Origin of the sequence: Klebsiella sp. GG_Kp146, assembly GCF_040061975.1 — a bacterium.
Taxonomy (GTDB): Bacteria; Pseudomonadota; Gammaproteobacteria; order Enterobacterales; family Enterobacteriaceae; genus Klebsiella; species Klebsiella quasipneumoniae.
The window spans coordinates 1-57,671 of record NZ_JBEAHA010000019.1; the positions used below are offsets into that span (position 1 = coordinate 1).

Annotated in this window: 53 protein-coding genes and 1 pseudogene (1 of these 54 running past the window's edge); 20 read left to right on the top strand and 34 right to left on the bottom strand. The window is 58.4% G+C overall.

Going from position 1 to position 57,671, the window contains the following annotated elements; all coding sequences use genetic code 11:
- Positions 1-216 precede the first annotated feature (216 nt).
- The 19 genes from cpoB to sdhC form a co-directional block, all read right to left on the bottom strand.
- Complete coding sequence (cpoB, locus tag ABLU95_RS19200; protein WP_086075268.1) at positions 217-1,011, bottom strand: cell division protein CpoB; 795 nt, start codon at positions 1,009-1,011, stop codon at positions 217-219.
- Between the two features lie 9 nt (positions 1,012-1,020).
- A complete protein-coding gene (pal, locus tag ABLU95_RS19205) occupies positions 1,021-1,545 on the bottom strand; it encodes a peptidoglycan-associated lipoprotein Pal (RefSeq protein ID WP_002895068.1) in 525 nt (174 codons plus the stop codon).
- Positions 1,546-1,579: 34 nt separating this feature from the next.
- Complete coding sequence (gene tolB, locus ABLU95_RS19210; protein ID WP_023288877.1) at positions 1,580-2,872, bottom strand: Tol-Pal system beta propeller repeat protein TolB; 1,293 nt, start codon at positions 2,870-2,872, stop codon at positions 1,580-1,582.
- Between the two features lie 131 nt (positions 2,873-3,003).
- Positions 3,004-4,332 carry a cell envelope integrity protein TolA gene (gene tolA / locus ABLU95_RS19215; protein ID WP_086075267.1) on the bottom strand — a complete coding sequence of 443 codons (1,329 nt, stop codon included), beginning with the start codon at positions 4,330-4,332 and terminating at the stop codon, positions 3,004-3,006.
- Between the two features lie 99 nt (positions 4,333-4,431).
- The gene (gene tolR / locus ABLU95_RS19220) at positions 4,432-4,860 is read right to left on the bottom strand and encodes a colicin uptake protein TolR (RefSeq protein ID WP_002895061.1); all 429 of its coding nucleotides are present in this window, start codon (positions 4,858-4,860) and stop codon (positions 4,432-4,434) included.
- A 3-nt stretch (positions 4,861-4,863) separates the two neighbouring features.
- On the bottom strand, positions 4,864-5,556 hold the full coding sequence (gene tolQ / locus ABLU95_RS19225) for a Tol-Pal system protein TolQ (protein WP_004152221.1): 693 nt from the start codon (positions 5,554-5,556) through the stop codon (positions 4,864-4,866).
- Positions 5,553-5,957 carry a tol-pal system-associated acyl-CoA thioesterase gene (ybgC, locus tag ABLU95_RS19230; RefSeq protein WP_002895056.1) on the bottom strand — a complete coding sequence of 135 codons (405 nt, stop codon included), beginning with the start codon at positions 5,955-5,957 and terminating at the stop codon, positions 5,553-5,555. Before ybgC ends, tolQ begins: the two co-directional genes overlap by 4 nt.
- Before the next feature lie 149 nt (positions 5,958-6,106).
- The gene (gene ybgE / locus ABLU95_RS19235) at positions 6,107-6,391 is read right to left on the bottom strand and encodes a cyd operon protein YbgE (RefSeq protein WP_008805691.1); all 285 of its coding nucleotides are present in this window, start codon (positions 6,389-6,391) and stop codon (positions 6,107-6,109) included.
- A 130-nt stretch (positions 6,392-6,521) separates the two neighbouring features.
- A complete protein-coding gene (gene cydX, locus ABLU95_RS19240; protein ID WP_004100325.1) occupies positions 6,522-6,635 on the bottom strand; it encodes a cytochrome bd-I oxidase subunit CydX in 114 nt (37 codons plus the stop codon).
- Positions 6,636-6,650: 15 nt separating this feature from the next.
- Positions 6,651-7,790, bottom strand: coding sequence for a cytochrome d ubiquinol oxidase subunit II (gene cydB / locus ABLU95_RS19245; RefSeq protein WP_004885993.1), 1,140 nt, complete (start codon positions 7,788-7,790; stop codon positions 6,651-6,653).
- A 15-nt stretch (positions 7,791-7,805) separates the two neighbouring features.
- Positions 7,806-9,374 carry a cytochrome ubiquinol oxidase subunit I gene (gene cydA, locus ABLU95_RS19250; RefSeq protein WP_002895047.1) on the bottom strand — a complete coding sequence of 523 codons (1,569 nt, stop codon included), beginning with the start codon at positions 9,372-9,374 and terminating at the stop codon, positions 7,806-7,808.
- Positions 9,375-10,202: 828 nt separating this feature from the next.
- A complete protein-coding gene (gene sucD, locus ABLU95_RS19255; protein ID WP_004885990.1) occupies positions 10,203-11,072 on the bottom strand; it encodes a succinate--CoA ligase subunit alpha in 870 nt (289 codons plus the stop codon).
- On the bottom strand, positions 11,072-12,238 hold the full coding sequence (gene sucC, locus ABLU95_RS19260; RefSeq protein WP_002895039.1) for an ADP-forming succinate--CoA ligase subunit beta: 1,167 nt from the start codon (positions 12,236-12,238) through the stop codon (positions 11,072-11,074). The genes sucD and sucC overlap by 1 nt, the downstream gene beginning before the upstream one ends.
- A gap of 103 nt (positions 12,239-12,341) precedes the next feature.
- On the bottom strand, positions 12,342-13,568 hold the full coding sequence (gene odhB, locus ABLU95_RS19265; RefSeq protein WP_023288876.1) for a 2-oxoglutarate dehydrogenase complex dihydrolipoyllysine-residue succinyltransferase: 1,227 nt from the start codon (positions 13,566-13,568) through the stop codon (positions 12,342-12,344).
- Between the two features lie 14 nt (positions 13,569-13,582).
- Positions 13,583-16,390: a 2-oxoglutarate dehydrogenase E1 component gene (gene sucA, locus ABLU95_RS19270; RefSeq protein WP_023288875.1), complete on the bottom strand. Its 2,808-nt coding sequence runs from the start codon at positions 16,388-16,390 to the stop codon at positions 13,583-13,585.
- A 391-nt stretch (positions 16,391-16,781) separates the two neighbouring features.
- Positions 16,782-17,498, bottom strand: a complete 717-nt coding sequence (gene sdhB / locus ABLU95_RS19275) for a succinate dehydrogenase iron-sulfur subunit SdhB (RefSeq protein ID WP_023288874.1) — start codon at positions 17,496-17,498, stop codon at positions 16,782-16,784.
- 15 nt (positions 17,499-17,513) lie between these two features.
- Positions 17,514-19,280: a succinate dehydrogenase flavoprotein subunit gene (sdhA, locus tag ABLU95_RS19280; RefSeq protein WP_004179067.1), complete on the bottom strand. Its 1,767-nt coding sequence runs from the start codon at positions 19,278-19,280 to the stop codon at positions 17,514-17,516.
- Positions 19,280-19,627 (bottom strand): succinate dehydrogenase membrane anchor subunit, encoded by a 348-nt coding sequence (gene sdhD, locus ABLU95_RS19285; RefSeq protein WP_002894949.1) that lies wholly within the window; start codon positions 19,625-19,627, stop codon positions 19,280-19,282. The genes sdhA and sdhD overlap by 1 nt, the downstream gene beginning before the upstream one ends.
- Entirely contained in the window at positions 19,621-20,025 is a 405-nt protein-coding gene (gene sdhC, locus ABLU95_RS19290) for a succinate dehydrogenase cytochrome b556 subunit (RefSeq protein WP_004142216.1), read from the bottom strand. Before sdhC ends, sdhD begins: the two co-directional genes overlap by 7 nt.
- A gap of 640 nt (positions 20,026-20,665) precedes the next feature.
- Here sdhC and gltA point away from each other — a divergent pair.
- Positions 20,666-21,949 (top strand): citrate synthase, encoded by a 1,284-nt coding sequence (gltA, locus tag ABLU95_RS19295; protein WP_023288873.1) that lies wholly within the window; start codon positions 20,666-20,668, stop codon positions 21,947-21,949.
- 85 nt (positions 21,950-22,034) lie between these two features.
- Here gltA and nei read toward each other — a convergent pair whose 3' ends face one another.
- Genes nei through ABLU95_RS19325 form a run of 6 tightly spaced genes read right to left on the bottom strand, consistent with a single transcriptional unit; the run spans position 22,035 to position 26,598 of the window.
- Positions 22,035-22,826 (bottom strand): endonuclease VIII, encoded by a 792-nt coding sequence (gene nei / locus ABLU95_RS19300; RefSeq protein WP_023288872.1) that lies wholly within the window; start codon positions 22,824-22,826, stop codon positions 22,035-22,037.
- Positions 22,827-22,841: 15 nt separating this feature from the next.
- Positions 22,842-23,486: a pyroglutamyl-peptidase I gene (pcp, locus tag ABLU95_RS19305; RefSeq protein ID WP_348880224.1), complete on the bottom strand. Its 645-nt coding sequence runs from the start codon at positions 23,484-23,486 to the stop codon at positions 22,842-22,844.
- Positions 23,487-23,515: 29 nt separating this feature from the next.
- Positions 23,516-24,268 (bottom strand): 5-oxoprolinase subunit PxpA, encoded by a 753-nt coding sequence (gene pxpA, locus ABLU95_RS19310; RefSeq protein WP_023288870.1) that lies wholly within the window; start codon positions 24,266-24,268, stop codon positions 23,516-23,518.
- The gene (pxpC, locus tag ABLU95_RS19315; protein ID WP_023288869.1) at positions 24,258-25,190 is read right to left on the bottom strand and encodes a 5-oxoprolinase subunit PxpC; all 933 of its coding nucleotides are present in this window, start codon (positions 25,188-25,190) and stop codon (positions 24,258-24,260) included. Before pxpC ends, pxpA begins: the two co-directional genes overlap by 11 nt.
- Positions 25,184-25,840: a 5-oxoprolinase subunit PxpB gene (gene pxpB / locus ABLU95_RS19320; protein ID WP_044521671.1), complete on the bottom strand. Its 657-nt coding sequence runs from the start codon at positions 25,838-25,840 to the stop codon at positions 25,184-25,186. Before pxpB ends, pxpC begins: the two co-directional genes overlap by 7 nt.
- A gap of 14 nt (positions 25,841-25,854) precedes the next feature.
- On the bottom strand, positions 25,855-26,598 hold the full coding sequence (locus tag ABLU95_RS19325) for a type 2 GTP cyclohydrolase I (RefSeq protein ID WP_004885970.1): 744 nt from the start codon (positions 26,596-26,598) through the stop codon (positions 25,855-25,857).
- Positions 26,599-26,865: 267 nt separating this feature from the next.
- Between ABLU95_RS19325 and ABLU95_RS19330 the strand changes: the two genes are divergently transcribed.
- Positions 26,866-28,344 (top strand): MFS transporter, encoded by a 1,479-nt coding sequence (locus ABLU95_RS19330; protein WP_032455154.1) that lies wholly within the window; start codon positions 26,866-26,868, stop codon positions 28,342-28,344.
- On the opposite strand, the gene phrB is transcribed toward ABLU95_RS19330, so the two are convergent.
- A complete protein-coding gene (gene phrB, locus ABLU95_RS19335) occupies positions 28,316-29,758 on the bottom strand; it encodes a deoxyribodipyrimidine photo-lyase (RefSeq protein ID WP_065882493.1) in 1,443 nt (480 codons plus the stop codon). The two genes, ABLU95_RS19330 and phrB, sit on opposite strands and share 29 nt — an antisense overlap.
- A gap of 182 nt (positions 29,759-29,940) precedes the next feature.
- A complete protein-coding gene (locus tag ABLU95_RS19340; protein ID WP_004142243.1) occupies positions 29,941-30,150 on the bottom strand; it encodes a DUF2517 family protein in 210 nt (69 codons plus the stop codon).
- 307 nt (positions 30,151-30,457) lie between these two features.
- On the opposite strand from ABLU95_RS19340, the gene kdpF reads away from it, so the two are divergent.
- From kdpF to kdpE, 6 genes are read left to right on the top strand one after another with little or no spacing between them, the layout of a single operon-like run.
- Positions 30,458-30,547: a K(+)-transporting ATPase subunit F gene (gene kdpF, locus ABLU95_RS19345; protein ID WP_020323459.1), complete on the top strand. Its 90-nt coding sequence runs from the start codon at positions 30,458-30,460 to the stop codon at positions 30,545-30,547.
- Entirely contained in the window at positions 30,547-32,226 is a 1,680-nt protein-coding gene (gene kdpA, locus ABLU95_RS19350) for a potassium-transporting ATPase subunit KdpA (RefSeq protein ID WP_348880215.1), read from the top strand. Before kdpF ends, kdpA begins: the two co-directional genes overlap by 1 nt.
- 20 nt (positions 32,227-32,246) lie before the next feature.
- Positions 32,247-34,295 (top strand): potassium-transporting ATPase subunit KdpB, encoded by a 2,049-nt coding sequence (gene kdpB / locus ABLU95_RS19355; RefSeq protein WP_348880217.1) that lies wholly within the window; start codon positions 32,247-32,249, stop codon positions 34,293-34,295.
- Positions 34,296-34,305: 10 nt separating this feature from the next.
- On the top strand, positions 34,306-34,881 hold the full coding sequence (gene kdpC / locus ABLU95_RS19360) for a potassium-transporting ATPase subunit KdpC (RefSeq protein ID WP_023288862.1): 576 nt from the start codon (positions 34,306-34,308) through the stop codon (positions 34,879-34,881).
- Positions 34,882-37,569, top strand: a complete 2,688-nt coding sequence (gene kdpD, locus ABLU95_RS19365; RefSeq protein WP_032455149.1) for a two-component system sensor histidine kinase KdpD — start codon at positions 34,882-34,884, stop codon at positions 37,567-37,569.
- Positions 37,566-38,243, top strand: coding sequence for a two-component system response regulator KdpE (kdpE, locus tag ABLU95_RS19370; protein WP_049092570.1), 678 nt, complete (start codon positions 37,566-37,568; stop codon positions 38,241-38,243). Before kdpD ends, kdpE begins: the two co-directional genes overlap by 4 nt.
- On the opposite strand, the gene ABLU95_RS19375 is transcribed toward kdpE, so the two are convergent.
- The 3 genes from ABLU95_RS19375 to seqA are packed head-to-tail and all read right to left on the bottom strand — an operon-like array spanning position 38,225 to position 40,938.
- Positions 38,225-38,662 carry an arginine:ornithine antiporter gene (locus tag ABLU95_RS19375; protein ID WP_243805581.1) on the bottom strand — a complete coding sequence of 146 codons (438 nt, stop codon included), beginning with the start codon at positions 38,660-38,662 and terminating at the stop codon, positions 38,225-38,227. The genes kdpE and ABLU95_RS19375 overlap by 19 nt on opposite strands.
- Positions 38,663-38,716: 54 nt before the next feature.
- Positions 38,717-40,357 carry a phosphoglucomutase (alpha-D-glucose-1,6-bisphosphate-dependent) gene (gene pgm, locus ABLU95_RS19380; protein ID WP_023288859.1) on the bottom strand — a complete coding sequence of 547 codons (1,641 nt, stop codon included), beginning with the start codon at positions 40,355-40,357 and terminating at the stop codon, positions 38,717-38,719.
- Positions 40,358-40,389: 32 nt separating this feature from the next.
- On the bottom strand, positions 40,390-40,938 hold the full coding sequence (gene seqA, locus ABLU95_RS19385; protein ID WP_032428668.1) for a replication initiation negative regulator SeqA: 549 nt from the start codon (positions 40,936-40,938) through the stop codon (positions 40,390-40,392).
- Between the two features lie 183 nt (positions 40,939-41,121).
- On the opposite strand from seqA, the gene ybfF reads away from it, so the two are divergent.
- From ybfF to ABLU95_RS19425, 8 genes are all read left to right on the top strand, one after another.
- Complete coding sequence (gene ybfF, locus ABLU95_RS19390) at positions 41,122-41,895, top strand: esterase (RefSeq protein WP_023288857.1); 774 nt, start codon at positions 41,122-41,124, stop codon at positions 41,893-41,895.
- A gap of 133 nt (positions 41,896-42,028) precedes the next feature.
- The gene (gene ybfE / locus ABLU95_RS19395) at positions 42,029-42,322 is read left to right on the top strand and encodes a LexA regulated protein (RefSeq protein WP_002894767.1); all 294 of its coding nucleotides are present in this window, start codon (positions 42,029-42,031) and stop codon (positions 42,320-42,322) included.
- 151 nt (positions 42,323-42,473) lie between these two features.
- Positions 42,474-43,004, top strand: a complete 531-nt coding sequence (gene fldA, locus ABLU95_RS19400; protein WP_348880221.1) for a flavodoxin FldA — start codon at positions 42,474-42,476, stop codon at positions 43,002-43,004.
- Positions 43,005-43,295: 291 nt separating this feature from the next.
- Complete coding sequence (gene fur, locus ABLU95_RS19405) at positions 43,296-43,748, top strand: ferric iron uptake transcriptional regulator (RefSeq protein WP_004885952.1); 453 nt, start codon at positions 43,296-43,298, stop codon at positions 43,746-43,748.
- A gap of 127 nt (positions 43,749-43,875) precedes the next feature.
- The gene (tcuR, locus tag ABLU95_RS19410; RefSeq protein WP_065804704.1) at positions 43,876-44,802 is read left to right on the top strand and encodes a tricarballylate utilization LysR family transcriptional regulator TcuR; all 927 of its coding nucleotides are present in this window, start codon (positions 43,876-43,878) and stop codon (positions 44,800-44,802) included.
- A 97-nt stretch (positions 44,803-44,899) separates the two neighbouring features.
- The gene (tcuA, locus tag ABLU95_RS19415; protein ID WP_023288854.1) at positions 44,900-46,303 is read left to right on the top strand and encodes an FAD-dependent tricarballylate dehydrogenase TcuA; all 1,404 of its coding nucleotides are present in this window, start codon (positions 44,900-44,902) and stop codon (positions 46,301-46,303) included.
- Positions 46,290-47,429: a tricarballylate utilization 4Fe-4S protein TcuB gene (tcuB, locus tag ABLU95_RS19420; protein WP_243805577.1), complete on the top strand. Its 1,140-nt coding sequence runs from the start codon at positions 46,290-46,292 to the stop codon at positions 47,427-47,429. The genes tcuA and tcuB overlap by 14 nt, the downstream gene beginning before the upstream one ends.
- Positions 47,430-47,483: 54 nt before the next feature.
- The gene (locus ABLU95_RS19425) at positions 47,484-48,779 is read left to right on the top strand and encodes an MFS transporter (RefSeq protein WP_023288852.1); all 1,296 of its coding nucleotides are present in this window, start codon (positions 47,484-47,486) and stop codon (positions 48,777-48,779) included.
- A 51-nt stretch (positions 48,780-48,830) separates the two neighbouring features.
- On the opposite strand, the gene chiQ is transcribed toward ABLU95_RS19425, so the two are convergent.
- Together chiQ and chiP are read right to left on the bottom strand one after the other, a co-directional pair.
- Positions 48,831-49,163, bottom strand: coding sequence for a ChiQ/YbfN family lipoprotein (gene chiQ / locus ABLU95_RS19430; RefSeq protein WP_023288851.1), 333 nt, complete (start codon positions 49,161-49,163; stop codon positions 48,831-48,833).
- A gap of 47 nt (positions 49,164-49,210) precedes the next feature.
- Entirely contained in the window at positions 49,211-50,614 is a 1,404-nt protein-coding gene (gene chiP, locus ABLU95_RS19435; RefSeq protein ID WP_023288850.1) for a chitoporin, read from the bottom strand.
- A 75-nt stretch (positions 50,615-50,689) separates the two neighbouring features.
- Between chiP and ABLU95_RS19440 the strand changes: the two are divergent.
- A pseudogene (locus ABLU95_RS19440) lies at positions 50,690-50,998 on the top strand (methionine synthase).
- Between the two features lie 54 nt (positions 50,999-51,052).
- Here ABLU95_RS19440 and glnS read toward each other — a convergent pair.
- Entirely contained in the window at positions 51,053-52,720 is a 1,668-nt protein-coding gene (glnS, locus tag ABLU95_RS19445; RefSeq protein WP_065882511.1) for a glutamine--tRNA ligase, read from the bottom strand.
- A gap of 178 nt (positions 52,721-52,898) precedes the next feature.
- The gene (gene nagE, locus ABLU95_RS19450; protein ID WP_023288849.1) at positions 52,899-54,854 is read right to left on the bottom strand and encodes a PTS N-acetyl glucosamine transporter subunit IIABC; all 1,956 of its coding nucleotides are present in this window, start codon (positions 54,852-54,854) and stop codon (positions 52,899-52,901) included.
- A 316-nt stretch (positions 54,855-55,170) separates the two neighbouring features.
- On the opposite strand from nagE, the gene nagB reads away from it, so the two are divergent.
- From nagB to ABLU95_RS19465, 3 genes are all read left to right on the top strand, one after another.
- Positions 55,171-55,971, top strand: a complete 801-nt coding sequence (gene nagB / locus ABLU95_RS19455) for a glucosamine-6-phosphate deaminase (RefSeq protein WP_012542446.1) — start codon at positions 55,171-55,173, stop codon at positions 55,969-55,971.
- A 114-nt stretch (positions 55,972-56,085) separates the two neighbouring features.
- Complete coding sequence (gene nagA / locus ABLU95_RS19460) at positions 56,086-57,234, top strand: N-acetylglucosamine-6-phosphate deacetylase (RefSeq protein WP_032455137.1); 1,149 nt, start codon at positions 56,086-56,088, stop codon at positions 57,232-57,234.
- An 8-nt stretch (positions 57,235-57,242) separates the two neighbouring features.
- On the top strand, positions 57,243-57,671 hold the 5' end (the start) of the coding sequence (locus ABLU95_RS19465; RefSeq protein ID WP_032455136.1) for an N-acetylglucosamine repressor. Its footprint extends 792 nt past the window's final position; 429 of the gene's 1,221 nt are visible here — the first part of the coding sequence; it begins with the start codon at positions 57,243-57,245; the stop codon falls past the right edge of the window.

Sequence of the window (57,671 nt, forward strand, 5' to 3'; positions counted from 1 at the left end):
AACCTGCGACCAATTGATTAAAAGTCAACTGCTCTACCAACTGAGCTAACGACCCACTCTGGCGTCGCTTTGGGCTTGTTTGATATCCCTTGGCAACGGCGGCATATATTACTGATTTCAGAATTCAGCGCAACTAAAATTTCGATAAAGATCACTTAACTGCTGGCGATTCAGGCGACAAGACCAGAAATAACGCGATTTCTGGTCATGCCGTAATCAACCAAGAGCATTAAGTCGTTTTTGCGCTTGTTTAGCACCGTCGGTGCCGGGGAATTTGCTGATCACCTGCTGGTAAACCGCTTTCGCTTTCGCGGTATCACCTTTGTCCTGCATGATCACGCCGACCTTAAACATGGCGTCCGGCGCTTTTGGCGATTTCGGGTAGTTCTTCACCACCGAGGCGAAGTAAAACGCCGCATCGTCTTTTTTCCCCTTATTGTAGTTCAACTGTCCGAGCCAATAGTTGGCGTTCGGCTGATAAGTTGAATCCGGGTACTTTTTAACGAAGTTCTGAAACGCCGCCATGGCGTCATCCTGGCGTGAAGCATCCTTCACCAGGGCAATAGCCGCATTGTAATCGGTGTTCGCATCGCCGGTCATCGCCGGCGCGCCTGACGAGGCCGCTGGCGCTGCGCTGGCGGTAGCCGCGCTCTGATCGCCGGAAGACGACGACTGGGCGCCCGCCGCCGCTGCGCCACCTCCGCTCGTCAGCCCGTCAATCTGCAGCAGAATCTGCTTCTGACGCTCAACGATCTGATTCAGCTGATACTGGTTCTCCTGGATCTGACCACGGAGAGAATCAATGTCAGTCTGGTTATCAGAGAGTTGTTGCTGGAGTTGGGTTAAAAGCTGGCTGTGAGCATTGGAAATACGCTCGAGTTGAGTGACACGGTCTTCGACCGAGCCTGAGCCGACACTACTGATTGGCGCCTGAGCAAAAGCGGCCCAAGGGGCCGCTATGCCAACCAGTAACGACAGACTCAATAAATGATGTCTGAAGTTACTGCTCATGCAATTCTCTTAGTAAACCAGTACGGCGCGACGGTTTTTGGCATATGCCGCTTCGTCATGACCCAGTACTGCTGGTTTTTCTTTACCGTAAGAAACGATGGAGATCTGATCGGCAGAAACACCTTTGCCCTGCAGATACATCTTAACGGCGTTAGCACGACGCTCACCCAGCGCGATGTTGTATTCCGGGGTACCGCGCTCATCCGCGTGACCTTCTACAGTCACTTTGTAGGACGGGTTGCTGCGCAGGAAGTTAGCGTGCGCGTCCAGCATTGCAGCGAAGTCAGAACGGATATCGTACTTGTCCAGATCGAAGTAAACGATGTTGTTCTGCTGCAGCTGCTGCATCTGCAGACGAGCTTGCTCTTCAGAAGACATGTTGCCGCCGTTGCCGTTAGCGTCCATACCAGTGCCGGCACCCAGCATGCCTTCACCGCTCTGGTCGTTGCTGGCGTTCTTGTTAGAAGAACATGCCGCGATTGCCATAACCGGCAGAGCGATCATCAGCCCTTTCAGCACTTTGTTCAGTTGCATTTCTTTGATTCCTTTAATAATCAATTATTTATTATCACAGATACGGCGACCAGGCAGGCGATTTTACCTGTCCATCAGTTGCCGGAAGACGCGCTTTGAAACGCCCATCTGTAGAAACCAGATTCAGCACGGATCCCATCCCCTGAGAAGAGCTGTAGATTACCATAGTGCCGTTAGGTGCCAGACTTGGCGTTTCGTCTAAAAACGTTGATGACAGAACCTGTACACCACCCGCTTCCAGATCTTGTTTGGCAATGTGCTGCTGGCCGCCGGCCGAGCTGACCATTACCATCGTTTTACCATCCGCGCTCACGTCAGCGTCCTGGTTCTGCGAACCTTCCCAGGTGATACGCTGCGGCGTGCCGCCATTAATATTGACTTTATACACCTGCGGACGACCGGCCTGGTCAGAGGTAAAGGCCAGGTTCTGGCTGTCCGGGAACCAGCTTGGTTCGGTGTTGTTGCTGCGACCGTTGGTCACCTGACGAATCTGACCCGAGCCCAGATCCATCACGTACAGGTTCAGGCTACCGGTTTTCGACAGCGCGAAGGCCAGTTTAGAACCATCCGGCGAGAACGCCGGCGCGCCGTTGTGCTGCGGGAAGGAGGCAATCTGACGCACAGCGCCGTTCGCCAGGGTCTGCACCACCAGCGCAGAGCGACCGCTCTCGAAGGTGACGTAAGCCAGTTTTGAACCGTCCGGTGACCAGGCCGGGGACATCAGCGGCTGGGAGGAGCGGTGAACCACAAACTGGTTGTAGCCATCATAATCGGAAACGCGCAGCTCATACGGGAACTGACCGCCATTGGTCTGCACCACGTAGGCGATACGAGTCCGGAAGGCGCCTTTAATACCGGTCAGCTTTTCAAATACCGCGTCGCTGGCAGTGTGCGCGGCATAGCGCAGGTACTGTTTAGTGACTTTGAAAGAGCCTTGCGCCAGCGTTGTGCCCGGCGCACCGCCGGTATCCACCAGCTGATACGCTACCTGATAAGAACCATCCGGGTTTGACGTCACCTGGCCGACAACCACGGCGTCAATACCCAGCGCAGACCAGGCAGCAGGCTGCACTTCCTGGGCACTGGTCGGCTGCTGCGGCAGACGCGAGCGATCCAGCGGGTTGAATTTACCGCTGTTGCGCAGGTCAGCCGCCACGATACCGCCAACATCTTCCGGCGCAGCGCCCTGGCCGGCCCACTGGAACGGTACCACGCCGATGGGGCGCGCCGAGTCCACCCCCTGGGTGATCTCGATACGTACTTCTGCGTGCAGCACCGCCGCCCACAGCATTAAAAAACCAAATGCTACTCGTAATGCCTGCTTCATCATATCTCCCTTATCCGGGCGAAAAGCCCACGATAATTTAGCAGAATGTTAACAAACTCAAATACACAAAACTACCAAAACCCATGACCGCCCTATTTTCTTTCCCCCCGCTGACGCGGGGGGAAAAGCGCTTAAGGTTTGAAGTCCAGTGGCGCATTTTTGAACGTTTCATAAACAGCCTGCGACGGCGGTTTAGGGAATTTGCTCATCCGACTGGTGGCCGCCAGCATTTGCTGGCAGAACGCCGGATCGCCGCCTTCCGATTTCACACTCAACAACGTTCCATCCTGAGCCAGGTTTACGCGCAACGTACATACTTTACCCTTGTACGTATCCCAGTCATAGAGATGTCCTTTAATCGCGGCCTGCACCTGCGAAATATAGCTGGCAATCTCCGCCTGAGACGCACCGCCCTGCCCCGGTTTACTTCCTTTAGCAGGTGAAGAGCCCCCTGTGCTACCGCTGGTGCTACCTTTCGGCGCATTCTTACCTGAACTCAGATCGCCGAGCAGGTCGTCAACGCCGTCCGCTTCTTTCGCGGCAGCCGCTTTCTTCGCTGCCGCGGCTTTTGCTGCTGCCGCTTTGGCCGCTTTATCGGCCGCCGCCTTCTCAGCAGCAGCCGCTTTGGCTGCCGCGGCTTTTTCAGCTGCGGCGGCTTTCTCGGCGGCGGCCTTCTCCGCGGCCGCTTTTTGCGCGGCGGCTTTTTCGGCGGCTTTTTCTGCTGCCGCTTTTTCAGCCGCTGCCTGCTTAGCCGCTTCCTGCTGGGCCTTCTTCTCCGCTTCCTGTTGCGCTTTCTTCGCCGCTGCCGCTTCCGCTTTCTTCTGCGCCTCTGCCGCGGCTTTCGCCGCTTCGGCTTCCGCCTGTTTCTTCGCATCGGCAGCCGCTTTCGCGGCGGCAGCTTCGGCCTGTTTCTTCGCGTCAGCAGCCGCTTTCGCTGCCGCCAGTTCAGCCGCTTTCGCCTGGGCATCCGCCTTCGCTTTCGCCTCGGCGGCCGCTTTGGCCGCCGCTTCCTGCGCTTCTTTGGCCTGCGCATCCGCTTTAGCTTTCGCCGCCGCGGCAGCCTTGGCAGCGGCTTCCTCAGCCTGCTTCTGTTGTTCCTTCGCTTCTTTCGCCGCTTCCTGCGCCTGCAGCCGCTCCTGTTCGAGCTGTTTCAGCCGTTCCTGTTCCGCCGCCTGCTTCTCACGTAACTCTTCCGCCTGCTGCTGCGCCTGTTTTTCACGCTGTTCAGCGGCGCGACGTGCGCTGGCCTGCTGCTGTTGCTGACGGTTATAATTGTTTACCACCGCCCCCGGATCGACCATGACGGCATCAATCGACGATCCCCCGCCGCCGCCGGCAGAGGCATCCAGATGCTCGTCAAACGAACTCCATATCAGCAGCGCGATCAGTATGATGTGCAGCGCGACTGAAATGATGATCGCTCGTTTAAGCTTGTCGTTTTGTTCGGTTGCCTTTGACACTATCGGTTCCCAAAAACTGTTCGCCTGTACCCGCGATGCGCACCGACGGCGAGCGATACTCGCCGCCGAACGCCGTGCGGACGCACCTACCTGAAGCGATTAAATAGGTTTGGTCATCAAGCCGACCGATTTAACCCCTGCGCTATGCAACAGGTTCAGCGCTTTAATAATTTCATCGTAAGGGACGTCTTTCGCACCGCCGATCAGGAATACCGTTTTCTCATTGGCTTCAAGACGACGCTTCGCTTCGGCAATCACCTGCTCCGGCGGCAGCTGGGACAGCGTCTCCTGCCCCACTTTCACGCTGTACTGCCCTACCCCGGAGACTTCCACAATCACCGGCGGATCGTCATTGCTTTTCACCGCTTGCGATTCCGTGGCGTCCGGCAGATCGACTTCCACGCTCTGCGTAATGATCGGCGCCGTTGCCATAAAGATCAGCAACAGCACCAGCAGGACATCCAGCAGCGGAACGATGTTGATCTCGGACTTCAGTTCGCGACGTCCGCGTCCACGTGCTCTGGCCATGGCTTACCCCTTATTGCTTTCGCTGGTGGTAAAGGCCTGACGGTGCAGAATAGCGGTGAACTCTTCCATAAAGTTGTCGTAATTCAGTTCAAGCTTGTTCACCCGCTGGTTCAGGCGGTTGTACGCCATCACCGCCGGGATAGCGGCGAACAGACCGATCGCGGTGGCGATCAGCGCTTCGGCGATACCCGGCGCCACCATCTGCAGGGTGGCCTGCTTCACCGCGCCAAGGGCGATAAAGGCGTGCATGATCCCCCAGACGGTGCCGAACAGACCGATATACGGGCTGATGGAGCCTACGGTGCCGAGGAACGGAATATGGGTCTCCAGCGTTTCCAGCTCGCGGTTCATCGAAATACGCATCGCGCGCGATGCCCCTTCGACGATCGCCTCCGGCGCATGGCTGTTGGCCCGATGCAAGCGCGCAAACTCTTTGAAGCCGCTGTAGAAGATCTGCTCCGAACCGGTCAGATTATCGCGACGCCCCTGGCTCTCCTGATACAAACGGGACAGTTCAATCCCGGACCAGAATTTGTCCTCGAACGCTTCAGCTTCGCGCGCGGCCGAGTTAAGGATACGCGTTCTCTGAATAATGATAGCCCAGGAAGCGATAGAAAAACCAATCAAAATCAACATGATAAGTTTAACCAGAAGGCTCGCCTTCAGGAACAAATCAAGGATATTCATGTCAGTCACTGCTTAAACTCCGCGACAATAGACTTGGGAAGCGCACGTGGCTTCATTAAGAGTGGATCAACGCACACAATGAGAACCTCAGCTTCGTTTAACACTGTATTCTCGGCGTTGACGATTCGCTGCGTGAAAACCAAAGAGGTGCCGCGCATCGAGGTAATTTCCGTCTGAACTTCGAGCATGTCGTCGAGTCTGGCGGGGGCAAAATACTCCAGCGTCATTTTGCGAACCACGAAGGCAACGCGTTCAGCCAACAGAACCTGTTGACTAAAGTGATGGTGGCGCAGCATCTCTGTGCGTGCTCTTTCATAAAAAGCGACGTAACTGGCGTGGTAAACCACACCACCGGCGTCGGTATCTTCGTAGTAGACCCGAACCGGCCATCGAAACAGCGTTGTATTCACTTTACATCCCGGTAATGCAAAAAAAGGTTAGAGCTTTCAAACTTCGCTACTATACGCGCGGGAAAGGTGGTTTGGAATGGGGGAAAGTAAACGGGGCGTAAATTTTTATGGGCTTATGCAAGCCCATAGCATTAACAGAGATCTCTTATTCAAAAGAAGAAAAAGAAGAGACCTAAAGCGAGCACGATATCAGCGATAAGCGGACAAAAAATCCCCTGCCAGTGAACGGCACGCGGGCGGAAGCCCACGCCGTGAATTACGCCGCTGCAAACCGCCCACATCAGCAAGAAACCGTGCCAGATTTCCAGCTCGCTGGTCTTCGCGGCAAAGCGCGACGGATCCCAGAAAATGCAGCCTGCCAGCAGCAGCGCCATCAACAAGGAAAGCGCCCTTAACGGGCGCTTGTCCATTATCGCATACATATACTTTATCATTCACGTCGCCTCTTTGTTGGCTACGTCTGCTTACCCCAGTCACTTACTGGTGTAAGCTCCTGGGGATTCACAGACTTGCCGCCTCGATGCAACCCGAATGATTTCGTATATCGCATCACGATAATACTCATCAGTGTTCTTCTTTACCTGCTTTGGTGGCTTCCACGTGCTCAAGCGCCAGCGCGGTAATCACCCCAAAGGCACAGGCAAGAAGCGTTCCCAAAATCCATGCGAAGTACCACATATATAGCTCCTTACCTTAGTACAGCGAGTGGGTGTTCTTTTCGATGTCTTCACGGGTGATGCGGCCAAACATCTTCCAGTAACACCAGCTGGTGTAGCCCAGAATGATCGGCACGAAGACAATCGCCACGTAGGTCATCAGGTTCAGCGTCCGCTGGCTGGAGGTCGCGTCCCACATCGTCAGGCTGGCGTTCAGCATGGTGCTGGACGGCATGATGAACGGGAACATCGCGATACCGGCAGTCAGAATGATGCAGGCCAGGGTCAGCGAGGAGAACAGGAATGCCCAGGCGCCTTTATCCGCTTTGGTCGAAACGACGGTCAGCAGCGGCAGCACCACGCCCAGGGCAGGGATCGCCCACAGCGCTGGCATATTGTTAAAGTTCACCATCCACGCGCCCGCTTCACGCACCACTTCTTTGGTCAGCGGGTTAGACGGGCCGGTATGGTCAATTACCGATTTCACCACATAGCCGTCGATGCCGTAGTAGACCCACACGCCCGCCAGCGCGAAGCAGACCAGCGTCACCAGCGCCGCCACCGTGGAGACGGTGCGGGTGCGCAGATGCAGTTCGCCTACGGTACGCATCTGCAGGTAGGTCGCGCCCTGGGTGAGGATCATCGCCACGCTGACAATACCGGCCAGCAGACCAAACGGGTTCAGCAGCTGGAAGAAGTTACCGGTATAGAACAGACGCAGGTATTCGTCGACATGGAACGGCACGCCCTGCAGCAGGTTGCCGAAGGCCACGCCAATCACCAGAGGCGGCACGAAGCTGCCGATGAAGATGCCCCAGTCCCACATGTTGCGCCAGCGGGTGTCCTCGATCTTGGAACGGTAGTCGAAACCGACCGGACGGAAGAACAACGAGGCCAGCACCAGAATCATCGCCACATAGAAACCGGAGAACGCCGCGGCGTAGACCATCGGCCAGGCAGCGAACAGCGCGCCGCCGGCGGTGATCAGCCACACCTGGTTACCGTCCCAGTGCGGGGCGATGGCGTTGATCATAATCCGACGCTCGGTGTCGTTACGGCCGAGGAAGCGGGTGAGCATGCCCACCCCCATGTCGAACCCGTCGGCGACGGCGAAGCCAATCAGCAGGATGCCAATCAGCAGCCACCAGATAAAACGCAATACTTCATAATCGATCATTTGACGACTCCTGTCTTAGCGTGCCGACTGAATAGCCGCAGAGGACTGTTCAAAGTGATAGCGGCCGGTTTTCAGGCTGCTAGGTCCTTTGCGGGCAAACTTGAACATCAGGAACAGTTCAGCCACCAGGAACAGCGTGTACAGACCGCAGATCAGCAACATAGAGAAGATCAGATCGCCCGCGGTCAGCGACGAGTTGGCCACCGCCGTCGGCAGGACTTCACCAATCGCCCACGGCTGACGGCCGTATTCGGCAACAAACCAGCCCGACTCCACGGCAATCCACGGCAGCGGCAGGCCATAGAACGCGGCGCGCAGCAGCCATTTTTTCTCGCCGATACGGTTACGAATCACGCTCCAGAAGGAGGCGCCGATAATCAACAGCATCAGGATGCCGCACGCCACCATGATACGGAAGGCGAAGTACAGCGGTGCGACGCTTGGAATAGAGTCTTTGGTGGCTTTGGCGATCTGCTCTTCCGTGGCGTCAGCGACGTTCGGGGTATAGCGTTTCAGCAGCAGACCATAGCCGAGATCTTTCTTCACGTTATTGAACTGGTCGCGAACGGCCTGGTCGGTGGAACCGGCGCGCAGTTGCTCCAGCAGCGCGTAGGCTTTCATGCCGTTACGGATACGCTCTTCGTGCTGAACCATCAGATCCTTCAGACCGATAACCGGCTTATCCACCGAGCGGGTGGCAATGATGCCCAGCGCGTAGGGGATCTGGATGGCGAAGTGGTTGGTTTGCGCATTCTGATCGGGAATACCAAACAGGGTAAAGGCCGCCGGCGCAGGCTGGGTTTCCCACTCTGCTTCGATAGCCGCCAGTTTGGTTTTCTGCACGTCACCCATTTCGTAACCGGATTCGTCACCCAGCACAATAACGGACAGGATCGCCGCCATACCGAAGCTGGCTGCGATGGCGAAGGAGCGCTTAGCAAAGGCAAAGTCACGGCCTTTCAGCATGTACCAGGAGCTGATAGCCAGGATAAACATCGCACCGGTGACATAACCAGACGCCACAGTGTGAACGAATTTCACCTGAGCAACCGGGTTGAGCACCAGCTCGGAGAAGCTGACCATCTCCATACGCATGGTTTCAAAGTTGAAGTCCGATGCGATAGGGTTCTGCATCCAGCCGTTAGCGACGAGGATCCACAGCGCGGAGAGGTTGGAGCCCAGAGCGACCAGCCAGGTGACGGCCATGTGCTGAACTTTACCCAGACGATCCCAACCGAAGAAGAACAGACCTACAAAGGTGGATTCGAGGAAGAAGGCCATCAGACCTTCAATGGCCAGCGGCGCACCGAAGATATCGCCCACGTAGTGTGAGTAATACGACCAGTTAGTCCCGAACTGGAACTCCATGGTCAGACCGGTCGCCACACCCAGCGCGAAGTTGATACCAAACAACTTGCCCCAGAATTTGGTCATATCTTTATAAATCTGTTTGCCGGAAAGGACGTAGACCGTTTCCATGATGGCCAGCAGGAACGCCATACCGAGCGTCAGTGGCACAAACAGGAAGTGGTACATCGCGGTCAAGGCAAACTGTAAGCGCGACAGTTCGACTATATCTAACATCATGACTCCTTGCTCATCGCATGAAGACTCCGAAAATGAACCGAGAAGCTCTGGCTCATACGCATGCCCCAATACAAATTTTTATTTGTCGCCCGCCCGGAGCGGGTTTCAACCGAAAGTGAAACCACGCCAGGACAAGGTTACAAATACGTTAACGAAAAACCCAATTGATTCCCCAATATATTACGCCGCAATAACCTTACAATAAATATGTTTTTATTGTTCCAGTTTTACATTTTTCGACGGTGATCAATATATAGCGAAGATGGCCGGTTTAGGCCAATTTGACTTGAGACAATTTAACGTTTTTTGAAGGATTTTTCCAAGCATTAAGTATTGATATAAATCAATTTTTACTCTACGTGTTAATTATGTAGCTCAATAAAGAATATTGGTAAACCCAATGTTAATGCTGTGTTTAAAGTATGCCTTGATTGGTTACTAAAAAGGGAAAGATGAGAATCATAGGTAATATTATTTAACGCCACAGGAAAAAAATAAAAAAAAGAGCCGATCCGATTAATGCTAGACCGCTCACAGTATTTTTTCCTGCTTTCTTCTCCCCTCCCCCACTCTTTTTTTTACTGTCTGTTTCGTTACCCTGCGGTACGACCAGGGCAAATTTTCATTTCCGACAACCGCGCGTCGATAATATTTATGAAATAATTCATAAAATCAATATGATAGATAAGGTTTTTGCCAAACGCAGAGTTTACTGACGCAGCGGCGTACGGAAGAAGCGGACAACGGCCAAAAAAAAGGCCACCTGACGGTGGCCAACCATGTCGAAATCGGACAGATTTCTGCTTGCGGATAAGCAGAGAGGGTTTACTTGATGATAGCTTTCAGCGCTTCGCCGATATCGGCCAGGCTGCGAACGGTTTTCACACCGGCTGCTTCCAGGGCTGCGAATTTCTCATCGGCAGTACCTTTACCGCCAGCGATGATGGCGCCAGCATGGCCCATACGCTTGCCCTTCGGCGCGGTCACGCCGGCGATGTAACCGACAACCGGCTTGGTCACGTGCTCTTTGATGTAGGCAGCCGCTTCTTCTTCCGCGCTACCGCCGATCTCACCGATCATCACAATCGCTTCGGTCTGCGGGTCTTCCTGGAACAGCTTCAGGATATCGATGAAGTTAGAGCCCGGGATCGGGTCGCCGCCGATACCGACGCAGGTAGACTGACCGAAGCCATAGTCGGTGGTCTGCTTAACTGCTTCATAGGTCAGGGTACCGGAACGGGAAACGATGCCCACTTTACCCGGCTTGTGAATGTGACCCGGCATGATGCCGATTTTGCATTCGCCCGGCGTGATCACGCCTGGGCAGTTCGGGCCGATCATACGCACGCCCGCTTCGTCCAGTTTCACTTTCACGGTCAGCATATCCAGCGTCGGGATACCTTCGGTGATGGTGATAATCAGCTTAATGCCCGCGTCAATCGCTTCCAGAATGGAATCTTTGCAGAACGGCGCCGGAACGTAGATCACGGTCGCGGTGGCGCCGGTCGCTTCAACGGCTTCGCGCACGGTGTTGAACACCGGCAGGCCCAGGTGAGTGGTGCCGCCTTTGCCTGGCGTCACGCCGCCAACCATTTGCGTACCGTAAGCGATCGCTTGTTCAGAGTGGAAGGTCCCCTGGCTACCGGTGAAGCCCTGGCAGATAACCTTGGTATCTTTATTAATTAAAACTGACATTATTTCCCCTCCACTGCGGCAACAACCTGCTGTGCTGCGTCCGTCAGACTTTTCGCTGCAATAATATTCAGGCCGCTGTCAGCCAGTTTTTTCGCGCCCAGTTCGGCGTTGTTACCTTCCAGACGAACCACGACCGGAACGTTAACCCCAACTTCCGCTACCGCACCGATGATGCCGTCAGCGATCAGGTCGCAACGTACGATACCGCCGAAGATGTTCACCAGCACCGCTTTCACATTGTCATCAGAGAGGATGATTTTGAACGCTTCGGTGACGCGCTCTTTGGTCGCACCGCCGCCCACGTCGAGGAAGTTAGCCGGTTCGCCGCCGTGCAGTTTAACGATGTCCATGGTACCCATCGCCAGGCCTGCGCCGTTAACCATGCAGCCGATGTTGCCGTCCAGCGCGACGTAGTTCAGTTCCCACTGCGCCGCCTGCGCTTCACGCGGATCTTCCTGCGACTGGTCGCGCATTTCGCGCAGATCCGGCTGGCGGAACAGCGCGTTGCCGTCAGCGCCCAGTTTGCCGTCGAGGCAGATCAGGTCGCCCTGCTTAGTGATAACCAGCGGGTTGATTTCGATCAGCGCCAGGTCGCGCTCCAGGAAAATGGTCGCCAGACCCATGAAGATCTTGGTGAACTGCTGAACCTGTTTACCTTCCAGACCCAGTTTGAACGCCAGTTCACGACCTTGATAAGGCATCGGGCCCGCCAGCGGATCGATGGCGATCTTGTGGATCAGGTGCGGGGTCTCTTCCGCCACTTTTTCGATTTCCACGCCGCCTTCGGTAGAGGCCATGAACACTACGCGACGGGAGCTACGGTCCACGACCGCGCCCAGGTACAGCTCTTTGTCAATATCGGTCGCCGCTTCAACCAGGATCTGGTTAACCGGCTGGCCGTTCGCATCTGTTTGATAGGTCACCAGACGTTTGCCCAGCCAGTGCTCGGCAAATGCGCGGATCTCTTCTTTGCTCTTCACCACTTTCACACCGCCCGCTTTGCCGCGGCCACCAGCGTGAACCTGACATTTCACTACCCACGGACCCGCGCCGATTTTTGAAGCGGCTTCTTCTGCTTCACGCGGAGTAGTACAGGCATAACCCACCGGCGCCGGTAAGCCATAGCGGGCAAAAAGTTGTTTTGCCTGATATTCATGTAAGTTCATGTGTTCAGTCCATCCTTCAGGGTGTAATTATCTTTAAACCTGTAGGCCTGATAACGGCGTTAACGCGCGTTATCCGGCCTACGGTAGGTAATACGCTTGCTGACTACACGTCCAGCAGCAGACGGGTCGGATCTTCCAGCAGCTCTTTAATCGCCACCAGGAAGCCTACCGATTCACGTCCGTCGATCAGACGGTGGTCGTAGGAGAGCGCCAGGTACATCATCGGCAGGATCTCTACCTTGCCATTCACCGCCATCGGACGGTCTTTAATGGCATGCATACCCAGGATGGCGCTCTGCGGTGGGTTGATGATCGGCGTGGACATCAGGGAACCGAACACGCCGCCGTTGGTAATGGTGAAGTTACCGCCGGTCAGGTCGTCTACGGTCAGCTTGCCGTCACGGCCTTTCACCGCCAACTCTTTAATATTCTTTTCGATATCCGCCATGCCCAGCAGGTCAACGTCACGCAGAACCGGGGTGACCAGGCCGCGTGGAGTGGATACGGCCATGCTGACGTCGAAGTAGTTGTGGTACACCACGTCGTCGCCATCGATAGAGGCGTTCACTTCCGGATAGCGTTTCAGCGCTTCCACGACCGCTTTCACGTAGAAGGACATAAAGCCCAGACGGATGCCGTGACGTTTTTCGAACGCGTCGCCGTACTGCTTACGCAGATCCATGATTGGCTTCATGTTGACTTCGTTGAACGTGGTCAGCATGGCGGTGGAGTTTTTCGCTTCCAGCAGACGCTCGGCCACACGTTTACGCAGGCGGGTCATCGGGACGCGTTTTTCAGAGCGGTGGCCGAGCTGCGGCGCCGGCGCGGCTGCCGGGGCAGCGGCTGGCGCTTTGGCTTCTGCCGCCGCCGGGGCTTTCGCCAGATGTTTCTCTACATCTTCGCGGGTCAGGCGGCCGCCGACGCCGGTGCCTTTGATGGCCGCCGCGTCGAGGTTGTGTTCAGCCAGCAGACGACGGATCGCCGGGCTCAGCGCATCGTTGTTCTGCTCTTCCAGAGAGGCCTGCTGACGCTGCGCCGGCGTGGACGCTTTCGCATCGGCTTTTTCGCTGCTTTCTTTACCTGCGCTGTTACCTTCGCGCAGGCGGCCAAGGATCTGGCGAGACAGGACGGTAGCGCCCTCGTCTTCCAGCACTGCATCCAGAATGCCGTCCGCTGATGCCGGTACTTCCAGTACCACTTTGTCAGTTTCGATTTCGACCAGGACTTCGTCACGGACGACCGCGTCGCCCGGTTTTTTGTGCCAGGTGGCGACGGTTGCGTCAGCTACGGACTCAGGCAGGTCGGGAACCAGAATATCTACGCTACTCATTGTGTATCCTTTAATTAATCGACGTTCAGCGCGTCATTGACCAGATCTTGTTGCTGTTTCTGGTGAACGGACATATACCCTACCGCCGGAGAGGCGGAGGCCGGGCGGCCTGCATAACGCAGAGAGGCCCCAAACGGAATCACTTCACGGAAGTGATGCTGGCTGCAGTACCATGCGCCCTGGTTGAGCGGCTCTTCCTGGCACCAGACAAAATCATGTACGTGCGCATACGCTTTCAGCGCATCCTGCACCGCCTGATGCGGGAACGGATAGAGCTGCTCGATACGAACGATAGCGACATCTTTTTGCTCGTTTTTACGGCGCTGTTCCAGCAGGTCGTAGTAAACCTTACCAGAGCACAGCACCACGCGCTTCACAGCCTGCGGATCAAGTTGATCGATTTCACCGATGGCCGGCAGGAAAGTGCCGTTCGCCAGCTCATCCATGCTGGAGACCGCCAGCGGATGACGCAGCAGCGACTTCGGCGACATCACCACCAGCGGACGACGCATACCGCGCAGCGCCTGACGACGCAGCATGTGGTACACCTGCGCCGGCGTGGACGGCACGCATACCTGCATATTCTGCTCAGCGCACAGCTGCAGATAACGCTCCAGACGGGCGGAGGAGTGCTCCGGGCCCTGGCCTTCGTAGCCGTGCGGCAGGAGCATCACCAGGCCGCACATCCGGCCCCACTTCTGCTCACCGGAGGAGATGAACTGGTCGATCACCACCTGCGCGCCGTTGGCGAAGTCGCCAAACTGCGCTTCCCAGATGGTCAGGGTGCGCGGCTCTGCAGTGGCGTAACCATATTCAAACGCCAGCACCGCTTCTTCAGACAGCACGGAGTCCCAAACGCGGAACTGGCCCTGACCGTTATGGACATGCTGCAGCGGGGTGTAGGTTGAACCATTGGTCTGGTTATGGATCACCGCATGACGGTGGAAGAAGGTGCCGCGACCGGAGTCTTCCCCGGACAGACGCACCGGAATACCTTCGTCAACCAGCGTGGCGTAGGCCAGGTTTTCAGCGCCGCCCCAATCGAACAGCTTCTCACCTGCCGCCATCGCCTGGCGGTCGGCGTAAATTTTCGCCACGCGGGACTGCATTTCGATACCTTCCGGCACCGTGCTGATGCGTTTGGCCAGCTCCTGCAGACGCTTCGGCTCCACTTTATCCGGATAGCTCTCGTCCCACTCATGGTTGAGGTACGGCGACCAGGTAAAGGAGTGCATGTTCATCGGACGCCATTCCTTCACCACGCATTCGCCGGCATCCAGCGCATCGCGGTAGAGGTTAACCTGCTCGGTAGCATCTTCCAGGGTCGCGACCTTGTCCTGCTCCAGCTTGTCAGCATAGATTTTGCGCGGGGTCGGGTGCTTTTTGATCTTCTGATACATCAGCGGCTGGGTTGCGCTCGGCTCATCGGCTTCGTTATGGCCGTGACGGCGGTAGCACACCAGGTCGATGAAGACATCGCGTTTGAAGGTATTGCGGAAATCCAGCGCCAGACGGGTGACGAAAGCGACCGCTTCCGGATCGTCGGCGTTGACGTGGAAAATCGGCGCCTGCACCATTTTACCGATGTCGGTGCAGTACGGGGTCGAACGCGCATCCAGCGGGTTAGAGGTCGTGAAGCCCACCTGGTTGTTGATAACGATGCGCACGGTCCCGCCCACTTCGTAACCGCGGGCTTTGGACATGTTCAGGGTTTCCTGAACCACGCCCTGGCCGGTCACCGCGGCGTCGCCATGGATAGTGATCGGCAGAACCTTGTTGCTGCTCGGCTCGTCCAGACGATCCAGACGGGCGCGTACGGAACCGATCACCACCGGGCTGACGATCTCGAGGTGCGACGGGTTAAACGCCAGCGCCAGGTGCACCAGACCGCCTTCGGTTTCTATATCGGAAGAGAAGCCCATGTGGTACTTCACATCGCCGGTACCGAGGTGTTCTTTATGTTTGCCGGCAAACTCGTCGAACAGGTCCTGCGGTTTTTTACCCAGCACGTTGACCAGCACGTTGAGACGGCCACGGTGCGCCATGCCCAGCACCACTTCACGGGTGCCGCTCTTACCCGCATGGCGGATCATCTCTTTGAGCATGGGGATCAGGGCGTCGCCACCCTCCAGCGAGAAGCGCTTCGCCCCCGGGAATTTGGCGCCGAGGTAGCGCTCCAGCCCTTCCGCGGCAGTCAGTTCGCCGAGGAAACGTTTTTTCTCTTCCGCGGTAAAGCTCGCTTTGCCGGCTACCGATTCAATGCGCTGCTGGATCCAGCGTTTTTCTTCGGTAGAGGTGATATGCATATATTCCGCGCCGATGGAGCCGCAGTAGGTTTGCTTAAGGGCGGCAATCAGCTCGCCCAGCTTCATCGTGTCTTTACCGATGGCAAATGAACCTACGTTATAGCTTTCCTGGAAATCGGCCTCGGTCAGATCGTGGTAGGCCGGATCGAGATCCGCCACTCTCTCTTGCTTCCACAGCCCCAGCGGATCGAGATTCGCATGCTGGTGGCCACGGAAACGGTATGCGTTGATAAGCTGCAGGACTTTAACCTGCTTCACATTGGTGTCTGGGTCGGAAATCGAAGAAGTGTAACGTGAGGCATCCTTCGCCAGTCGACGGAAATAATCACGCGTTTTGGAATGAAATTGATCCGGTTTAACTCCGGTGCCAGGTAACTGCTGGAACATTGAACGCCAGTTGGCGTCAACAGAGTCAGGATCGGTTAAGAAGTCTTCATAGAGCTGTTCTATCCAGCTCTGGTTCGAACCAGAGAGATAAGAAGAGTCCAGCCAGGCTTTCATTGCGCCGTTCTGCATCGTGATCCCTTAAGCATTCATATGCTTATTTCGCCGTAGAAACTACCACGCACACCGAGTGCACGTGCCGGGGTTCACTTGTTGCGGACGAGTTGTGGTTTCTATCCGCTAAGGAACCTTTAAAAACTGCCATTAATCTTCGGCGTTCAGGCTGCGGTTGCGTTAGCTGCCTTCACTTACCCCGGTCACGTAGTTCACTATGCTCCCTGGGATGCGTTCAGTTGCCGCCTTACCTCGCTCTGAACGCCTTGATTACTGGTACATATTTGGCGGTTTTTAAAGATTTCCTGCTATATCTATTGCCTGATGGCGCTTCGCTTATCAGGCCTACAAAATATGCTCCTGTAGGCCGGATAAGACGTTTACGTCGCCATCCGGCAACTAAAACAACTTACGCACTGCGCTGCAGCAGCATCGACTTAATATGGCCGATGGCGCGCGTCGGGTTCAGCCCCTTAGGACACACACTGACGCAGTTCATAATGCTGTGACAGCGGAATACGCTGAAAGCATCGCTCAGGCCGTCCAGACGCTCGCTGGTTTCGGTATCGCGACTGTCGATCAGGAAGCGATACGCGGCCAGCAGGCCTGCCGGGCCGATGAACTTGTCCGGGTTCCACCAGAACGACGGGCACGAGGTCGAACAACATGCGCACAGAATACACTCGTACAGGCCATCGAGCTTCTCACGCTGCTCAGGCATCTGCAGATGCTCGCGAGCCGGAGGATTTTGCCCATTATTCAACAAGTAAGGCTTAATCTTCTCATATTGTGCATAGAATTGCCCCATGTCCACCACCAAATCACGGATAACCGGTAATCCTGGCAGCGGGCGGATAACAATCTTCTTGCCCGGCTGATTCAGCGCGGAGATCGGCGTGATGCACGCCAGACCGTTTTTCCCGTTCATGTTCAGGCCATCGGAACCGCAGACCCCTTCACGGCAGGAGCGGCGGAACGATAGCGACGGATCTTTTTCTTTCAGCTGGATCAGCGCATCCAGCAGCATCATGTCACGACCTTCTTCCGCGTCGAGGGTGTAATCCTGCATGTGCGGAGCGTCGTCAACATCCGGGTTATAGCGATAAATTGAAAACTCGAGTTTCATTTTCCTGTCTCCGCATTAATAAGTACGAATCTTCGGCGGGAATGCCGGACGCAGTTTCGGTTCCATGTTGACGCTACGACGCGTCATGGATTCCGACTCTGGCAGATACAGGGAATGGCACAGCCAGTTTTCATCATCACGATCCGGGAAGTCGAAGCGGCTGTGGGCGCCACGGCTCTCGGTACGGAAGTTAGCGGATACGGCGGTCGCGTACGCGGTTTCCATCAGGTTATCCAGCTCCAGGCACTCAACGCGCTGGGTGTTGAACTCGCTGGAGGTATCGTCGAGACGGGCGTTTTTCAGGCGCTCGCGGATCACTTTCAGCTGTTCCAGACCTTTGTGCATCGCATCACCTTCGCGGAACACCGAGAAGTTATGCTGCATACATTCCTGCAGCGCTTTGCGGATCGCCACCGGATCTTCACCGGAACGGGTGTTGTTCCAGCGGTTGAGGCGGTCCAGCGAGCCTTCGATATCGGATTCGCTGGCGTCGCGCAGCGTGCCCTGCTCGGCGATAGACTCCTGCAGATGCAGGCCCGCCGCGCGGCCGAAGACCACCAGGTCGAGCAGCGAGTTGCCGCCCAAACGGTTGGCACCGTGGACCGATACGCAGGCGATTTCGCCCACCGCGAACAGACCCGGGATCACCACGTCTTCGCCCTTCTCATTGACGGTCAGCGCCTGGCCGGTCACTTTGGTCGGAATACCGCCCATCATGTAGTGGCAGGTTGGGATAACCGGGATCGGCTCTTTCACCGGATCGACGTGAGCAAAGGTGCGGGACAGCTCAAGGATACCTGGCAGACGAGATTCCAGAACCTCCTTACCCAGGTGATCCAGTTTCAGTTTCGCGTGCGGGCCCCACGGACCGTCGCAGCCGCGGCCTTCGCGGATCTCGATCATGATGGAACGCGCCACCACGTCACGACCCGCCAGGTCTTTCGCGTTCGGCGCATAACGCTCCATAAAGCGCTCGCCGTGTTTATTCAGCAGATAACCGCCTTCGCCGCGGCAACCTTCGGTGACCAGAACCCCGGCCCCGGCGATACCGGTCGGGTGGAACTGCCACATTTCCATATCCTGCACCGGCACGCCGGCGCGGATGGCCATCCCGACGCCGTCACCGGTGTTGATGTGGGCGTTGGTGGTGGACTGATAGATACGGCCTGCGCCGCCGGTCGCCAGCACGGTGGCGCGGGCTTTAAAGTAGACCACTTCGCCGGTCTCGATGCACAGGGCGGTACAACCCACCACCGCGCCGTCCTGGTTTTTCACCAGATCGAGGGCATACCATTCGGAGAAGATAGTGGTGTGGTTTTTGAGGTTCTGCTGGTACAGGGTGTGCAGCAGGGCGTGGCCGGTACGGTCAGCCGCCGCCGCGGTACGCGCCGCCTGCTCGCCGCCGAAGTTCTTCGACTGGCCGCCGAACGGGCGCTGATAAATACGGCCGTCGTCAAGACGGGAGAACGGCAGGCCCATGTGCTCCAGCTCGAGAATCGCTTCCGGGCCGGTCTTACACATATATTCGATGGCGTCCTGGTCGCCGATATAGTCCGACCCTTTTACGGTGTCGTACATATGCCATTCCCAGTTATCTTCATGGGAGTTACCGAGCGCGACGGTGATACCACCCTGCGCGGATACGGTGTGCGATCGGGTCGGGAAAACTTTGGAGAGCAGCGCACAGGTCTGTCCGCTCTGGGAAATTTGCAGCGCCGCGCGCATACCTGCGCCGCCGGCACCGATGACAACAGCATCAAACTCTCTGACTGGCAATTTCATTACACACCCCACACCACAACAAATCCATAAAGAACGTAAGCCACCAGCGCCACAACGATAGCCAGTTGCAGAACCAGGCGCAGAGCCAGTGGTTTAACGTAGTCCGTTAACACCTGCCACATCCCGATCCAGGCATGGATAAGAATGGAAACGAGAGCCAGCAGAGTGAAGACTTTAGTGAAGCCGGAGGCAAAGAATCCGGTCCACACTTCCCATGAGATTTCACCGGTGGTAGCGAAGAAGCCAACCATGTAGATGATGTAGAGGGTCAGAACGATGGCGGTAGCACGGACCAGAATAAAGTCATGTACGCCGTTGCGTCCCAGTGCTGAGGCGTTGCTTACCATACGAGGACTCCTGCGAGAAGTGAAAGCACGACAGTAATAACAAAAGAAATCTTGGCGGAACGTTTCCCTGCTTCGAGGGTTTCGTCCAGGTAGCCAAAGTCCATCATCAGATGGCGGATACCAACAACGACGTGATAGGCCAGCGCGGTGAGAATGCCCCACATGATGAACTTCACAAAGAAGCTATCCATGATCGAGGCCGCCGTCAGAAAACCTTCAGGGGAGGAGAGGCTGGTGCCCAGCAGCCAAAGCAGAATTCCGACCGCCACGAAGGTGATGACACCGGAAACGCGATGGAGAATGGACGCTATCGCCGTGATTGGGAACCGTATCGTTTGTAGATCCAGATTGACAGGTCTTTGTTTTTTCACATTTCTTACCATGAATAACGCCCACATGCTGTTCTTATTGTTTCCTTCCTCCGGTCTGCTTGCGGGTCAGACAGCGTCCTTTCTATAACCAGAAGTCATGTTAAAACGTCTTTTCAGGCATTAAAACATCACTAAACAACGCTGGGTGGCTCGGGATTGCAGGGTGTTCCGGAGACCTGGCCGCAGTATAGGCCGTTCACAAAATCATTACAATTAACCTACATATAGTTTGTTGGGTTTTCTCCGGAACAGTGATCAAGGTCACGATAACAACATTTTTTTAATTTTTAATCACCTGATTTGACAAATATTAAACATTCTTGTTACAACCATTACCAGTTAAATGCAATAATGCTCAAAAGTTATGAGGTCATGCTTTCACCTGAGAATAAGTTATGTAACAGTGTGTCAGTATTGACCGATGTAATCAGGACAGTTATTAGTGGTATACAGGTTTTAATATTCGGACTGCTAAAACGCTGATTTGCTGTTGTTTCACCGCAGCCCTGAAGAACGTGCCATCAAGCGCCGTTGCTCTGTACCCTGCCCTTTTCGCTGACGCAGAGCTGTGTGCAACATAACAAACTGGTAACGTATACGGGCGCGGGCCGAAAGCAAATCCACCACCCGGCAGTCTTAAGCAATAAAGGCGCTAAGGAGACCATAAATGTCTGATGCTAAAGCAAAAATCACCCTGGGTGGTGACACTGCTATTGAACTGGATGTGCTAAAAGGCACGCTCGGTCAGGATGTTATTGATATTCGTAGTCTTGGTTCAAAAGGCGTATTTACCTTTGACCCAGGTTTCACATCTACCGCTTCCTGTGAATCTAAAATTACGTTTATCGATGGTGACGAGGGGATCCTGCTGCACCGCGGCTTCCCGATCGACCAGTTAGCGACCGAATCAAACTATCTTGAAGTTTGTTACATTCTGCTAAACGGTGAAAAACCGACCCAGGCCGAATATGACGAATTCAAAACCACCGTCACCCGCCACACCATGATCCATGAGCAGATTACTCGTCTGTTCCATGCGTTCCGCCGCGATTCTCACCCGATGGCCGTTATGTGCGGGATCACCGGCGCCCTGGCGGCGTTCTATCACGACTCCCTCGACGTGAATAACCCGCGTCACCGTGAAATTGCCGCCTATCGCCTGCTGTCCAAAATGCCAACCATGGCAGCCATGTGTTACAAGTATTCTATCGGCCAGCCGTTTGTTTATCCGCGCAATGACCTCTCCTACGCCGGCAACTTCCTGCGCATGATGTTCGCCACGCCGTGCGAAGAGTACGAAGTCAATCCGGTGCTGGAGCGCGCAATGGACCGTATTCTGATCCTGCACGCCGATCACGAACAGAACGCCTCGACCTCGACGGTACGTACCGCGGGCTCTTCCGGCGCTAACCCGTTCGCCTGTATCGCAGCCGGCATCGCCTCCCTGTGGGGACCGGCGCACGGCGGCGCCAACGAAGCGGCGCTGAAAATGCTGGAAGAGATCAGCTCCGTTGAGCACATTCCGGAATTTGTTCGTCGTGCGAAAGACAAGAATGACTCTTTCCGCCTGATGGGCTTCGGCCATCGTGTTTACAAAAACTACGACCCGCGCGCCACCGTGATGCGTGAAACCTGCCATGAAGTGCTGAAAGAGCTGGGCACCAAAGACGACCTGCTGCAGGTGGCCATGGAGCTGGAGCATATCGCGCTGAACGACCCGTACTTCATCGAGAAGAAACTCTACCCGAACGTCGACTTCTACTCCGGTATCATCCTGAAAGCGATGGGTATTCCGTCCTCCATGTTTACCGTTATCTTTGCCATGGCGCGTACCGTGGGCTGGATTGCGCACTGGAACGAAATGCACAGCGATGGCATGAAAATCGCCCGTCCGCGTCAGCTCTATACCGGCTACGAAAAACGCGATTTCCAGTCCGACATCAAGCGTTAATCTCGCTGTCCGGATGCTAAAAACGCGCCTGATGGCGCGTTTTTTTATGCCTGACGATGAGGTCTGGCGCTGCCTGGCCGCCGGCTTAATGCTGGCAGTGCGGGCACCAGTAAAACGGCCGCGAGGAGAGCATCGTCTTCTCAATCACGCCCCCGCAGCGCTCGCACTGTTCGCCATCGCGATGGAACACCTTAAAGCGGAACAGCGCGCCGTGGTGCTTGTTGTCATCGGGCTGGCCGCGGGTGCGATAGGAAAGCCGCGGGATATCAAGCAGCGCGTGCGCCAGCGCATCCAGTTGTATTGCATTCAGCTCCGAGGCCTTATGCTGCCCGGTCAGCCCCACCTGCCAGAGGATTTCCACCCGCAGATAGTTTCCCAGCCCGGCAAGAAAAGCCTGATCCAACAGCAGGCCGGAAAACTGACGATGGCGGAATTTGGCCGACAGCAGCCGCGCTTTCACCTGCTCCGCGGTTAACGTCATATCCAGTACGTCCGGACCGATGCGCAGCAAGAATGGATGGTTGGCTACCTGCTCCGCTGTGAGCATCTCAATGTCCGACGCGCTGTAGAGCAAAATCGCCTTGCTGGCGGTCTGGAGCCTGACGCGCAGCACCCGGTTAGAGGCGGGCTGTTCGCCAGCGTCAACCACGCGCCAGACGCCGTACAGCTGATTATGGCTGTACAGGGTCAGGCCGCCGGAGAAGCGGGTCAGCAGGGCTTTGCCCCGGGTGTCGATATGGGTAACCCGCTGACCAATCAGCGGGGTTTGGTAGGGTTGCAACCGGGGAAAGGCGAACCAGACGTCGGTTAAGGGTTCGTCTTTGATTGCCGCCTCCAGTGTATCCGCCGCGCGGCGGATCTCCGGACCTTCCGGCATACTGTCATCCTTTTGTCAGTGGGTGGCGCCGCCGCCCAGTTTACTGTCCATCGTCTGGCGCAGGGCCACGGCAATGGCCGTCTCCAGCGCCTCCCGCACGGTGGCGATCGCCATACTCGGCTCGCCGGGATGGGCCGCCGCCTGCGCCGGTAGCCATGGAATATGGATAAAACCGCCTCTCACCGCAGCCTGACCCTGCAGCCTGTGCAACAGGCCGTACATGACATGGTTGCAGACGAAGGTACCGGCGGTTTGCGACACCGAGGCCGGGATCCCGCGATCGCGCAGCGCGCTGACGATCGCTTTGATCGGCAAGGTGCTGAACCACGCCGCTGGCCCGCCGTCGACGATCGGCGTGTCGATGGGTTGCTGGCCTTTGTTATCGGGGATACGCGCATCATCGACGTTGATCGCCACACGTTCGACGCTGATATCGACCCGACCGCCGGCCTGCCCCACCGCGATAACCAGCTTCGGCTGCAGGTCATCTATCGCCGCGTCGAGCGCCGACAGCGCCTCGCCAAACACGCAGGGAAGCTGCCGGGCGGTCACCGGCTGGCCAGCAATCATAGTGCCGTCAAGCTGCTGCACCACTTCCCAGGAAGGGTTCACCGTCTCGCCGTCAAAGGGTTCGAAACCGGTTAGTAATACTCCCGCCACCATCCTCTCCTTCGCGGTCATGCCGATTGTCATATCTCAGCCTCAGGCTGAGCGCTGACCAGAATATGGCGCCCGGCGAACGCCGCCCGCAAACGGCGGGCAAAATCGAGGGCATGCGGACCATCACCGTGCAGACATACCGTCTGCGCCACCACATTCGCCCATTCGCCGCTGACGCTGCGCACCCGGTGGTGTTGCACCATCTCGAGGGTTTGCGCCAGGGCCTGCTCTTCGCTGTCAATCAGCGCCCCGGGCTGGCTGCGCGGCACCAGGCTGCCGTCGGCCAGATAACCGCGATCGGCAAACACCTCCTGACGCGTCGTCAGACCATAGCGCTGTCCGGCGCGGATCAATTCGCTGCCCGCCAGACCCACCAGCACCAGCTGCGGGTTAACATCGCGGACCGCGCGGGCGATCGCGTCGGCCAGCGGCGGCGATTTGGCCGCCTGGTTGTAGAGCATGCCGTGCGGCTTCACGTGCTGCATCTCGCCGCCCTGCGCCTGAACGATCGCCGCCAGAGCGCCAATCTGATACAGCGTCTGGGCATAGACCGTTTCCGGCGGCAGATCCATCGCCGTGCGGCCAAAATTTTCCCGGTCGGGATATCCCGGATGGGCGCCCACCGCCACGCCGTACTTCAGCGCCTCGCGCACGCTCTGCACCATCAGCCCGGCGTCGCCGGCGTGAAAACCACAGGCGATATTCGCCGATGACACCAGCTGGAGCAGCGCGCTATCGTTCGCCCCGCCTTCCCCGAGATCGGCATTAAGATCAATCATCATCGTGGAGTCTCCAGGCCAGTTGTTCAAGATAACGCTGGCGATCGGCCCGCGCCTTCAGCGCCTCCTCCAGCGAGCAGGCCACGAAATGGATCGGCTGCCCCAGCGGGATCTGCGCCAGCTGGTACATATCGGCATCGATAATGCAGGCGATCCGCGGATAGCCGCCGGTGGTTTGCGCGTCGTTCATCAGCACAATGGGCTGACCGTTGTGCGGCACCTGCACCACGCCCGGCAGCAGGCCGTGCGACAGCATTTCACGATCGGTGGTGCGTTTCAGCGGCTGCCCCTGCAGGCGGTACCCCATGCGGTTACTCTGCGGACTGAGCTTCCAGGGGGCGCGCCAGAATGACGCCTGCGAGGCCTCGTCAAATTCATGGTACTCCGGCCCGGGCAGCGCACGAATGCGGTTGCCCAGCGGCAGCTGCTTGACGCCGCGCGGGGTGGTGAAGCGGCGGGCGGCTTTCCCGAGCTTCAGCTTGTCGCCATCCTGCAGGCGGCGTCCTTCCAGACCGCCAATCCCCGCCTTGAGATCCGTGCAGCGCGAGCCAAGGACCTCGGGGACCGCAATCCCGCCCGCCACCGCCAGATAGCTACGGATGCCATGCTGCGGCGTTTTCAGCACCAGCCGCTGCCCGGCCCGGTAGGCGGTGCGCCAGCCCACCCAGACCGCTTTACCGTCCAGCGTCGCTTCGCAGGCGGCGCCGGTCAGCGCAAACCAGCCGCTGCGGGCAAATTCGATCTCCACCTGGCCGAGGGTAATCTCCAGCCCGGCGGCATTCGCCTCGTTGCCAACCAGCAGATTGGCAATCACCAGCGAGGGATAATCCAGGGCGCCGCAGCGGCTGATGCCAGACTGGCGCAGGCCTTCTCGTCCACCGTCCTGTACCGAGGTGTACAGGCCGGCGCGGATCAAGGTCAACATACCCCCTCCTTTTGCGGCACAAAGCGAATTTTATCGCCCACGCGCAGTAGCGCAGGCTCCTTCCGCGCCGGGTCGAACAGCGTCAGCGCGGTCCGCCCCAGCAGCTGCCAGCCGCCGGGCGTCGCCAGCGGATAGATACCGGTTTGCGCGCCGCCGATACCCACCGATCCGGCCGGAACGAGCACGCGCGGTTCGGCGCGACGCGGTGTCGCCAGCGCCGCAGGCAGCCCGCCCAGGTAGGGAAATCCCGGCTGAAAACCAATAAACCAGACCAGATATTCCACCGAGGCGTGCAGCTCCACGACCTGTTTTTCACTCAGGCCGCTGTGCTGCGCCACTACCCCGAGGTCCGGTCCGGCCTCGCCGCCGTAGACGACCGGAACAGACAGCGAGCGCGACTCTGGCTCGATCGCGAGGCTCTCCTCCCACCAGCGCTGCAGACGGTCTATCGCCTCCCACGCCACCTCCTGCGGGCGGCGGAGCACCACAGTGATATTGTTCATGCCGGGAATGGCGTCAATCACCTCTTCATGGTTCGCCAGACGCTGGGCTAATCCCCAGATCCGTTGCTGGCTTTCAAGGGTAACCGGCGGCTCCAGCTCCAGCACGACAGCCGTTTCTCCTAACAGATAACAACGCGCTCGCTGCACTTTTCTCTCTCCCGTCAGGCAGGGTTAGGAATATCAATAAAGGTGACATCCAGGTCGGTGGTTTCCGTCAGCCATTCGCTGAGGGCGCGAATGCCGCCCCGCTCGGTGGCGTGGTGGCCGGCGGCATAAAAATGCAGGCCCTGCTCGCGGGCAGAGTGGATGGTTTGTTCCGACACCTCGCCGGTGATAAACGCGTCCACGCCAAAGCGCGCCGCGGCGTCGATAAAGCTCTGGCCGCCCCCGGTACACCAGGCGACGCGGCTGACGGTGTCCGGCCCGGTATCGCCGCACCACAGCGGCTTGCGTCCCAGCCGCGCTTCAATCCACGAGGCCAGCTCGAGGCCGGACACCGGCATCGACAGTTCGCCCCAGGGCACCAGCGGTTCGATTTCGCCCAGCACGTTAATCCCCAGCAGATGCGCCAGCTGCGCGTTATTGCCCAGCTCGGGATGGGCATCCAGCGGCAGGTGCCAGCCGTAGAGATTGATATCGTTGGCCAGCAGGGTTTTCAGGCGCCGGCGCTTCATGCCGCGGATCACTGGCGATTCGTTTTTCCAGAAATAGCCGTGATGGACGATTACCGCATCCGCCTGCAGGCGGACGGCCTCATCCAGCAGCGCCTGGCTGGCCGTGACTCCGGTGACGATCTTGTGCACCGTGTCGCGCCCTTCCACCTGCAGACCGTTAGGGGCGAAGTCACTGATGGCTGCGCTATTGAGCTTGTCGTTTATCAGTTGTTCCAGTTCGCTATTTTTCATCGCCACTCCAGCAGATAATCAGGGTATACAAAGGCATAACATAACCAGATCCATTCGGGTCGTCGATAGTCCGCCTCCGACACTGACGATGACTTTTTACCGAATAGCCCAATTTGTCTATTCATCCCGCCGCGCATTCGTGTATATTTATGCACTAATAAAGCATATTAAATAATCAGAAAGCCCCTCAAGCCATGAATATGACTAATTAAACGCTATTCATGCAGAACGATCGACTTTCGCTTTACGCCAGGAAACACACTTCTCATGAAGACAACATCATCGCAACCGCGGGCGATTTACTACGTCGTGGCGCTGCAAATCTGGGAATACTTTAGCTTCTACGGCATGCGCGCCCTGCTGATCCTCTATCTCACCAATCAGCTTAAATATGACGATAACCACGCTTACGCCCTGTTCAGCGCCTACTGTTCGCTGGTCTATGTGACGCCGATCCTCGGCGGCTATCTGGCCGATAAGCTGTTAGGCAACCGGATGGCGGTCATGCTCGGCGCGCTGCTGATGGCCATTGGCCATCTGGTGCTCGGGGCCAGCGAAACCGCCCCGGTCTTCCTCTACCTGTCGCTGGCGATCATCGTCTGCGGCTACGGGTTGTTTAAATCCAACGTCAGCTGTCTGCTGGGCGAGCTGTACGAACCCGCCGATCCGCGTCGCGATGGCGGTTTCTCGCTGATGTATGCCGCGGGCAATATCGGCTCGATCATCGCGCCGATCGCCTGCGGCTACGTCCAGGAGGAGTATAGCTGGGCGATGGGCTTTGCCCTGGCGGCCATCGGCATGGTGGCGGGACTGGTGATTTTCCTCTGCGGCAACCGCCACTTCCAGCATACCGCCGGCGTGAACCGCCAGGCGCTGTGCGCCCGTCGCTTCCTGCTGCCGAACTGGGGCTGGCTGCTGGTGCTGCTGGTCACTGCTCCGCTGCTGATTGCCGTGCTGTTCTGGCAGGAGTGGTCGGTATATGCCCTGATCGTGGCCACGGCCATTGGCCTCGCGGTGCTGGCGCGGATCTACCTGCGCGCCGAGACCGATAAACAGCGCAAGGATCTGCGCCTGATCGTCGTCCTGACCGCTTTCAGCCTGCTGTTCTGGGCCTTCGCCCAACAGGGCGGCAGCTCCATCAGCCTGTATATTGACCGCTTCGTTAACCGCCATATCATGAGCTACGAAGTCCCTACCGCTATGTTCCAGTCGATCAATGCCTTCGCGGTGATGCTCTGCGGCATGGTGCTGGCGTGGCTGGTGAAAGAGAGCGTCGGCGGTAATCGCACCGTGCGCATCTGGGGAAAATTTGCCCTCGGTCTGGGCCTGATGAGCGCCGGGTTCTGCATCCTAACCCTCAGCGCCCGCTGGTCGGCGGCCTATGGTCAGTCGTCCATGCCGCTGATGGTGCTGGGGCTGGCGGTGATGGGTTTTGCCGAACTGTTTATCGACCCGGTCGCGATGTCGCAAATCACCCGCATTGAGATCCCGGGGGTCACCGGGGTGTTGACCGGCATCTATATGCTGCTCTCCGGGGCCATCGCCAACTATCTGGCCGGCGTTATCGCCGACCAGACCTCGCAGGCGTCATTCGACGCCGCCGGGGCGGTGAACTACTCCATTGACGCCTACATCAACGTCTTCAGCCAGATCACCTGGGGCGCGCTGGCCTGCGTCGGCGTGGTGCTGGTCATCTGGCTGTATCACTCGCTGAAGGTCAGGACCCGCCGTCTGGCGGTGGAGTAATCCCCTTTCTGGCGGCCTCCCAGGCCGCCAGCGTCTCCTGCCGCGCCTGCTTGTGATCGACTATCGGGCGCGGATAATCCAGCGTAATCCCCTGTTTATCCGCCCACGCCCACGGCTGATGCAGCGCCTTCTCCGGCACCTTTGCCAGCTCCGGCAGCCAGCGACGCATAAACACCCCCTGCTTATCAAACTTCTCGCCCTGGGTGGTGGGATTAAATATGCGGAAATAGGGCGCGGCGTCGGTGCCCGTCGAAGCCGCCCACTGCCAGCCGCCGTTGTTCGCCGCCAGGTCGCCATCAATCAGCTGGCTCATGAAATAGCGCTCCCCTGCCCGCCAGTCGAGGCGCAGATCTTTAGTCAGGAAGCTGGCGACGATCATGCGCAACCGGTTATGCATCCAGCCGGTGGCGTTAAGCTGGCGCATGGCGGCATCGACAATCGGAAAGCCGGTCTCCCCGCGCTGCCAGGCCTGCAGGGCGCCATCCTCTTCGCGCCAGGCGACCTTATCGGTCCAGGCGACAAACGGCCGTCCTTTACAGAGTTTCGGATAGTAGACCATCAGATGGCGGTAAAACTCGCGCCAAATCAGCTCATTAAGCCAGGTGGCGCCTGCCCCGCCGTCCAGCGCGGCGGGGTGTTCCGTCAGCAGCCGATGCAGGCACTGGCGCGGCGACAGCACCCCGGTGGCCAGGCAGGGCGACAGGCGACTGGTCCCTTCCACGGCCGGGAAGTCGCGCTGCCCCTCATAATCCGCCGCCGGTTGCTGACAAAACGCGCGCAGCCGCGCCAGCGCCGTTTTTTCATCTGCGGCAAACAGCAGCCCATCGAACGGCGTTTGCGGATAGTTGAGCTCCGGCGGCGGCGGCGCCTGGCGGGCGGGTGCCTCGCGCGGCTTTGGCGCGGCCACGCACGCCGGCAGCCCTTCCCGTAGCCGGCGAATAAACGCATTCTTAAACGGAGTGAAGACTTTATACATTTCGCCGCCGCCGGTCAGTACGCTGCCGGGCGGCAACAGGACGCTGTCGTCAAATCCCTGGCAAATCACTTCGCTCAAGGTGTTCTCAACGGCGGCATCGCGCTGGCGTTCATTGAATTCGTACTGATAGTTGTAGAACAGGTGACTGACCTGGTGCTGCTGGCAAAAATGGGCCAGTCGCTCGACGCTGGCGCTAAAATCGTCCGCCTCTTCTACCCACAACGGTATGCCACGCTCCGCCAGCGCGGCGTGCAGACTGTGCAAATGGCTGGCGATAAAAGCGGCCTGCCGCGGCGCCATATGATGCTCGCGCCACTGCCCCGGGGTGGCAATATAGAGCGCCAGCACCTGCGCCTGCGGATCGCGGCAGGCGGCGGCCAGCGCCAGGTTATCGTGAATGCGTAAATCCGTGCGTAACCAGACCAGATGGGTGGCCATATCACTCCTCATTATCCGTCAGCAAAACTCATCTCATGATCTAAGCCGGAAAAAATAGCGCGCTCCGGCAAAATAAGCACCTGCCAATTCCGCTGCGGCGCTTGCAACGAGTGTAGACAAGCGACGAAAAAAAACCGCCGGGGGCAACCGGCGGTTATTGGCTTTCATTGCAGCAGGGCGAATCAGTAGAAGTCGTGAGCAGCTTTTTCCGCCTGCGCCATCCACACCGGCTGCTCGCTGGTTTTCGACCACACCCGGTGCAGCCAGCTGTAATAGCGGGCGCGATCTTTCCAGAACAGCATCACCGGCAGCGCCGCGACGCCAGCCACGACGGCGAAAGCCCGACGCAGCAAAATAATATGAGCAGGATAAGCTTTGTACAACGCCATCATTTCTCTCCCCTTTGTCAGGCCGGCAAGTCGCGCCGGTAAAAAATTACCATGTTTGTTTGAGCAAAATAGTACCGCGTTGGTTGTAATTTTACTACTCATCCGACCACTAAAAAGCACGTATTTATACTTAATTTACATTCATCCCGTAAATTAGTTACGAAAAAGTTAAATTAATACTAACCATCAGTTAAATTGTGCCTTTGCCATTTTTATACTTTTTTTACACCGCGCCCGCGGATTTTTGCGAAATCTTTGCGCCGTAATTTCTATTCTCCTGGTAAATCAAAAACACACCCGGAGGTGGATTGTGACTGCAGGCGTACTCACTGGCGTTGGGCTGGTGTTCCTGTTACTGGCTTATCTGGTTTATGCCTTGATACATGCGGAGGCATTCTGATGGCGGCCCAGGGATTTTTATTATTAGCCAGCTACCTGCTGGTATTGCTGGCGCTGGCGCGCCCGCTGGGGATGTGTCTGGCGAGAATGGTGAACGACATCCCGCTTCCCGGCCTGGCCGGCGTCGAGCGCGTTCTGTGGCGCGTGGCCGGGATCCGCGCCGAAGAGATGGGCTGGCTGCAGTATTTGCTGGCGATCCTGCTGTTTAACGCCCTCGGCGGCCTGGCGCTGTTTGCCCTGCTGATGCTCCAGGGCGTGCTGCCCTTTAACCCGCAGCACCTGCCGGGGCTGCCGTGGGATCTGGCGCTCAACACCGCGGTCAGCTTTGTCAGTAATACCAACTGGCAGGCTTACGCCGGCGAAAGCACCATGAGCTATCTCAGCCAGATGGTGGGGCTGACGGTGCAGAATTTCCTCTCCGCCGCCACCGGCATCGCCGTGGTCTTCGCCCTGACCCGCGCCTTCGCCCGACAGAAAATGTCCACCCTCGGCAATGCCTGGGTCGACCTGACGCGCATTACCCTGTGGCTGCTGCTGCCGCTCTCTCTGCTGGTGGCCCTGTTCTTTATTCAGCAAGGCGTGCCGCAGAACCTGCAGGCTTACCAGCCCTTTACCACCCTCGAAGGGGCGCACCAGCTGCTGCCGATGGGGCCTGTCGCCTCACAGGAAGCGATTAAGCTGCTGGGCACCAACGGCGGCGGTTTCTTTAACGCTAACTCCGCCCATCCGTTTGAAAACCCGACGGCGCTGACCAATCTCGTGCAGATGCTGGCCATCTTCCTGATCCCGGCGGCGCTGTGCTTCGCCTTCGGCGAGGTGGTGAGCGATCGCCGCCAGGGGCGCGCTATCCTGTGGGCGATGACGCTGATCTTTATCCTCTGCGTCGCCGTGGTGATGTGGGCGGAAACCCGCGGTAACCCGCACCTGCTGACGCTGGGCGCCGACAGCAGCCTGAATATGGAAGGTAAAGAGAGCCGCTTTGGTGTTCTCGCCAGCAGTCTGTTCGCGGTGATCACCACCGCCGCCTCCTGCGGCGCGGTCAACGCCATGCATGACTCCTTCACCGCGCTGGGCGGCATGATGCCGATGTGGCTGATGCAGATTGGCGAAGTGGTGTTCGGCGGCGTCGGCTCGGGCCTGTACGGCATGCTGCTGTTCGTTATGCTGGCGGTGTTTATCGCCGGGCTGATGGTCGGCCGCACCCCGGAGTACCTCGGGAAGAAAATCGATGTCCGGGAAATGAAAATGATCGCCCTGGCCATTCTGGTCACCCCGACGCTGGTGCTGCTCGGCACGGCGCTGGCGATGATGACCGAGGCCGGCCGCGCCGGGATGTTCAACCCCGGACCACACGGCTTTAGCGAAGTGCTGTACGCCGTCACCTCGGCGGCCAATAACAACGGCAGCGCCTTCGCCGGCCTGGGCGCGGCGACGCCCTTCTGGAACCTGCTGCTGGCGTTCTGCATGCTGGCTGGACGCTTCGCCGTCATCATTCCGGTGATGGCTATCGCCGGCTCGCTGGTGACGAAGAAAATTCAACCGGCCAGCCCCGGTACCCTGGCCACCCACGACGCCCTGTTTATCGGTCTGCTGATCGGCACCGTGCTGCTGGTGGGCGCCCTGACCTTTATTCCTGCGCTGGCGCTTGGCCCGCTGGCCGAACACTTTTCCTTACTTTGAGCGATGCGGAGCCCCCTGTTATGAGTCGCAAACAATTAGCCCTGCTGGAGCCGACGCTGGTGCGCCAGGCGCTGCTGGATGCCGTGAAAAAACTCAGCCCGATAGTGCAGTGGCGCAATCCGGTGATGTTTATCGTCTGGGTGGGCAGCCTGTTAACCACCCTGCTGGCCATCGCCATGGCTGGCGGCGCCCTGACCGGCAGCGCCACGTTTACCGCCGCCATCAGTATCTGGTTATGGTTTACCGTGCTATTCGCCAACTTTGCCGAAGCGATGGCGGAAGGCCGCAGCAAAGCCCAGGCCAATAGCCTGAAAGGGGTGAAAAAAACGGCCTTCGCCCGTAAGCTGCGCGCCCCGCAGCATGACGCGACGGTCGACCATGTGCCGGCGGAAGACCTGCGCAAAGGCGACGTGGTGCTGGTGGAAGCCGGGGATATTATCCCCTGCGATGGCGAAGTCATCGAAGGCGGCGCCTCGGTGGACGAAAGCGCCATTACCGGCGAGTCCGCGCCGGTGATCCGCGAATCCGGCGGCGATTTCGCCTCGGTGACCGGCGGGACGCGCATCCTCTCCGACTGGCTGGTGATCCGCTGCAGCGTCAACCCGGGAGAAACCTTCCTCGACCGGATGATCGCCATGGTGGAAGGCGCCCAGCGCCGTAAAACGCCGAACGAAATCGCCCTGACGATCCTGCTGATCGCCCTGACGCTGGTGTTCCTGCTGGCCACCGCCACCATCTGGCCATTCTCGGCCTGGAGCGGCAATGCGGTGAGCGTCACCGTGCTGGTCGCTCTGCTGGTGTGCCTGATCCCGACCACCATCGGCGGTCTGCTGTCGGCGATCGGCGTCGCCGGGATGAGCCGTATGCTGGGCGCCAACGTGATCGCCACCAGCGGCCGCGCGGTGGAGGCCGCAGGCGATGTCGATGTCCTGCTGCTGGATAAAACCGGGACCATTACGCTCGGCAACCGCCAGGCCTCCGCTTTCCTGCCGGCGCGCGGTGTGGAAGAGCGAACCCTCGCCGACGCCGCCCAGCTCTCCTCGCTGGCGGACGAAACCCCTGAGGGACGCAGCATCGTGGTGCTGGCGAAGCAGCGCTTCAACCTGCGCGAACGCGATCTGCAGTCGCTGCACGCCACCTTTGTCCCCTTTACCGCGCAAACGCGGATGAGCGGCATCAATATCGATCAGCGCATGATCCGTAAAGGCTCGGTGGACGCGATTCGCCGTCACGTGGAGGCCAACGGCGGCCACTTCCCTGCCGATGTCGAGAAGCAGGTGGAAGAGGTCGCCCGCCAGGGGGCCACGCCGCTGGTGGTTGCCGAAGGTGAAAAGGTGCTGGGGATTATTTCGCTCAAAGATATCGTCAAAGGCGGCATCAAAGAGCGTTTCGCCCAGCTGCGCAAAATGGGCATTAAAACGGTGATGATCACCGGCGATAACCGCCTCACCGCCGCGGCGATCGCCGCCGAGGCCGGCGTCGACGATTTCCTCGCCGAAGCGACGCCGGAAGCCAAGCTGGCGCTGATCCGCCAGTATCAGTCGGAAGGTCGGCTGGTGGCGATGACCGGCGACGGCACCAACGACGCGCCCGCGCTGGCCCAGGCCGACGTGGCGGTGGCCATGAACTCAGGCACCCAGGCGGCGAAAGAGGCGGGCAACATGGTCGACCTGGATTCCAACCCCACCAAACTGATTGAGGTGGTCCATATCGGCAAACAGATGCTGATGACGCGCGGCTCGCTGACCACCTTCAGTATTGCCAACGACGTGGCGAAATATTTCGCCATTATTCCGGCGGCGTTTGCCGCGGTCTATCCCCAGCTGGCGATGCTGAACGTGATGGGCCTGCATTCGCCATCGTCGGCGATCCTCAGCGCCGTTATCTTCAACGCGCTGATCATCGTCTTCCTGATCCCGTTGGCCCTGAAAGGGGTGAGCTATCGCCCGCTCTCCGCCTCGGCGATGCTGCGCCGCAACCTGTGGATCTACGGCCTCGGCGGTCTGCTGGTGCCTTTTATCGGTATTAAAGCCATTGACCTGCTGCTGACCCTGAGCGGTCTGGTGTGAGGAACAAACTATGTCATTGATTCGTCCAGCACTTGTGCTATTTATTCTGTTAACCCTGCTCACCGGCGGCGTTTATCCTCTGCTGACCACCAGCCTGGGACAGTGGTGGTTTAACTCACAGGCCAATGGCTCGCTGATCCGCCTGAACGGCGAGGTGCGCGGCTCGGCGCTGATTGGCCAGAACTTTACCGCCGCAGGCTATTTCCAGGGCCGCCCGTCAGCCACCGCGGAGACAGCGGATAACCCGATGGCCTCTGGCGGCAGCAACCTCGCCGCCAGCAACCCGGCGCTGGATAAGGCGGTGAGCGAGCGGGTGCAGGCCCTGCGCGCCGCGAACCCGGATGCCGACCCGCGGGTGCCAGTCGAACTGGTCACCACTTCGGCGAGCGGTCTCGATAACAACCTGACCCCGGCCGCCGCACTGTGGCAGGCGCCCCGGGTGGCCAAAGCGCGCCAGCTGAGCGTCGACCAGGTGACCGCGCTGGTTAACCAGGCCACACAAACGCCGCTGCTGAGCTTCCTTGGCCAGCCGGTGGTCAATATACTGCAACTCAATATGGCGCTGGATGCCCTGAAGGATAAGTAAATGAGTGACGAGCCGCTGCGTCCGGACCCTGACCGCCTGCTGCAGCACACCGCCGCCCCGCATCGCGGCAAACTGAAAGTCTTCTTCGGCGCCTGCGCCGGGGTGGGGAAAACCTGGGCGATGCTGGCGGAAGCGCAGCGGCTGCGGGCCCAGGGGCTGGATATTCTGATTGGCGTGGCGGAGACCCACGGCCGGAAAGAGACCGCCGCGATGCTGCAGGGCCTGAGCACCCTGCCGCCGCGGCGGCTCGCTCACCGCGGGCGCTACGTGTATGAGTTCGACCTCGACGCCGCCCTTGCCCGCCGCCCGGCGCTGATTCTGGTGGATGAACTGGCGCACAGTAATGCCCCCGGCTCCCGCCATCCGAAGCGCTGGCAGGATGTGGACGAACTGCTGGAGGCCGGGATTGACGTCTTCACCACGGTTAACGTTCAGCATCTGGAAAGCCTGAACGACGTCGTCAGCGGGATCACCGGCGTGCAGGTGCGGGAGACCGTCCCCGATCCCTTTTTTGACGCCGCGGACGACGTGGTGCTGGTGGACCTCCCCCCTGACGATCTGCGCCAGCGGCTCAATGAGGGCAAAGTCTACATCGGCGGCCAGGCCGAGCGCGCTATCGAGAACTTTTTCCGCAAAGGGAACCTGATTGCGCTGCGCGAACTGGCTCTGCGCCGTACCGCCGATCGCGTCGATGAGCAGATGCGCGCCTGGCGCGACCGCCAGGGCCAGGAGAAAGTCTGGCACACCCGCGACGCCATTCTGCTCTGTATCGGGCACAACACCGGTAGCGAAAAGCTGGTGCGTACCGCCGCCCGCCTCGCCGCCCGTCTGGGCAGCGTCTGGCATGCGGTATATGTCGAAACGCCTTCCCTGCACCGCCTGCCGGAATCCCGGCGGCGGGCCATCCTCGCCGCGCTGCGTCTGGCCCAGGAGCTGGGCGCCGAAACCGCCACCCTCTCCGACCCGTCTGAAGAGAAAGCGGTCCTCCATTACGCTCGCGAACATAACCTCGGAAAAATTGTCATCGGCCGCCAGAGCAAACGCCGCTGGTGGGATCGCAGCGGCTTCGCCGACCGTCTGGCTCGTCACGCGCCGGACCTCGATCTGGTGGTTATCGCCCTGGATGAAAAGCCCTTCCCCCTTCCGGCGCGCGCCAGCGACACTCGTCCGGCGCTGGAGAAATGGCGGCTGCAGCTGCAGGGCTGCGCGTTGGCGGTGGCCCTGTGCGCCATCATTACCCTGGTGGCCATGCAGTGGCTGATGGCCTTCGAAGCCGCCAACCTGGTCATGCTCTATCTGCTGGGGGTGGTGATCATCGCCCTGCTCTATGGCCGCTGGCCGTCGGTGCTGGCGACGGTAATCAACGTTATCAGCTTCGATCTCTTTTTTGTCGCCCCGCGCGGCACGCTGGCGGTGTCAGATGTCCAGTATCTGCTCACCTTCGGCGTGATGCTCACCGTTGGCCTGCTTATCGGTAACCTCACCGCCGGCGTGCGCTACCAGGCGCGGGTGGCGCGCTATCGCGAGCGGCGTACCCGCCACCTGTATGAAATGTCCAAAGCGCTGGCAGTGGGTCGTAGCCAGCAGGATATCGCCACCACCAGCGAGCGGTTTATCGCCTCCACCTTTCAGGCTCGCAGCCAGCTGCTGCTCCCGGACGCCCAGGGGAAACTGCTGCCCTTAACCCACCAGCCCGGGCTGACGCCGTGGGATGACGCCATCGCCCGCTGGAGCTTTGATAAGGGGCAACCCGCCGGCGCCGGCACCGATACCCTGCCCGGCGTGCCGTATCAGATCCTGCCCCTGAAGAGCGCCGCCCGCACCTGGGGACTGCTGGTGGTGGAGCCGGCGAATCTGCGCCAGCTGATGATCCCGGAGCAGCAGCGGCTGCTGGAGACCTTCACCCTGCTGGTGGCCAGCGCCCTGGAGCGTCTCACCCTGACCGCCAGCGAAGAGCAGGCCCGGCTGACCAGCGAGCGCGAAAGCCTGCGTAACTCGCTGCTCGCCGCCCTGTCCCACGATCTGCGTACCCCGCTCACCGTGCTGTTTGGCCAGGCGGAAATCCTGACCCTCGATCTGGCCAGCGAGGGCTCGAAGCATGCCCCGCAGGCCAATGAAATCCGCCAGCATGTGCTCAATACCACCCGGCTGGTGAACAACCTGCTGGATATGGCGCGGATCCAGTCCGGCGGCTTTAATCTGCACAAGGAGTGGCTGACGCTGGAGGAAGTGGTCGGCAGCGCGCTGCGTATGCTCGAGCCGAGCCTCGGCGGCCAGCACGTTCAACTGGATTTACCCGACCCGCTGCAGCTGGTGCATGTCGACGGGCCGCTGTTCGAGCGGGTGCTGATCAATCTGCTGGAGAATGCCCATAAGTATGCCGGCGCCCGGGCGGACATCGGTATTCGCGCCGAAGCGGACGCCCGGCAGCTGTCGCTGGAGGTATGGGATAATGGTCCGGGGATCCCGGCGGGCCAGGAACAGGCTATCTTTGATAAATTCGCCCGCGGCAACAAAGAGTCGGCGATCCCCGGCGTCGGGCTGGGCCTTGCCATCTGTCAGGCCATCGTCGACGTCCACGGCGGGACCATCTCCGCCAGCAACCGGCCGGAAGGCGGCGCCTCATTCCGTGTTACACTGCCGGGAGAAACGCCCCCTGAACTGGAAGAGCTATCTGAGGAATTGTGATTAACGTTCTGATTATCGAAGACGAACACGCTATCCGTCGCTTTCTGCGCACCGCGCTGGAAGCCGACGGCATGCGCATATTTGAAGCGGAAACCCTGCAGCGCGGGCTGATCGAAGCCGCCACCCGTAAGCCCGACCTCGCGATCCTCGATCTCGGCCTGCCGGATGGCGACGGCATTGATTTTATTCGCGACCTGCGCCAGTGGAGTCAGATGCCGATTATCGTCCTGTCAGCGCGTAGCGAAGAGCACGACAAAATTGCCGCCCTGGATGCCGGCGCCGATGACTACTTAAGTAAACCCTTTGGCATCGGCGAGCTGCAGGCCCGCCTGCGCGTCGCACTGCGTCGTCACGGCGCGGCGCAGGCCGACGAGCCGGTGGTGCGCTTCGCCGACCTGGAGGTCAATATCCCCGCCCGCCGCATCCTGCGCGGCAGCGAAGAGATCCACCTGACGCCCATCGAGTTTCGCCTGCTGGCGGCGCTATTGAATAATCCCGGCAAAGTGCTTACCCAGCGCCAGCTGCTGAACCAGGTGTGGGGCCCTAACGCCGTGGAGCACAGCCATTATCTGCGGATCTATATGGGTCACCTGCGGCAAAAGCTGGAGGCCGATCCGGCGCGCCCGCAGCATCTGCTGACCGAAACCGGGATTGGCTATCGCTTTATGCCCTGAGCCCCGCCTCTGCAGTACCAGAGGCTGGCGATTTTCAGCCCTTCAGAGAGCAGCATGAAGCCAGCCAGGATCGCGAAATGCCGGACGCCGGCGGCCTGAATCAGCCACAGACCCAAAGAAAGCGAAGGCTGCATAAACACCAGCCTGAGCGGCGTCTGCCCCCAGGCCAGCCACAGCCCATAGCGGCTCTGACGGAATAAGAGGATCATCGACAGCGGGATGCTGATAATCAGCAGCACATTCAGCGGATAGAGCCAGACTGCCGCAGCGCCCCAGTCGTGCAGCAGCTGGAGATAAGCCAGCAGGTCGTCGTAAAAAGGGAGTCGGCGGTGGGCAATATTCCACCATAAGAATTGCAGGACGAAAAAGAGATCCATCCACGCCCAGAACAAAAACAGGGACTTCCGTTGTATTTTCATCGCTATCCTTGCGAAAAAAATCAGGCCCGCGAGGGGCCTGATGGTCGTGCGCCTTTAGGCGTTCTTCAGCACTTCACTGACAATCTCTACCGCTTCTTTTTCGATCAGTTTGCGATGTTCTTCGCCGAGGAAGCTTTCACAGTAGATCTTGTAGGCGTCTTCGGTGCCTGACGGACGCGCCGCGAACCAGCCGTTGTCGGTCATCACTTTCAGGCCGCCAATCGCCGCCCCGTTGCCCGGCGCTGCGGTCAGACGGGCGGTGATCGGATCCCCCGCCAGGGTGTCAGCGCTGACCATTTCCGGCGACAGCTTAGACAGCGCCGCTTTCTGCGCGGAGGTCGCGGAAGCCTGCAGACGGTTGTAGCTCGGCGCGCCAAAGCGCTCCGCCAGCTCGTTATAGTGCTCCTGCGGGTTTTTCCCGGTCACTGCGGTGATTTCCGCCGCCAGCAGGCACATGATAATACCGTCTTTATCGGTGGACCACGGCGTGCCGTCGAAGCGCAGGAAGGAGGCCCCGGCGCTCTCTTCGCCGCCGAAACCGAAGCTGCCGTCGAACAGGCCGTCGACGAACCACTTAAAGCCCACCGGCACTTCCACCAGCTTGCGGCCCAGATCGTTCACCACGCGGTCAATCATCGCCGAGGAGACCAGGGTTTTACCGACCGCCACCTCTTTGCCCCACTGCGGACGATGCTGGAACAGGTAGTTAATCGCCACCGCCAGATAGTGGTTCGGGTTCATCAGCCCGGCTGGGGTGACAATCCCGTGACGGTCGTAATCCGGGTCGTTGGCAAACGCCAGATCGAACTTATCGCGCAGCGCCAGCAGGCCCGCCATCGCACATTCCGAGGAGCAGTCCATGCGGATGGCGCCGTCTTTATCGAGGTGCATAAAGCGGAAGGTCTGGTCTACCTGGTCGTTCACAATGGTCAGATTGAGCTTGTAGTGCTCGCCAATGCGTTTCCAGTATTCGATACCGGAACCGCCCAGCGGATCGACGCCCAGCGTCAGGCCCGCTTTCTGGATCGCCGCCATGTCGACGATATCCGCCAGGCCTTCAATAAACGGCTGCACCAGATCCTGCTCTTTGACGTGGCCGGAAGCCAGCGCCGCGTCCAGAGGAAGGCGTTTCACGCCCTGCAGGCCAGCGGCCAGCAGTTCGTTGGCGCGGTTTTCCACCACTTTGGTGACGTTGGTATCAGCCGGACCGCCGTTTGGCGGGTTGTACTTGATACCGCCATCTTCCGGCGGATTGTGTGACGGGGTGATCACAATGCCGTCCGCCAGCGGACCGCCTTTTTTGTTATGCACCAGAATCGCGTTGGAGACCGCCGGCGTCGGGGTGAAGCCATTGTTTTCCTGCACGATAACGTCAACGCCGTTGGCGGTTAACACTTCCAGCACCGAAATAAACGCCGGCTCGGACAGGGCGTGGGTATCTTTACCGACATAGCACGGACCGGTGATCCCGTTCTTCGCACGATCTTCCGCAATCGCCTGGGCGATGGCCAGGATATGCGGTTCGTTGAAGTTGTGACGCGCCGCGCTGCCGCGATGGCCGGAGGTGCCGAATTTGACCGCATGCTCCGCATTACCGACTTCAGGCTTCAGCACGTAGTACTGAGCAGTCAGTTGGGCGACGTTAATCAAATCACTCTGTTGCGCAGGCTGCCCCGCACGTTTATCGATTGCCATTGCCTGATCCTTCTGGTGCAAATGTTAAAAAGCTAGATCGTGCCGCAAACCTTTTCAATCAGCTCCGCAGGGAACTGCATCGACTGCATGATGTGCTCAATCATGCTGCATTTACGGCCGGTATTGGTATTGGTGATCACCCACCACGGTGTACCAGGAACCTGTTTCGGTTTGGTCTGATTACCGCTTTTCAGCAGCGTACGCGCATCTTCCGCGAAGTAGACGCGCGTGCGGCCATGCAGAGACTCGGTCGCCTCGGCAAATGCTTTACTGTCCAGGGAGTAGAGGGTGGTCAACACCAGCATAAAACGGTTCACCGCGCGCTTCTGCTCGGCGTATTCATCAGATAACAGCATCTCGCGCATGGCGCGGACTTTATCTTTCGCCGGGTTAGCGGGTTTCACCTCAACGGCAGGCGCGGGCGCCAGCGCCGGCGCGGCTTTGCTGACCTGTGTAGCCGGTTGGGAAACGGCGGAAAATTTCAGCATGCGCCGTAAAATGTCGGATGCGCTCTCGCCGATATGCAGAGTGTGGCTGGCAATATAGCGATAGAGTTCATCATCAACTTCAATTGTTTTCATCTTAATCCAGTGCGATATCTTTTCTGAATACAAATCGTTGGGATTATAAGTACAAATCCCAACCGCGGATAGCGTCAAACCAGGATGGCGGTAAAACTCAGAAAACTTCTGGGTCTTGCAGCCGGATGGCAGAATGTCCAACATAATACCCTAACCCGACGGAGCGAAAAAAAGAACTTTGCCATGAAATTAAATAGCCGAGCGCAATCTGCACAGAATCCGCACAACCACTCCCCGATCGTGCTGGTCCACGGTCTGTTTGGCAGCCTGGACAACCTGGGCATCCTCGCCCGCGACCTGGTCGCCGACCACGATATTCTGCAGGTCGATATGCGCAACCACGGTTTGTCGCCGCGGTCGCCAGAGATGACCTACCCCGCGATGGCGCAGGATCTGCTCGATACGCTCGACGCGCACCAGATTGAGCGCGCCACCTTTATCGGCCATTCGATGGGCGGCAAAGCGGTGATGGCGCTGACCGCCCTGGCGCCGGAGCGCATCAACGGTCTGGTGGCGATCGATATCGCCCCGGTGGATTATCATGTTCGCCGCCATGATGAGATCTTCGCCGCTATCCGCGCCGTCAGCGAATCCGCCGCCAGCACCCGCCAGCAGGCGGCGCAGGTGATGCGCGAACATCTGCAGGAAGAGGGGGTGATTCAGTTCCTGCTGAAATCTTTCGTCGATGGCGACTGGCGCTTCAACGTCCCGGTGCTGTGGGACCAGTACCCGCATATCGTCGGCTGGGAAACCATCCCGGCCTGGCCGCACCCGACGCAGTTTATTCCCGGCGGCAACTCACCCTACGTGACCGACGCCTACCGCGACGCGCTGCTGGCCCAGTTCCCGCAGGCCCGGGCCCACGTCATCGCCGGCGCCGGACACTGGGTCCATGCCGAGAAACCCGAAGCGGTGTTGCGCGCGATCCGCCGCTATCTCACGAGCATTGGCGCCTGATTGGCTAAAATATGCCCGACCGCGCCGCAGAATGCCCGCGGTCGTTGGCGCAGCCGTTCGCCTGATGTATGATGGCGCGCTATCTGCGCCGGCTAGAGCCCGGCAGCTTGTTTCCCCGAAGTCACTCAGAATCATGGCAAAAGAACAAACGGACCGTACGACATTAGATTTGTTCGCAAACGAGCGTCGCCCGGGAAGACCAAAAACCAATCCGCTGTCGCGCGATGAACAACTGCGCATCAACAAACGTAATCAGCTGAAACGCGATAAAGTGCGCGGGCTGAAGCGCGTGGAGCTAAAGCTCAACGCCGACGCGGTCGATGCGCTTAACGAACTGGCGGAAGCGCGTAATATGAGCCGCAGCGATCTCATCGAAGAGATGCTGATGACGCAATTAACCGCCCTGCGCAGCCAGGGAAAAGTCTAACTTTCCGCGAAAAATCCGCATTCATGTAGCAGAGTGTGCAGTCGGGCGTGATTGCTGTTTCCGCGTCCTTGCCTGTTCTGCTATGATTGCCGTTATCTGTGGGCATCGCGTCCCTACCACATCATTTAAGTTTCAAGAGGTTATTTTACTCATGGCAATCATCGGCATCTTTTTTGGCAGCGACACCGGCAACACCGAAAATATTGCAAAAATGATTCAAAAGCAGCTTGGTAAAGATGTTGCTGATGTTCACGACATTGCCAAAAGCAGCAAAGAAGATCTGGAAGCCCACGACATCCTGCTGCTCGGCATCCCGACCTGGTACTACGGTGAAGCCCAGTGTGACTGGGACGACTTCTTCCCGACGCTGGAAGAGATCGACTTTAACGACAAGCTGGTGGCGCTGTTCGGCTGCGGCGACCAGGAAGACTACGCAGAGTACTTCTGCGATGCGCTGGGCACCATCCGCGACATCATTGAGCCGCGCGGCGCGACCATCGTTGGCCACTGGCCGACTGCCGGCTATCACTTCGAGGCCTCCAAAGGCCTGGCGGATGACGACCACTTCGTCGGCCTCGCCATTGATGAAGACCGTCAGCCGGAACTGACCAACGAGCGCGTTGAGAAGTGGGTGAAGCAGGTGGCTGAAGAGCTGCACCTCGAAGAAATCAAAAACGCCTGATAATTAAGCGGCGCAATCATTGAGTTGCGTCGTATTAATAGACAAAAGCAATCAAACTAATAGCTACAAGTTTTTAACTTTTAATCACATATCTGTACAATGTCCTCTGATTCTACGAGGCACGTGACGCAGTTTGTAGCTGGTGCCTCGTTTTTGACAGCAAACCAGGCCCGATGCTTGCAGTTTTCATTTACCAGTGGCAGTTCTATAATGAGACGCATTACGTCGGGTTAATTTCTGTATGACTTCCGTTGAAGGAAGTAGATCGTTTAGCAACAGGACAGATTCCGCATGACTGACAACAATACCGCATTAAAGAAGGCTGGCCTGAAAGTCACACTTCCTCGACTGAAAATCCTTGAAGTGCTGCAGGAACCGGATAACCATCATGTCAGTGCGGAAGACTTATATAAACGCCTGATCGACATGGGCGAAGAGATTGGTCTGGCGACCGTTTACCGCGTCCTCAACCAGTTTGATGACGCCGGTATCGTGACTCGTCATAATTTTGAAGGCGGTAAATCCGTTTTCGAACTGACCCAGCAGCATCACCACGATCACCTGATCTGCCTCGACTGCGGCAAAGTGATCGAATTCAGTGATGACTCTATCGAAGCGCGCCAGCGTGAAATCGCTTCCCGTCACGGCATCCGCCTGACCAACCACAGTCTGTATCTGTACGGTCACTGTGCGGAAGGTGATTGCCGCGAGGACGAACACGCCCACGACGCGGTGGAAAAGTAATTCCCTGCTTCGCCTGCTTTGAAAAGCCAACCAGCCGGTTGGCTTTTTTATGGGCGCTTCTGCCGCGCTTCCCGCTCACGTCCCGGCGGCGACCCTCGCGAGTCCCCGCTTTGTCCGGAGAGTTGATATGGAACTTCGCCAGCTACGCTATTTTACGCGCATTGTTGAAACCGGCAGCATGGGCCGCGCCGCGCTCGATCTGAATATCGGCGTCTCGGCGCTCAGCCAGCAGATCGCGCGTCTGGAAAATGAGCTGGCCATTCGCCTCCTGCAGCGAACCTCTCGCGGCGTGACGCCCACCAGCGCTGGCCTCGCTTTCTACTCACAGGCGCAGCTGGCGCTGCGTCATGCCGATGATGCCATCCTCGCCGCCCGCGAGGCGCGGCTGTCGGGCCACGTCAGCGTCGGTATGGCCCCCAGCACCGCCTCCGTTCTTGGCGTGCCGTTCATCAACGCGATGCGCGAGAGCTACCCCGACGTTCGCCTGCACCTGGTGGAAAGCCTCTCCGGGAATCTGGAGCGGATGATCAACACCCGCCAGCTGGATTTAGCCATCGTCTTCCAGCAGGAGAAGATCCTGCGCTGGAGCGCCAGACCGGTGCTCGAAGAGCGCCTGTTTCTGATCGGCACCCATGCGCTGTTGGCCTCGCTGCCGGATGACCCTGTTTCCCCTGACCAGCTCACCACCCTGCCGCTGATTATGCCAAGCCAGGGCCACGGCCTGCGCGGCAGGCTGGAGGCGGTTTGCCAGCAGCACAGCCTCAGCGTTGAGGTGGTGGCGGACATTGACGGTCTGGCCCTGCTGATGCAGGCCGTGCGCAGCGGACTGGGCGCCACTCTGCAGCCCGGGGCCGCTATTTCCCATCTCGACCATCAGGCGCTGAGGGTGATCGGCATCGCTAATCCGGTCCTCAGCCGCCCCAACTTTCTGGTCAGCCTGTCGGATGATGAGCTCACCCCGGCAGGCCTTGCGGCACGGGTCATACTAAGCAAAGTCATGCGCCAGCTGGTGGAGTCCGATCGCTGGCCAGGCGCCACCCTTTACGTTAACTAAACCCCTCTTTAGCGTTACGCCATAGCGCCCCGTCGCCGTTACCGCCTACATTCCCATTACAAATTTAACAATCCATTAAATTGTAAGGGAGCCGATAATGGTGGATGTACTGGTCATTGGCGGCGGCAATGCCGCGCTATGCGCCGCCTTAACCGCCCGGGAAGCCGGCGCCTCGGTGCTGCTGCTGGAGGCGGCGCCGCGGGAGTGGCGAGGCGGCAATTCGCAGCACACGCGTAACCTGCGCTGTATGCACGATGCGCCGCAGGACGTGCTGGTCGACAGCTATCCGGAAGAGGAGTACTGGCAGGATCTGCTGCGCGTCACCGAAGGGAACACCAACGAAGCGCTGGCCCGGCTGGTGATCCGCACCTCGTCACAGTGCCGGGACTGGATGCGTCAGCACGGGGTTAACTTTCAGCCGCCGCTCTCCGGCGCCCTGCACGTGGCCCGCACCAACGCCTTTTTTATGGGCGGCGGCAAAGCGCTGGTCAATGCCTATTACCGCAGCGCAGAGCGGATGGGGGTGCAGATCCGCTACAACACGCCGGTGCAGGCTCTGGAACTGCGCAACGGTGAATTTGTCGCCGCGCTGGCGGGCGAGGAACGGATTGTCGCGAGAAGCTGCGTCCTCGCCGCCGGCGGATTTGAATCCAACCGCGAGTGGCTGCGCGAGGCCTGGGGGCAAAATGACCGCGGCGAATGGCCCGCCGATAACTTTCTCATCCGCGGCACGCGCTTCAACCAGGGGGTGCTGCTCAAGTTTATGATCGACGCCGGGGCCGATATCATCGGCGATCCTTCCCAGTCCCACTGCGTCGCCATTGACGCCCGGGCGCCGCTCTATGACGGCGGGATCTGCACCCGCGTCGACTGCGTTTCGCTGGGGGTGGTGGTCAACCGCGATGCCGTGCGCTTTTATGATGAGGGGGAAGATTTCTGGCCTAAACGCTACGCCATCTGGGGCCGACTGGTCGCCCACCAGCCTGGACAGATCGGCTACTCGATCATCGACAGCAAAGCCATCGGCCACTTTATGCCCCCCGTCTTTCCCGGCGCTCAGGCCAATACCATCGCGGAACTGGCCCGCCAGCTGGGGCTGGACGGCGAACGCTTAGCGCAAACCATCGCCGACTATAATGCCGCCTGCGCGCCGGGCCAGTTCGATCACACCCGCCTGGATAACTGCGCGACCTCTGGCCTCACGCCGGCGAAAACCCACTGGGCGCGCCCCATCGATACGCCGCCTTACTACGGCTACGCCCTGCGTCCGGGGATCACCTTCACCTACCTCGGGCTCTACGTCGACGACACCGCCGCCGTCCATTTCGCCGGTCAACCCAGCCGTAATCTGTTCGTCGCCGGGGAAATGATGGCCGGCAACGTGCTGGGCAAGGGCTACACCGCCGGCGTCGGGATGTCGATCGGCACCACCTTCGGCCGCATCGCCGGCCAGCAAGCCGCCCGGGCGGCGCAGCAGGAGAAACACCATGAAGTCGCTTGAAAAGCTGATCATTGACGCGCAGATCATCACCGAACCGGAGGCGGAAGTCGAACGGGTGATGCAGGTGTGTAACGCCTGCCGGTACTGCGAAGGGTTTTGCGCCGTGTTCCCGGCGATGACCCAGCGCCTGGCCTTTGGCAAGGCGGATATCAACTATCTGGCTAACCTGTGCCATAACTGCGGCGCTTGCCTGCATGCCTGCCAGTATGCGCCGCCGCATGAGTTCGCCATTAACGTGCCGAAGGCGATGGCCGAAGTCCGGCTCGAAACCTATCAACACTACGCCCAGCCCGCCGTCTTTGGCAGCCTGTACCGCCGGGCCGGCATGACCACCGTGCTGGCGCTGGTCGGCGGCCTGATTGTCTTTCTGCTGCTGGCGATGGGGCTCAAAGGCTCGCTGCGCCATCCGCCGCTGGCGGGCGACTTCTACCAGATATTCCCCCATAACCTGCTGGCGTGGATGTTTGGTTCGGTCTTTGTGCTGGCGATTGGCTTACTGATGAGCGGGGTGATCCGCTTCTGGCGCGAGATCTCCCCGGGCCAGCCGCAACCGATTGATATTGCGAAGGCATCCCATGATGCGCTGACGCTGAAATATCTCGACGGCGGCCACGGGAAAGGCTGCAACGAAGCCGATGACGCCTTCACCCTGCTGCGCCGCCGTTTCCACCACTGCACCTTCTACGGCTTTATGCTCTGCTTCGCCGCCACCGTGGTGGCCACGGGCTATCACTATATCGCCGGCCAGGAAGCCCCCTACCCGTTCTTCAGCCTGCCGGTGCTGCTCGGCACCCTCGGCGGCATCGGCCTGTTGGTCGGCCCGGCGGGCCTGCTGTGGCTGAACCTGCGCCGCTCGCCGCTGCACGGCGACGCACGGCAGAAACCGATGGATCGCGGATTTATTCTGCTGCTGCTGCTGACCAGCTTCACCGGCCTGGCGCTGCTGGCGGGGCGGGATACTTCGTGGATGGGCGTCCTGCTCGCCATCCACCTCGGGGTGGTGATGGCCCTGTTCTTAACCCTGCCGTATGGAAAATTTGCCCACGGATTTTATCGCTGTGCGGCGTTACTCAAGTGGGCGATTGAGAAACGCCGCGGAAAACAGGTGGGCGTCGCCGGCGACTGACCTGCCCCTCTGCACCCGATAACAACAAGATAAAGACAATGGAGAGCACCCCCTATGACCCAACAACCCACCCGCGCCGGCACCGTCGGCGCTATCCTCCGCGTGACCAGCGGGAATTTTCTCGAACAGTTCGACTTCTTCCTGTTTGGCTTTTACGCCACCTATATCGCCCGCACCTTCTTTCCGGCGGAGAGCGAGTTCGCGGCGCTGATGCTCACCTTTGCGGTATTTGGCTCGGGCTTCCTGATGCGTCCTATCGGCGCGGTGGTGCTCGGCGCTTATATCGACAGAATCGGTCGCCGCAAAGGGCTGATGGTCACCCTGGCGATCATGGGCTGCGGGACGCTACTCATCGCCCTGGTCCCTGGCTATCAGACTATCGGCGTGCTGGCGCCGATCCTCGTGTTAGTGGGCCGTCTGCTGCAGGGGTTCTCGGCGGGCGTCGAGCTTGGCGGAGTGTCGGTCTATCTCTCTGAAATCGCTACGCCGGGCAATAAAGGCTTCTATACCAGCTGGCAGTCCGCCAGCCAGCAGGTGGCTATCATCATGGCGGCGCTGATCGGCTATGCGCTGAACGCCACGCTGGAACATGAGGAGATTGCCGCCTGGGGCTGGCGCATCCCCTTTTTTATTGGCTGTATGATCATTCCGCTGATTTTCGTGCTGCGCCGCTCGCTGCAGGAGACCGAGGAATTCCTGCAGCGTAAACATCGCCCGGATACCAAAGAGATCCTGACCACCATCGCCAGAAACTGGCGCATTATTACCGCGGGGACGCTGCTGGTAGCGATGACCACCACCACTTTCTACTTTATTACCGTCTATACGCCAACCTACGGCAGAGCAGTGCTGCACCTCAGCGCCCGCGACAGCCTGCTGGTCACCATGCTGGTGGGCATCTCCAATTTTATCTGGTTACCGATTGGCGGCGCGATCTCCGATCGAATCGGTCGTCGCCCGGTGCTGATGGGGATTACCGTGCTGGCGCTGCTCACCACCTGGCCGGTGATGCACTGGCTCACCGCCGCGCCGGATTTCACCCGTATGACGCTGGTCCTGTTGTGGTTTTCCTTCTTCTTTGGCATGTATAACGGCGCGATGGTGGCGGCGCTCACTGAAGTGATGCCGGTTTATGTCCGCACCGTGGGCTTTTCGCTGGCCTTCAGCCTCGCCACCGCCATCTTCGGCGGCCTGACGCCGGCTATCTCCACTGCCCTGGTCGAGCTTACCGGCGATAAAAGCGCGCCGGGATGGTGGCTGATGTGCGCTGCGCTGTGCGGGTTCATCGCCACCGCGCTGCTGTTCGTGCGCCTGAGTCGCGGCTATCAGCCGGCGGAGAGTCAGCGCTAAAAAAACAAACGGGCGGAGATAGACTCCGCCCGTTTGCCGCTGCCGTCTGGCTTAATGGGTGGTGTTATTGCTGCGGATCTCTTTCCAGATCTGGTCGCAGCGCGCTTTCACCGCCTGATCGTTACCGGTACGGGTAGCCTGGATACACTGCTGATAATCCAGTACCCGGACGCTCTCCTGGTTAGCAAACTGCTGGTGCTGTTTATCCTCTTTCAGGACATTCAGTACGCTCTGGCAGGCTTCAATTTTGTCCGGATTGCCTTCCGCCGTATTAATACAGGCGCTATAGGCATCTTTCAGTTTGGTGTCTTCTTTCGGTGCCGGCGACGTGGTGCAGGCCACCAGAGCCGATGCCATCATGGCAATAAGCAGCATTTTTTTCATTGTCGTTCTCCCAGAGGTGCGGCAGGCTCACGCCCGCCGCGCAGGCATCAGAAAATTGTGAACGGGGCGATAACCATGAACTTCACGTCGCGCTCATCCTGGAAGATGTTGCCGTAGCCGCCGCTCCAGCTCGGAATATCGGAATGGTTGTCGTACTGGGTAAAGTGCAGTTTAAACAGCGTGCCCTTCGCCCGGCCTTCCTGCACGGTATACAGCGCATCCAGGCTGTAGGCCGACTCTTTCAGACGGTAATCAGCGTCATAGTAGGCGTCCGGGGAGGACATTTTGCCCGGCTTCGCATCCCAGGCGTACACATAAGACGCGCCAAACGCCCAGCCCGGCATATCCCAGTTTTTCATGTCATACATCGCGCCGAAGAAGACCGCTTTTTCGCCGTTGGCGTTGAAGTCGGAGCGGTTATCCCACCAGATATCGAGACGACCGTTGGAGGAGGCGTAGGTCGGGGTCATACGCTGCAGGAAGTAGCCCTGCTGGCCATCGGCCTTCACCCAGGTCCCTTCCAGACGCAGATCCAGCACATCCGCCACTTTATAGCCAAAGGTTAACGCCTGCAGCCATGCGGTGCCGTCATAGATGTCGTTAACCCCGCCGTTGCTGACCTTATCGCGAGTGCCGTAGAACTGGTAGCTGGTGCTCAACGGCGCGCCGGCGACGTCAAACTTGTAGCTGGCTTTAGCAAAGTACTGATCGATATAACCCTGAGCCTGACCAAATGCCGCCTCCAGCACCAGGTCGTTTTTGAAATCATATTTGGCGCCGACGGAGTGGAGATAATCGACTTTGGTCTTCTTATCGTTCTGGTAGAAATCATCCATCTCGATATGCCATGGCGCTTTATACTCGTTCGTCCACATGTAGGAGAAACTTAACGCGCCCGCGGTGCCATAGTCGAAGTTGGCCCCGGCTTCCGCCCCCTGATAGGTACCCGGCATAAAGCTCCAGTGCGGCGCCAGCAGGGTCTGACCGGTTGGCTGGATGTAGCCCGCGCGCGCCCACGCCGGACCGTATTTGAATTTCGCAGCGGCTTTATACAGGCTGATGCCGCTCTTATCGCCGGAGTAGTCTTCGTCATAGGCTTTGTTACGCGACGAGAAGGCAATTTCGTTCGGGTGGCCGCTGTCGCCGTTCTCCGCCATTTCAATCGCGGTAAACGCCGCAATATCAAGGCCAAACATATCGGCGGCATAGCCGGACTGGAAGTCCAGGTTGGCGTTCCAGGTGGAGTGGGAAAGGTTGGTTTTGTATTTGTCGCCGTCGGTCACATCTTTACGGTCACGCTCACGCTGCCAGTAATAGATACCGCCGGTTAAAGTAGAATCATCGATAAAGCCTGCTGCGCTGGCCTGCGGAATCACAACCCAGCCCGACATCGCGGTGACGGCGGCAATAGCCAGCGCCAGCGTACTACGTTTGCCACTAAACGTACGCATGTGCATATCCTCTTTGACGTTTTAAAAGGCGAAGACCAGGGGGTCATTCGCTAAAAAAATAAATAACACTGCAAAATGTGGGGCGGTGAAAAAGGCCGCGAAACCACTGTAGATAGACTATTTTTCGTGACGCGAATTATCAATGTTTTTCGTGAGGCAAAGCTTAAGATTATGACAAAGCGCACATAATTTATGTCGTTTTGTTACAGTCTTATCTCTGATGATTTTGTCATGGAAGTCATTGCAAAATCAGGGAAAAACGCAAAACCTGAAAGCGATTACATTGGTTTTTTGTATGAGACAGGAAATATCAGAAGCGTTATTTATTTCCGGTTTGAAACAGAATTAATTCGCTTCGCGAAAATAAAAAGAGTAATTGGCTGATTCTGAAACAAAAAAAGCGCCGCAGAGTGCGGCGCTTTGACGGTAAGGAAACGGTTATTCGCCCGCTTTCGCCCAGGTATCGCGCAGACCGACGGTGCGGTTAAACACCAGACTGGTTGCGGTTGCATAGCGGCTGTCGAGGCAGAAGTAACCTTCACGCTCAAACTGGTAAGCTTTACCGGCTTCCGCCTGCGCCAGGCTCGGCTCCGCGTAACCCTGTTTGATCACCAGCGATTCCGGATTGATCACCGCGAGGAAATCCTCCGCTGCACCCGGGTTTGGTACGCTGAACAGGCGATCGTAGAGACGGATCTCTACCGGCAGCGCATGCGCCGCGCTCACCCAGTGGATCACGCCTTTGACCTTGCGGCCGTCAGCCGGATCTTTACTCAGGGTGTCGGCATCGTAGGTGCAGAAGATAGTGGTGATATTGCCTTCGGCATCTTTCTCCACGCGTTCCGCTTTGATGACGTAGGCGTTGCGCAGACGCACTTCTTTGCCCAGCACCAGACGCTTGTACTGCTTGTTGGCTTCTTCACGGAAGTCCGCGCGGTCGATCCAGATTTCCGCGCTGAACGGCACTTCGCGGCTGCCCATCTCCGGCTTGTTCGGATGGTTCGGCATCGCCACCATTTCGCTTTCGCCCTGCGGGTAGTTCTCGATAACCAGTTTCACCGGATCGATCACTGCCATCGCGCGCGGCGCGTTTTCGTTGAGATCTTCGCGAATGCAGGACTCCAGCGACGCCATCTCAATAGTGTTGTCCTGCTTGGTCACGCCGATGCGCTTGCAGAATTCGCGGATGGATTCGGCGGTGTAGCCGCGACGACGCAGACCGGAGATGGTCGGCATCCGCGGATCGTCCCAGCCTTCCACGTGCTTCTCGGTCACCAGCTGGTTCAGCTTACGCTTGGACATCACCGTGTATTCAAGATTCAGGCGCGAGAATTCGTACTGGCGCGGGTGAACCGGGATGCTGATGTTGTCCAGCACCCAGTCGTACAGACGACGGTTGTCCTGGAACTCCAGGGTACACAGCGAGTGGGTAATGCCTTCCAGCGCATCGCTGATGCAGTGGGTGAAGTCGTACATCGGGTAGATGCACCACTTGTTGCCGGTCTGATGATGCTCAGCGAACTTAATGCGGTACAGCACCGGATCGCGCATCACGATGAACGGCGACGCCATATCGATCTTCGCGCGCAGGCAGGCCTTGCCCTCTTCGAAGCCGCCGCTGCGCATTTTTTCGAACAGCACCAGGTTTTCTTCCACGCTGCGGTCGCGATACGGGCTGTTCTTACCCGGCGCTTTCAGGGTGCCGCGATATTCACGAATTTCATCAGGAGAGAGTTCATCAACATAGGCCAGGCCTTTGTTGATCAGCTCAACCGCATACTGATGCAGCTGATCAAAGTAGTCAGACGAGTAGCAAACGTCCCCGGACCAGTGGAAACCTAACCACTGCACGTCGTTTTTAATCGACTCCACGTATTCGATATCTTCTTTCACCGGGTTGGTGTCATCGAAACGCAGGTTGCATTGGCCCTGATAATCCTGGGCGATGCCGAAGTTCAGGCAGATGGATTTCGCATGGCCAATGTGCAGATAACCGTTCGGCTCCGGCGGGAAGCGGGTGTGAACGGTGGTGTGCTTACCGGTAGCCAGATCTTCATCAATGATCTGACGGATAAAGTTAGTCGGGCGGGCTTCTGCCTCACTCATCACGGGTTCCTCAAAGCGTAAACAACGTATAACGGCACATGATCTTACAAGCAGGGCGTAGTGACAACTATTAGTTACGTAAAATAGGTATCAGAAGAGGATTACGGGGCCGATTGCTGCAAAAAAAAGCGGCGAAGGTTTCCCTTCGCCGCTGAGGCATAAACTCGACTCAGGAGCCTTACTTGCCTTTAATCTCATACAGCGGCGTCTGGCCGGCAACGACCTTACCGCTCGCCAGTATCACCAGCGCGCTGTAGTCATCGCTGTTGCTGCAGACCACCGGGCTAATCATCGAGCGCGCGTTGGCGTTGAGGAAGTCCAGATCCATTTCCAGAATCGGCTCGCCCGCCTTCACGTCCGCGCCCTCTTCAACCAGACGTTTGAAGCCCTTGCCTTCCAGCGCCACGGTGTCGATACCCATGTGGACAACGATTTCCGCACCGTTGTTGGTTTCGAGGCAGAACGCGTGGTTAGTGTTGAAAATTTTCACCACGGTACCGGCGGCCGGGGCCACCACGATGTTGCTGGTCGGTTTCACCGCGATACCGTCGCCGACGGCTTTGCTGGCGAAGGCTTCGTCCGGCACCTGTTCGAGGGCCACCACGTCACCGGTAATCGGCGAAACCAGCGACTCAACGGTCTTCGCGTTCGCTACCGCCTGCGGTTTAGCCGCGGGCGCTGCGGTGGCGACGTTGCCAGCCGGCGCGGCTGCCGCTGCCGCTACCGGGCCGCGGGTCACCACTTTTTTCATCTCATCGCCGATAGACTCTGCCTTCGCGCCGACGATAACCTGGATGGTTTGCTTATTCAGTTTTACCACCCCGGACGCGCCGAGACGTTTACAGGCGGCGTCGTTGACTTTCGCCGAATCGCCCACGGTCAGGCGCAGACGGGTGATACAGGCGTCAATCGCTTTCAGGTTGTCCGTTCCGCCCACCGCAGCGATATAGCTGGTCGCCAGCTGGGTCAGGCCTTCTTCAGTGTTGCTGTTCGCTTCTTCCGTTACCACGTCAGCGGCTTTGTCTTCACGACCCGGCGTTTTCAGGTTGAACATGCGGATCACCGCGCTGAACAGCAGGAAGTAGACGAAGAAGAACACCACGCCCATCACCAGCAGCATCCAGACGTTTTTGCTGGCGGCCGGCAGGCTGTACATCAGCACGTAGTCAATAGCGCCTGCGGAGAAGGAGAAGCCCGCATGAATGCCCAGCGCCGTTGCGATGAACAGGCTGATACCGGTCAGTACCGCGTGCAGGAGGTACAGCAGCGGAGCCAGGAACATGAACAGGAATTCCAGCGGCTCGGTTACCCCGGTCAGGAACGCGGTGATGGCAACGGACAGCAGCATACCGCCCACCATCGGACGACGCGCTTTCGGAGCGGCCAGATACATCGCCAGCGCCGCGCCCGGCAGACCAAACATCATGATCGGGAAGAAGCCGGACATGAACATCCCCGCGGTGCCGTCGCCGGCGTAGAAGCGGTTGATGTCGCCGTGGAACACGGCGCCTGCGGCGTTCGTGAACTCACCAATCTGGAACCAGGCGATGGTGTTCAGCACCTGATGCAGACCGGTCGGGATCAGCAGACGGTTGATAAAGCCGAAGATACCGGAACCCAGCGCCCCTGCGGAAACGATCCACTCGCCGCCCGCATGGATAGCGTGCTGCACCGGCGGCCAGACGTAGCCGAAGAGCGCCGCGAGGATCAAACAGAAGAAGCCGGTGGCGATCGGCACGAAGCGTTTGCCGCCGAAGAAGCTCAGGAAGTCCGGCAGCTTGATGCCGGCCCAGCGATTGTACACCGCCCCTGCTACCAGACCGGTAATGATACCGGCCAGTACGCCCATGTTGATTTCCGGATTGATGGTGACCATCGCTTTGGTCATCACGAAATAACCTACTGCCCCGGCCAGCGCCGCAGAACCGGCGTTATCCTTGGACCAGCTTGACGCCACACCGATAGCAAAGATCAGCGCCAGGTTGTCGAAGATAGCCCCACCCGCTTGCGCGATGAAGGGTACATTCAACAGGTCTGGTTGCCCGAAACGCAGCAGCAATGCCGCGACCGGCAGCACTGCGATAGGGAGCTGTAACGCCCTACCCAGTCGCTGAAAGAAACCTAAAATATTCATCTTATTCCCCCTATGAGACCCCGATGAGGCTCATTTTCAAAGCCACTTTTTTATTGTGTAACAAGGTCGGTTTTATCACTTACCGGCAAAGTGTGTGAAAAATTAATTCGTATCGCAAATTAAAAGGGTATTTTTTGTGATAATTATCACCAAATATCGTATTCACCCCTCCCTTAGACTGGCTAACATCGAAAACTTATTTTATCATTCAAAAAATCAACACGGATTGACCCCGGTCGGCGCAGTTGCTGCAATACTCTCCTCAGAGTGCTGGCGCCAATCCGCCAGATTCTACTTTTAACTATAGAGGTGAAGAATGAGACTGATCCCCCTGGTAACCGCTGAGCAGGTCGGTAAATGGGCTGCCCGCCATATCGTGAACCGCATTAATGCATTCAAACCAACCGCGGACCGTCCGTTCGTGCTGGGTCTGCCCACCGGCGGCACCCCGCTCACCGCCTACAAGGCGCTGGTTGAAATGCATAAAGCAGGCCAGGTTAGCTTCAAGCACGTTGTCACCTTCAACATGGATGAATACGTTGGCCTGCCGAAAGAGCATCCGGAAAGCTATCATAGCTTCATGCACCGTAATTTCTTTGACCACGTTGATATTCCGGCAGAAAATATCAACCTGCTGAATGGTAACGCGCCGGACATCGATGCGGAATGCCGTCGCTATGAAGAAAAAATTCGTTCCTACGGTAAAATCCACCTGTTTATGGGCGGCGTGGGCAACGATGGCCACATCGCGTTCAACGAACCGGCCTCTTCTCTGGCGTCCCGCACCCGTATTAAGACCCTGACCCATGACACCCGTGTGGCGAACTCCCGCTTCTTCGACGGCGACGTGGATCTGGTGCCGAAATATGCGCTGACCGTCGGCGTGGGCACCCTGCTGGATGCAGAAGAAGTCATGATTCTGGTGCTGGGCCATCAGAAAGCGCTGGCGCTGCAGGCGGCAGTTGAAGGTAACGTCAACCACATGTGGACCATTACCTGTCTGCAGCTGCATCCGAAGGCGGTGATCGTCTGCGACGAACCGTCCACCATGGAGCTGAAAGTGAAGACGCTGAAATATTTCAACGAATTAGAAGCTGAAAATATTAAAGGTCTGTAATGTAGTCGCGTCCCGCGACTTTGCGCGGGACCATCTTTTTCTTTGTATGCATCATCAGGCCGGCGGCAAACGAACGTTCCCGGGCCTGATGAGGCGTATATACCGGGGGTCGTAATGTATGCATTAACCCAGGGCCGGGTTTATACCGGTCATGAAATTCTCGATGACCATGCGGTTGTTATCGCTAATGGCCTTATCGAACGTCTTTGTCCGCTGGCAGATTTGCCGTCTGACATCGAGCAGCGCTCAGTCAACGGCGCGATCCTCGCCCCCGGTTTTATCGACGTCCAGCTCAACGGCTGCGGCGGCGTGCAGTTTAACGACAGCCCTGACGCGGTCACTGTCGAAACGCTGGAGATCATGCAGAAGGCCAACGAACGCTCAGGCTGCACCAGCTTCCTGCCGACGCTGATTACCTCCAGCGACGATCTGATGAAGCAAGGCGTCCGCGTGATGCGCGAATACCTGCAAAAGCACCCGAACCAGGCGCTGGGTCTGCATCTTGAAGGACCGTGGCTGAATATCGTTAAGAAAGGCACCCACAATCCCGACTACGTGCGTAAACCGGACGCGGCGCTGGTCGATTTCCTGTGCGATAACGCCGATGTGATCACCAAAGTGACCCTCGCCCCTGAGCGCGTCGAGCCGGAAGTGATCCGCAAACTGGTCGCCGCCGGGATAGTCGTCTCCGCGGGCCACTCCAACGCCACGCTGAAAGAGGCGAAAGTGGGCTTCCGCGCGGGCATTACCTTCGCTACCCACCTGTATAATGCGATGCCCTACATTACCGGCCGCGAACCGGGTCTGGCCGGGGCGATTTTTGACGAGCCGGATGTCTACTGCGGTATTATTGTCGACGGGATGCACGTCGATTACGCCAACGTGCGCAACGCCAAGCGCCTGAAAGGCGACAAACTGTGCCTGGTCACCGACGCCACCGCGCCGGCGGGGGCGAATATTGACCAGTTCATTTTTGCCGGGAAAACAATATACTACCGCAACGGGCTGTGCGTAGATGAAAACGGCACCCTCAGCGGATCTTCCCTGACCATGATTGAAGGGGTGCGTAATCTGGTTGAGCATTGCGGTGTGGCGCTGGACGAAGTATTGCGGATGGCGACGCTCTATCCCGCGCGCGCCATTGGTGTGGACAAGCAGCTCGGCAGCATTGCGCCGGGTATGGTCGCTAACCTGACCGCCTTTACACGCGATTATAAAATCACCAAGACCATCGTTAATGGTAACGAGGTCGTCACTGAGTAAGTAAAAGTATGACAGCAGGCGGACAAGCTCAAATTGGTAACGTTGACCTCGTAAAACAACTGAACAGCGCGGCCGTGTACCGCCTGATTGACCAGCATGGGCCTATCTCGCGCATTCAGATCGCGGAACAAAGCCAGCTTGCCCCTGCCAGCGTGACCAAAATCACGCGTCAGCTTATTGAGCGCGGCCTGATCAAAGAAGTCGATCAGCAGGCCTCCACCGGGGGGCGCCGCGCCATCTCCATCATTGCGGAGACGCGTAACTTCAACGCCATTGGCGTGCGCCTTGGCCGCTATGACGCCACCCTAACCCTCTATGATTTAAGCAGCAAGACCCTGGAGGAGGAGCATTTCCCGCTGCCCGAGCGCACCCAGGAAACGCTGGAACACGCCCTGCTGAATATCATCGCCACTTTTATCGAAAACTGTCAGCGCAAA

Bases quoted from the DNA above. Each gene is read 5' to 3' on its own strand.
- cpoB (WP_086075268.1), bottom strand. From the start codon at position 1,011: ATGAGCAGTAACTTCAGACATCATTTATTGAGTCTGTCGTTACTGGTT.
- pal (WP_002895068.1), bottom strand. From the start codon at position 1,545: ATGCAACTGAACAAAGTGCTGAAAGGGCTGATGATCGCTCTGCCGGTT.
- tolB (WP_023288877.1), bottom strand. From the start codon at position 2,872: ATGAAGCAGGCATTACGAGTAGCATTTGGTTTTTTAATGCTGTGGGCG.
- tolR (WP_002895061.1), bottom strand. From the start codon at position 4,860: ATGGCCAGAGCACGTGGACGCGGACGTCGCGAACTGAAGTCCGAGATC.
- ybgE (WP_008805691.1), bottom strand. From the start codon at position 6,391: ATGATAAAGTATATGTATGCGATAATGGACAAGCGCCCGTTAAGGGCG.
- cydX (WP_004100325.1), bottom strand. From the start codon at position 6,635: ATGTGGTACTTCGCATGGATTTTGGGAACGCTTCTTGCCTGTGCCTTT.
- cydB (WP_004885993.1), bottom strand. From the start codon at position 7,790: ATGATCGATTATGAAGTATTGCGTTTTATCTGGTGGCTGCTGATTGGC.
- cydA (WP_002895047.1), bottom strand. From the start codon at position 9,374: ATGTTAGATATAGTCGAACTGTCGCGCTTACAGTTTGCCTTGACCGCG.
- sucD (WP_004885990.1), bottom strand. From the start codon at position 11,072: ATGTCAGTTTTAATTAATAAAGATACCAAGGTTATCTGCCAGGGCTTC.
- sucC (WP_002895039.1), bottom strand. From the start codon at position 12,238: ATGAACTTACATGAATATCAGGCAAAACAACTTTTTGCCCGCTATGGC.
- odhB (WP_023288876.1), bottom strand. From the start codon at position 13,568: ATGAGTAGCGTAGATATTCTGGTTCCCGACCTGCCTGAGTCCGTAGCT.
- sucA (WP_023288875.1), bottom strand. From the start codon at position 16,390: ATGCAGAACGGCGCAATGAAAGCCTGGCTGGACTCTTCTTATCTCTCT.
- sdhB (WP_023288874.1), bottom strand. From the start codon at position 17,498: ATGAAACTCGAGTTTTCAATTTATCGCTATAACCCGGATGTTGACGAC.
- sdhA (WP_004179067.1), bottom strand. From the start codon at position 19,280: ATGAAATTGCCAGTCAGAGAGTTTGATGCTGTTGTCATCGGTGCCGGC.
- sdhD (WP_002894949.1), bottom strand. From the start codon at position 19,627: ATGGTAAGCAACGCCTCAGCACTGGGACGCAACGGCGTACATGACTTT.
- sdhC (WP_004142216.1), bottom strand. From the start codon at position 20,025: ATGTGGGCGTTATTCATGGTAAGAAATGTGAAAAAACAAAGACCTGTC.
- gltA (WP_023288873.1), top strand. From the start codon at position 20,666: ATGTCTGATGCTAAAGCAAAAATCACCCTGGGTGGTGACACTGCTATT.
- nei (WP_023288872.1), bottom strand. From the start codon at position 22,826: ATGCCGGAAGGTCCGGAGATCCGCCGCGCGGCGGATACACTGGAGGCG.
- pxpA (WP_023288870.1), bottom strand. From the start codon at position 24,268: ATGATGATTGATCTTAATGCCGATCTCGGGGAAGGCGGGGCGAACGAT.
- pxpC (WP_023288869.1), bottom strand. From the start codon at position 25,190: ATGTTGACCTTGATCCGCGCCGGCCTGTACACCTCGGTACAGGACGGT.
- ABLU95_RS19325 (WP_004885970.1), bottom strand. From the start codon at position 26,598: ATGAAAAATAGCGAACTGGAACAACTGATAAACGACAAGCTCAATAGC.
- ABLU95_RS19330 (WP_032455154.1), top strand. From the start codon at position 26,866: ATGAAGACAACATCATCGCAACCGCGGGCGATTTACTACGTCGTGGCG.
- phrB (WP_065882493.1), bottom strand. From the start codon at position 29,758: ATGGCCACCCATCTGGTCTGGTTACGCACGGATTTACGCATTCACGAT.
- ABLU95_RS19340 (WP_004142243.1), bottom strand. From the start codon at position 30,150: ATGATGGCGTTGTACAAAGCTTATCCTGCTCATATTATTTTGCTGCGT.
- kdpA (WP_348880215.1), top strand. From the start codon at position 30,547: ATGGCGGCCCAGGGATTTTTATTATTAGCCAGCTACCTGCTGGTATTG.
- kdpB (WP_348880217.1), top strand. From the start codon at position 32,247: ATGAGTCGCAAACAATTAGCCCTGCTGGAGCCGACGCTGGTGCGCCAG.
- kdpC (WP_023288862.1), top strand. From the start codon at position 34,306: ATGTCATTGATTCGTCCAGCACTTGTGCTATTTATTCTGTTAACCCTG.
- kdpD (WP_032455149.1), top strand. From the start codon at position 34,882: ATGAGTGACGAGCCGCTGCGTCCGGACCCTGACCGCCTGCTGCAGCAC.
- ABLU95_RS19375 (WP_243805581.1), bottom strand. From the start codon at position 38,662: ATGAAAATACAACGGAAGTCCCTGTTTTTGTTCTGGGCGTGGATGGAT.
- pgm (WP_023288859.1), bottom strand. From the start codon at position 40,357: ATGGCAATCGATAAACGTGCGGGGCAGCCTGCGCAACAGAGTGATTTG.
- seqA (WP_032428668.1), bottom strand. From the start codon at position 40,938: ATGAAAACAATTGAAGTTGATGATGAACTCTATCGCTATATTGCCAGC.
- ybfF (WP_023288857.1), top strand. From the start codon at position 41,122: ATGAAATTAAATAGCCGAGCGCAATCTGCACAGAATCCGCACAACCAC.
- ybfE (WP_002894767.1), top strand. From the start codon at position 42,029: ATGGCAAAAGAACAAACGGACCGTACGACATTAGATTTGTTCGCAAAC.
- fldA (WP_348880221.1), top strand. From the start codon at position 42,474: ATGGCAATCATCGGCATCTTTTTTGGCAGCGACACCGGCAACACCGAA.
- fur (WP_004885952.1), top strand. From the start codon at position 43,296: ATGACTGACAACAATACCGCATTAAAGAAGGCTGGCCTGAAAGTCACA.
- tcuR (WP_065804704.1), top strand. From the start codon at position 43,876: ATGGAACTTCGCCAGCTACGCTATTTTACGCGCATTGTTGAAACCGGC.
- tcuA (WP_023288854.1), top strand. From the start codon at position 44,900: ATGGTGGATGTACTGGTCATTGGCGGCGGCAATGCCGCGCTATGCGCC.
- tcuB (WP_243805577.1), top strand. From the start codon at position 46,290: ATGAAGTCGCTTGAAAAGCTGATCATTGACGCGCAGATCATCACCGAA.
- ABLU95_RS19425 (WP_023288852.1), top strand. From the start codon at position 47,484: ATGACCCAACAACCCACCCGCGCCGGCACCGTCGGCGCTATCCTCCGC.
- chiQ (WP_023288851.1), bottom strand. From the start codon at position 49,163: ATGAAAAAAATGCTGCTTATTGCCATGATGGCATCGGCTCTGGTGGCC.
- chiP (WP_023288850.1), bottom strand. From the start codon at position 50,614: ATGCGTACGTTTAGTGGCAAACGTAGTACGCTGGCGCTGGCTATTGCC.
- glnS (WP_065882511.1), bottom strand. From the start codon at position 52,720: ATGAGTGAGGCAGAAGCCCGCCCGACTAACTTTATCCGTCAGATCATT.
- nagE (WP_023288849.1), bottom strand. From the start codon at position 54,854: ATGAATATTTTAGGTTTCTTTCAGCGACTGGGTAGGGCGTTACAGCTC.
- nagB (WP_012542446.1), top strand. From the start codon at position 55,171: ATGAGACTGATCCCCCTGGTAACCGCTGAGCAGGTCGGTAAATGGGCT.
- nagA (WP_032455137.1), top strand. From the start codon at position 56,086: ATGTATGCATTAACCCAGGGCCGGGTTTATACCGGTCATGAAATTCTC.